This is a genomic window from Micromonospora sp. NPDC049081, from assembly GCF_040648835.1.
Taxonomy (GTDB): Bacteria; Actinomycetota; Actinomycetes; order Mycobacteriales; family Micromonosporaceae; genus Micromonospora; species Micromonospora antibiotica.
The window spans coordinates 73,240-130,910 of sequence record NZ_JBEZEK010000016.1 but is presented as its reverse complement, the minus strand read 5'-3'; the positions used below and the strand labels follow the sequence as shown (position 1 = coordinate 130,910).

Sequence of the window (57,671 nt, the reverse complement as noted above, 5' to 3'; positions counted from 1 at the left end):
GCGCGCTGGTGCTCGGCTTCGGCGGTGCCGCCACCGGCGCGCTGGCCGGGGCCGTCCCCGCCGCCGCCGCGCCGGCCACCCCGGTGGTGCCGGAGGTCGGCGACCCGACCGCTCCGCAGCGCGGTGTCGGCAGCGGGGCGCTGACCTTCAAGCCGATCCCGCCGAACCAGCTCGACACCCTGGTCGTCCCCAACGGGTACGACCACCACGTGGTCATCCGCTGGGGTGACCCGGTGCTGCCCGGTGCGCCCCGGTTCGACCTGCACGGGCAGACCGCCGCCGCCCAGGCCAAGCAGTTCGGCTACAACAACGACTTCGTCGGGGTGCTGCCGCTGGACCGGCGGGGCAAGCGGGCGCTGCTCGTGGTCAACCACGAGTACACCAACGAGGACCTGATGTTCCCCGGCTTCACCGGCCTGGACAACCTCACCGTCGAGCAGCTGCGTACCGCGATGGCCGCGCACGGCATGTCCGTGGTGGAACTGGAGCGGGTGGACGGCACCGGGCAGTGGCGGCCGGTGGGCCAGGGCCGCCGGCCGTACAACCGGCGGGTCACCGCGCTGGCCACGAAGTTCGAGCTGACCGGCCCGGCCGCCGGCTCGGCCTGGCTGCGCACCGCCGCCGACCCGAAGGGCCGCACGGTGGTCGGCACGCTGAACAACTGCGCCGGTGGGGTCACCCCGTGGGGGACGGTGCTGTCCGGCGAGGAGAACTTCAACCAGTACTTCGTCGGCGCCGACGCCGCACCGGCCGAGCTGAAGCCCAGGTTCGACAGGTACGGCATCACCACCGCCGCCCGTTACCCCAGCGGCAGCCGCAAGTGGGAGCGGGCCGACGAACGGTTCGACCTGGCGAAGCACCCCAACGAGGCGCACCGGTTCGGGTGGATCGTCGAGATCGACCCGTTCGACCCGGAGAGCCGTCCGCGCAAGCACACCGCGCTGGGCCGGTTCAAGCACGAGGGCGCCAACGTGATCGTGGCCCGCGACAAGCGGGTGGTCGCGTACATGGGCGACGACGAGCGCTTCGACTACCTCTACAAGTTCGTCTCCGACAAGAAGTTCATGCCTGGTGACTCCTGGGTGGCCCGCAAGAACAACCTGACCCTGCTCGAGTCGGGCACCCTCTACGTGGCTCAGTTCGCCCAGACCAGCGCCGCCGAGATCGACGGCACGGGCAAGCTGCCCGCCGACGGCGCGTTCAACGGCACCGGACGGTGGATCAAGCTGGTCAGCGGCAACCGCAGTTTCGTCGACGGGATGACCGCCGCCGACGTGCTCACCTTCACCCGGCTCGCCGGGGACAAGGTCGGCGCGACCAAGATGGACCGCCCGGAGGACGTCGAGCCGAGTCTGCTCACCGGCAAGGTGTACGTGGCGCTGACCAACAACACCGACCGGGGCAAGGCCGGTAAGCCGGCGGCCGACGAGATCAACCCGCGCAACCTCAACAAGCACGGGCAGATCCTGGAGCTGGTCGAGGACCGGGGCGACAACACGGCGGAGTCCTTCGCCTGGTCGCTGCCGATCGTCGCCGGTGACCCGGCCGACCCGTCGACCTACTTCGCCGGGTACGACAAGACCAAGGTCTCGCCGATTTCCTGCCCGGACAACGTCGCCTTCGACGCCACCGGCAACCTGTGGATCTCGACCGACGGCAACGCGTTGGGCAGCAACGACGGCCTCTTCGCCACCGCCGTCGAGGGGCCGGAGCGGGGGCACCTGAAGCAGTTCCTGACCGTGCCGCTGGGCGCGGAGACCTGCGGGCCGTTCATCACCGGCGACAACCGGTCGGTGTTCGTGGCCGTGCAGCACCCCGGCGAGATCACCGGCGCGTCGGTGGAGAAGCCGGCGTCGACCTGGCCGGACGGCGACTACGCCAAGCCGGGCGTGGTGGTCACCTGGCGGCTCGACGGCGGCCCGATCGGCAGCTGACGCGCTCCCCGGGCCGGTCCACCGCCGGACCGGCCACGAGGGCCCCCTCCCGCTTCGGTCCGGGAGGGGGCCCTCGCCCGTGACGGGTCAGGCGTCGGCGGCGATGCCGTCGGCGACGGCGCGGGCGGCGGTGAGCAGCTTGGCCCGCACCACCCGGGCCGAGGTCATCATCTCGCTGGCCGGCAGCGCGCAGGCCAGCACCACCCGCCGTTCCATGTCCTTGTCCGGGGTGACCAGCACGGCGGCACAGGCCACCCCCTGCCGGAACTGCCCCAGCTCCAACTGCATCCCGCGCCGGTCGCCGGCGGCCAGGTCCGCCTCGAACGCCTCCGGGGTGGTCAGGGTGGCGGTGGTGAACGGCCGCATGCCGTACTCGCGCAGGTAGCGCAGGCGCTGTTCGGTGGTGAGGGTGGCCAGCAGCGCCTTGCCCAGGGCGGTGGCGTGCGCACCCTCGTCGAAGCCGGGGACCATGTCCTCCAGGTAGGGCGAACGGGCTCCCTCGGCGACGGCGGTGACCGCCACCTGACCGCCGACGAACCGGCCCAGGTAGTGGCTCCACCCGGTGTCGATGGCGGCCCGCCGCAGCGACTCCCCGACGGCGGCCGGCCCCCGGAACGCGGTGACCAGCTCGCGGTACCGGTCGGCGATCTCTAGGCCGACGATGTAGGTGCCGTCCTCCCGACGGATCACGTAACCCTCGTAGGCCAGGGTGCGGACCAGGTGGTAGGTGGTGGCGACGGTCAGCTCGCACCGCCGGGCGATCTGCTTGACGGTCAGCCCTTTCGGGGCACGACCGACCGACTCGAGCACGCGTAGCGCGCGGGAAACGCTCCGGATCAGGTCCGAAGGTTCCGCCAGGGGGTCACGCACAACCACCTCCGCAGCCGGGGACTTACACCATATGAAATACCGGGCCGAGACGGAACGCCCGTTCGGGTGGTGGATGCCAGATCAGGCGGTATACGGCGGGTCACCCGGCGACACGCCGACGGTTGTCAGGAACTCGACTCGCGTAGGTTGAGCCCACGATGACCGACACCGCGCTCAGCCCCCCGCCGAGCCGGCCCACCGTACGCCCCGTACGGGCCGGCGGCGCAGCGGTCGCGACCACCGTCGCCAGCGTCCTGCCGGTCTTCCTGGTCGGCGGGCTCGCCGTGCAGATGGGGGACGACCTCGGCTTCTCCCCCGCCGGGCTGGGACTGGCCGTGTCGATCTACTTCGGCGTCAGCGCGCTCGCCTCGATGCCCTCCGGCCGGCTGGTGGAACGGATCGGCCCCGCCGTGGTGGCCCGGGTCGCCATCGTTCTCGCCGCCGGTTGCCTGCTCGCCATCGCCGGGCTGGCCCGGTCGTACCCGGTGCTGGTGGGGCTGCTCGCGCTGAGCGCCACCGCCAACGCGTTGGGCCAGCTGGCCAGCAACGCGGCGCTGGCCCGGCACGTACCCGCCCGGCGGCAGGGCCTGTCGTTCGGGGTGAAGCAGGCCGCCATTCCCGCCTCCACGCTGCTGGCCGGGGCGGCGGTGCCGGCGATCGCCCTCACCGCCGGCTGGCGCTGGGCGTTCGTGGCCGCCGCCGCAGCCGCCCTGGCCGCGCTGCCGGCCGTACCCCCGCAGGTGGCCGGACCGGCGCGGGAGCGTGCGGCGGAACGCGGCGGTGGGGCCACCACGGCGCTGGTGGTGGTCGGGGTGGCGGCGACCCTCGCGGCGGGCGCGGCCAACGCGCTGGGCACCTTCGTGGTGGACTCGTCGGTGCACCGGGGGCTCGCTCCCGGCCCGGCCGGGCTGGTACTCACCCTCGGCGGCGCGGTCTGCGTGGCCGCCCGGATCGGCGTCGGCTGGCTGGCCGACCGGCGGGACACCGGTCACGTCGCGCTGATCGCCGCGATGCTGGTGGTCGGGGCGGTCGGGTTGGGGCTGCTGGCCGTGGCCGGTCCGGTGCCACTCACCGCCGGGGTGGTCCTCGGCTTCGGGCTGGGCTGGGCCTGGCCCGGCCTGCTGAACTTCGCGGTGGTCCGGCTGCACCCGCAGGCCCCGGCCGCCGCCACCTCGATCACCCAGACCGGGGTGTACGCCGGCGGCTGCCTCGGCCCGCTCGGGCTCGGGGCGCTCGCCGGCACCCGCGGCTACCCGGTGATGTGGCTGGCCGCCGGGGTCGCCATGCTCCTCGCCGCCGTGCTCATGCTCACCGGCAGCCGGCTGCTGCGGCGCTCCGCCGCCGGCTGACGAACGGGGACGGCCGACGGCACCCGGTCGGCCCGGCGGGTCGCCGAGCGGCAGCACAGGTCAGCTGGTGACGAACGGGGGCGGCCGACGGTACCCGGTCGGGCCGGTCGTCGAGCGGCGCAGGTCAGCTGGTGCGGTCGGCGATGTAGTCGCAGAGGGATTCGAGCGCCCGCCGGGCCGGGATCTGCGGCAGCGGGGCCAACCGCGCACGGGCGTCCTCGGCGTAGCTGCGGACGGTCTCCCGGGCCCGCTTGAGCGCGGGGGACTCCCGCAGCAGGCCGAGCGCCTCGGCGTGCAGCGCGTCGTCGACGAGCGGGCCGGTGGACAGGATCTCCCGCAGCCGCACCGAGGCCGCGTCGGAGTCGTCGCCGGCCAGCGCGTAGAGCACCGGCAGGGTCGGCACCCCCTCGCGCAGGTCGGTGCCGGGTGTCTTACCCGACTGGGTCGACTCGGAGGCGATGTCGAGCAGGTCGTCGGAGAGCTGGAAGGCCACCCCGATGGTCTCCCCGTAGCCGGCGAGGGCCTCGGTGTGCTCCTCGGACGCCCCACCGAACATCCCACCGAACCGGGCCGAGGTGGCGATCAGTGACCCTGTCTTGTCGGCGATCACCCGCAGGTAGTGGTCGACCGGGTCCTGCGTGCGGGGACCGACGGTCTCGGCGATCTGGCCGTGCACCAGCCGGGCGAACGTGCGGGCCTGGAGGCGGACCGCCGTCGGGCCCAGGTCGGCGGCGATGTCCGCGGCCCGCGCGAAGAGGTAGTCGCCGACCAGGATGGCCACCGAGTTGGTCCAGCGGGAGTTGGCGCTCGGGGCACCCCGCCGCACGGCGGCCTCGTCCATCACGTCGTCGTGGTAGAGGGTGGCCAGGTGGGTGAGCTCCATCACCACGGCCGCCGGCACCACCTGCGGGCCCGCCGGGTCACCGAACTGCGCACCCAGGGCCACCAGCAGCGGACGGAACCGCTTGCCGCCCGCCTCGACCAGGTGCCGGGCCGCCTCGGTGACGAGTGGATCGGCGCTGGCCACGCTGGCCCGCAGCTCGACCTCGACGTCGTCGAGCAGGCCCAGCACGGACGCCTCGACCCGTGGATCGGCGAGGTGCACGCCGAGCGCGCCGAACTGACCCGTGCCCGCCCGTCCCCGACGACCGCCGGAGCCGACGCCGCCTGAACGCTCCCCCGCCGGAATCACCACACCATCAACCATGCCACACCCGTTCGACCTGCTCCGGACGGGGGATACGGCCGTGGGGCCGGCACGCCTGAGCGCACCGGCCCCACGGCCACGGGAAACGGGTCACCTGACGAATGCTGCGGCGTCCGTCGCCAGGTCGAGCAGGGGTGCCGGCAGCACGCCGAGGATCAGCGTGGCGGCCACCCCGATCATCAGCGCGGTGGCGGTCAGCCCGCCCGGCACCGCGACGGTCGGGGTGCTCTCGCCCGGCTCCGACAGCCACATCATCACCACCACCCGCAGGTACGGGAAGGCCAGCACCATGCTGGTCAGCACACCGGCCACCACCAGCCAGGCGTGCCCGCTCTCCAGAGCCGGGCCGAAGACCGCGAACTTGCTCATGAAGCCGCTGGTCAACGGGATACCGGCGAAGGCCAGCAGGATGAAGGTGAAGACCCCGGCATAGAACGGCGAGCGGCGGCCCAGCCCGGCCCAGCGGGACAGGTGGGTGGCCTCCCCGTCGGCGTCCCGGACCAGGGTCACCACGGCGAACGCGGCGAGCACCGAGAAGCCGTACGCGGCCAGGTAGAACATCGTGCCGGAGACGCCCGCCCCGGTCGGGGCGAGGACCCCGACCAGCAGGTATCCGGCGTTGGCGATCGACGAGTACGCCAGCAGCCGCTTGATGTCGGTCTGGGTGACCGCCAGCACCGCGCCGACCAGCATGGTGAGCACCGCCACCACCCCGAGGACGGGGGTGAAGTCCCAGGCGGTCTGATCGAACGCCACGTGGAAGACCCGCAGCAGGGCCCCGAACGCGGCCACCTTCGTGCAGGCCGCCATGAAGCCGGTGACGGGGGTCGGCGCACCCTGGTAGACGTCCGGGGTCCAGACGTGGAACGGGGCGGCGGCAGCCTTGAACAGCAGGCCGATGGCGATCAGCGCCATCCCGGCGAAGAGCAGCACCTCGCTGGCCGGGGACTCGTTCACCGCGGCGTGCACGGTGGCGAAGTCGACGCCGGCCGAGCGGCCCGGGATGCCGGCGGTGAAGCCGTACACCAGGGCCACCCCGAACAGGAAGAACGCCGAGGCGTACGCGCCGAGCAGGAAGTACTTCATCGCCGCTTCCTGGCTCAGCAGCCGCCGGCGACGGGCCAGCGCGCAAAGCAGGTAGAGCGGCAGGGAGAAGACCTCCAGCGCGATGAACATGGTCAGCAGGTCGTTCGCCGCCACGAAGATCAGCATGCCGCCGATCGCGAAGCTGGTCAGCGGGTACACCTCGGTGGCCCCGTTGCGTCCCTCGGCCTGCTTCCGGTCGTCGGCCGACTCGGCGGTCACCGCCGCCTGGGCGACGAACGCACCACCGCGCTCCACCGACCGCTCGCCGATCAGCAGCAACGACATCGCGGCGAGCACCAGGATGGTGCCCTGCAGGAACAGGGCGGGACCGTCCACGGCCAGCGCCCCACCCGCCGTGACCAGCCGGGCGTCGGCGTTGAGCACCACCATCACCAGCGCGGCGAGCACCGCCACCAGGGACAGCGTCAGCTGCACCAGGTGCCGGCGGGGACGCGGTACGAACGCCTCCACCAGGACACCCAGCAGGGCCACCCCCAGCATGATCAGGATCGGGGCGATCGACGGATAGTCGATCGACGGCAACTTGAGTTCGGTCACTGCGGATGCCGCCTTTCGATCGCGACTGCGGGGCTCACTCGCTGCGCTCGTTCGCTCCTCGCGCTCACTGCGCAGCCTCCTGGACGCTGCCGACCTCAGGGGCGGGATCGGTCTTGCCGACGTCCTGCATGGTCGCCTGGACGGCGGGGTTGATCACATCGGTGACCGGCTTGGGATAGAAGCCGAGCAGCAGGATCAGGGCGATCAGCGGGGCGACCACTGCCTTCTCGCGCAGGGTGAGGTCGCGGTGCATCGCCTTGACCTCGGTCAGCTCCGGGTTGAGCGTGCCCTGGGTGGTGCGCTGCACCATCCACAGCACGTACGCCGCCGCCAGGATGATGCCCAGGGTGGCGATCACCGCGACCGGCTTGTTCACCGTGAACGTGCCGATCAGCACCAGGAACTCGGAGACGAACGGCGCGGTGCCGGGCAGTGCCAGCGACGCCAGACCGGCGAAGAAGAGCACCCCGGCCAGCAGCGGCACCAGCTTGCCCGCCCCACCGAAGTCGGAGATCAGCGACGAGCCCCGGCGGGCGATGAGCATCCCGACGACCAGGAACAGCAGGCCGGTGGCGAGCCCGTGGTTGAGCATGTAGAGCACCGCGCCGGTGCCCGCCTGCGTGGTGAAGGCGAAGATGCCGACGCCGATGAACCCGAAGTGCGCGATCGAGGTGTACGACACCAACCGCTTCAGGTCGGACTGGCCGACGGCGAGCAGCGCGGCGTAGAGGATGCCGATCAGCCCCAGCGCCAGCGCCCACGGGGCGAACCACTTCGACGCCTCCGGGAACAGCGGCAGGCAGTACCGCAGGATGCCGAACGTACCGACCTTGTCCAGCACGCCGACCAGCAGCGCGGCGGCACCCGCCGGGGCGGCCCGACCGGCGTCCGGCAGCCAGGTGTGGAACGGGAAGAACGGCGCCTTGATCGCGAAGGCGAGGAAGAAGCCGAGGAACAGCCAGCGCTCCGTGCCGGTGGAGATGTCCACCTGGGTCAGCGTCTGCCAGTCGAAGGTCTTGCCGCCGACCACCCACAGGCCGATCACCGCGGCCAGCATGAACAGCCCGCCGACCAGCGAGTAGAGGAAGAACTTCACCGCCGCGTACTGCCGCTGGTGGCCGCCGTAGCTGCCGATCAGGAAGTACATCGGCACCAGCATGACCTCGAAGAACACATAGAACAGGAAGACGTCGGCGGCGGCGAAGACGCCGATCATCGTGGATTCGAGGACGAGCAGCAGGGCGAAGTAGGCCGGCACCGACCGCTTCGACGCGTCGGCGTCGTGCCAGGACGCCAGGATCACCAGCGGCACCAGCACCGCGATCAGCATCAGCATGACCAGTGCGATGCCGTCGACGGCGAAGGTGAAGTTGACGTCCCAGGTGGGGATCCACGGGTACGACTCGCGGAACTGGAGCCGGTCACCGTCGGCCTGGAACGAAACCCACATCACCACCGACAGCGCCAGCACCAGCAGCGACCAGCCGAACGCGACCTGCTTGGCCAGGTCGGGCCGGCGACGCGGCAGGAAGGCCACGACCAGGGCGCCGACCAGCGGTGCCACGGTCAGCACCGAGAGGAACGGGAAGTTGGACATTATGCGGCCTTACCTCCGTCGTGGATGCGGGGCCCGCCGGCGGGGGCTGTCGCATTGAGGTCGATCACGCCAGCCACCCCGCCTGCACCGCCAGGAACGCCGCCACCACGAGCAGCGCGCCGGTCAGGATCGAGGTGGCGTACGACCGGACGAAGCCGGTCTGCCAGCGCCGGAGCCGACCCGAACCGCCCCCGACCCCGGCGGCGAGGCCGTTGACCAGCCCGTCGATGCCCCGGTTGTCGAGGAAGACCAGCGCCCGGGTGAGGAAGATGCCCGGCTTCTCGAAGACCACCTCGTTGAAGGCGTCCGTGTAGAGGTTGCGCCGGGCGGCGGTGACCAGCACCCCGGCCGGCTGCGGCGCGGTGGCCGTACCGTTGCGGAACAGCACCCAGGCCAGCCCGGCACCGAGCACCGTCACCACCAGCGACAGCGCGGTCAGCAGCCAGTGCGGCAGCACCGCCGCGTGTTCGGCGTGCTCGCCGCCCAGTCCGGCGGTGGCGGTCAGCCAGTCCGGCACCGAGGTGGCGAGCAGGAAACCGGCACCGACCGAACCGACCGCCAGCAGGATCAGCGGGATGGTCATCAGCTTCGGCGACTCGTGCGGGTGCTCGATGTCCTCGGTCCACCGCTTCGGGCCGTGGAAGGTCAGCACGAACAACCGGGTCATGTAGAAGGCGGTCAGCCCCGCGCCGAGCAGCGCCGCCCCGCCGAACAGCCAGGCCGTCCAGCCCTCCCGCTCGAACGCCGCCACGATGATCGGCTCCTTGGAGAAGAAGCCGGAGAACGGGAACATGCCGATGATGGCGAGCCAGCCCATCATGAAGGTGATCCAGGTGATCTTCATGTACTTCGACAGCCCGCCGAAGCGGCGGATGTCCACCTGGTCGTTCATGCCGTGCATGACCGAGCCGGCACCGAGGAACATGTTCGCCTTGAAGAAGCCGTGTGCGAGCAGGTGCACGATGGCCAGCGCGTACGCCGCACCACCGAGACCGACACCGAGGAACATGTAGCCGATCTGGCTGACGGTCGACCAGGCCAGCACCCGCTTGATGTCGTCCTTGGCCGCGCCGATGATGCAGCCCATCAGCAGGGTCAACGCGCCGACGCTGACCACCACGAGTTGGAGCGTCTCGTTGGCCGAGAAGATCGGGTTGGACCGGGCGATCAGGTAGACACCCGCGGTGACCATGGTGGCCGCGTGGATGAGCGCCGACACCGGGGTCGGGCCCTCCATCGCGTCCGGCAGCCACGCCTGGAGCGGGAACTGACCGGACTTGCCGGCCGCGCCGAGCAGCAGCAGCAGGCCCAGCACCAGCACCGTGCCGCTGGCCAGCCCGCCGACGGAGGAGAAGACCTCGTCGTACTGGGTGGTACCGAGGGTGGCGAACAGGATGAAGATGCCGATCGCCAGGCCGGCGTCGCCGACCCGGTTCATCAGGAACGCCTTCTTGCCGGCGGTGGCCGCGCTCGGCCGGCCGTACCAGAAGGAGATCAGCAGGTACGACGCCAGGCCGACGCCCTCCCAGCCGAAGTAGAGCATCACGTAGTTGTTGCCGAGCACCAGCAGCAGCATCGCGGCGACGAACAGGTTGAAGTACGCGAAGAACCGTCGCCGGCCCTCGTCGTGCGCCATGTACTCGACCGCGTAGAGGTGGATCAGGAAACCCACCCCGGTGATCAGCAGGACGAAGACGGCGGCGAGCGGGTCGAAGAGCAGGCCGAAGTCGACCCGCAGGTTGCCGACCGTGATGAAGTCCCAGAGGCTCAGCTCGACGGACTTGTTCTCCAGCCCGCGCAGCTGGAAGAACGAGGTGAGCCCCAGCACGAACGCGGCACCGATCGCGGCCACGCCCAGCCAGTGCCCCCAGCGGTCGGCCCGCCGGCCGAGCAGCAGCAGGATCGCCGCGCTGGCCAGCGGGATCGCCACCAACAGCCAGACGCTGCTCAGCAGGCCGTCAGCCGCCGCGTAGGTGACGGCACCCGCTGGCTCTGCCGCCTGGGCGTACGTCAGAATCTCATCCACCGCAGGGCCCCTTTAGTACTTCAGCAGGTTGGCGTCGTCGACGCTCGCGGAGCGCCGGGTCCGGAAGATCGACATGATGATCGCGAGCCCGACCACGACCTCGGCCGCCGCCACCACCATCACGAAGAACGCCATGATCTGTCCGTTGAGGTCACCGTTGATCCGGCTGAAGGTGACCAGCGTCAGGTTGGCCGCGTTGAGCATCAGCTCCACGCACATGAACAGCACGATCGCGTTGCGCCGCACCAGCACGCCGACCGCGCCGATGGTGAACAGCACCGCCGCCAGGATCAGGTAGTAGTCAGGGCTCACCGTTCCGTCCCCTTCAGGGTGGTTTCCTCGGCGGTCAGCTCCCGCTGCGGCAGGATCGCCGGGGTGCTGCGGTCGGTCAGCCGGCCGTCGGGCAGCCGGGCCGGGGTGGCCACCGAGGAGGAGGTGGCGAAGACGCCCGGACCGGGCTTCGGGCCGGGGTAGTTGCCGGGGCGGAACCGGGCCTTCATCGTGGCGACCTGGTCCATCTTGTCTTCCTTGCGCCGCTCGATGTGCGCCAGCACCATCGCGCCGATCGCCGCCGTGATCAGCAGCGCGGAGGTCAGCTCGAAGGCCAGGACGTACTTGGTGAACAGCAGCCGGGCGATGCCCTGCACGTTGCCCTCCGCGTTGGCCTGGTCCAGGCCGACGGCGGTGACCCCGTTCAGCGCCCGGTAGAGGCCGGTGCCGACCAGCCCGGCGAAGCCGAGCCCGAGCACCACAGCGGCGACCCGCTGGCCGCGCAGCGTCTCGATCAGCGAGTCGGAGGCGTCCCGGCCGACCAGCATCAGCACGAACAGGAACAGCATCATGATCGCGCCGGTGTAGACGATGATCTGCACCATGCCGATGAACGGCCCGGCCTGGAGCACGTAGAACACGCCCAGGCAGAGCATGGTGAGCACCAGGAACAGCGCCGAGTGCACGGCGTTGCGCGCCCAGACCATGCCGATCGCGCCGATCAGCGCCAACGGGGCGAGGATCCAGAAGGTGACCTCCTCACCCCCGGACACCTGGCCCGCCGCGGCGAGCACCGTGGACGTGTTCATGCTCCGGCTCCCTTGCCCGCCGCCCGCTGGGCCGCCTGCTCGGCACCCGGGAAGGTCACCCCGGGATGCTCCTCGACCTGGTAGCGGCCGGGCCCCATCGGGGACTGCTCGGCACCGGCCGAGGTGCCCGGGTTGGTCAGCGCGCCGACGTAGTAGTCCTTCTCGCTGTCACCGAGCCGCATCGGGTGCGGCGGCTGCTCCATGCCTTCGAGCAGCGGAGCGAGCAACTGCTCCTTGGTGAAGATGAGGTCCTGCCGGTTGTCCCGGGCCAGCTCGTACTCGTTGCTCATGGTCAGCGAACGGGTCGGGCAGGCCTCGATGCAGAGCCCGCAGAAGATGCACCGGGCGTAGTTGATCTGGTAGACGCTGGCGTACCGCTCGCCCGGCGAGAAGCGCTGCTCGTCGGTGTTGTCGCCACCCTCGACGAAGATCGCGTCCGCCGGGCAGGCCCAGGCGCACAGCTCGCAGCCGATGCACTTCTCCAGGCCGTCCGGGTGCCGGTTGAGGATGTGCCGCCCGTGGTAGCGCGGCGCCGAGACCGGCGGCTTGAACGGGTAGTCGGTGGTGACGACCTTCCTGAACATGTGCGAGAAGGTGACACCGAAGCCCTTGAACGTTCCGGTGATCGCGCCCACGTCACACCTCCTGAGAGTCGGAGCCGGTGGCGATGTTGGCCGGCTCCCGCTCGGCGACCACACGCTTCGTGCGCGGGCTCGGCGGTACCTGTAGATCCAGCGGGGGCAACGGGAAGCTGCCGTACGGCCGGTTGTCGGCCTGTTCCTGCGGGGTCGGCTTCGGGGCCGGCTTGCGGCTCGGCCACAGCAGCGTCGCCAGCAGCAGTACGCCCGCGCCGACGGCGGTGGCGAGCAGCCGGTCCCGCGACTGCCAGTCCTCGATGGAGCGCAGCCCGGCCAGGACCAGGATCCAGACCAGGTTGATCGGGAGCAGCACCTTCCAGCCGAAGCGCATGAACTGGTCGTAGCGCAGCCGGGGCAGGGTGCCCCGGAGCCACACGAAGACGAAGACCAGTAGCAGCACCTTGCCGAAGAACCAGAGCATCGGCCACCAACCGGTGTTGGCGTCCGCCCACAGCGTGATCGGCCAGGGGGCCCGCCAGCCACCGAGGAAGAGCGTCGTGGTCACCGCGGACATGGTCACCATGGCGACGTACTCGGAGAGCATGAAGAGCGCGAACTTCAGCGAGCTGTACTCGGTCATGAAGCCGGCGACCAGCTCCGACTCGGCCTCGGGCAGGTCGAACGGCGCCCGGTTGGTCTCGCCGACGGTGGCGATGAAGAAGATGATGAAGCTGGGCAGCAGCAGGATCGCGTACCAGCCGGGGGCGGGGATCTCGACGCCGGCGATGGTGAGCCGGGTGGCGTCCCCCTGGGCGGCGACGATCCCGCTGGTGGACATGGTGCCGGCGGTCATGAACACCGCGACGATGCTCAACCCCATGGCGACCTCGTAGGAGATCATCTGGGCGCTGGAGCGCAGGCCACCGAGCAGCGGGTACGTCGAGCCGGAGGCCCAGCCGCCGAGCACGATGCCGTAGACGGCCAGCGACGAGCAGGCCAGCAGCACCAGCACCGCCACCGGTACGTCGGTGACCTGCAACGGGGTCCGGTGGCCGAAGATGCTCACCATCGGGCCGAACGGGATCACCGACAGTGCGGTGACCGCGCAGACCACCGAGATGACCGGAGCGAAGAAGTAGACCACCTTGTCGGCGGCCTTCGGGAGGATGTCCTCCTTGAAGGCCATCTTGAGGCCGTCGGCGAGGGTCTGGAGCAGGCCGAACGGGCCGACCTGGTTGGGGCCGGGCCGGACCTGCATGTAGCCGACGACCCGCCGCTCGAACCAGACGCCGAGCAGGGTGGCGAGCAGACCGAAGACGAACGCGAAGACGATCTTGATGAGGACCAGCCACCACGGGTCCCGGCCGAAGTCGGCGAGCGTCGGGTCCTGCGCCAGGAGGAGGGTGTTCACTGTGCACCTCCGGAGATCCGTACCACCGTGCCGGACGCGGTGCCGAGGCTGCGCCGGACGGTCGAACCGGGAGAGTTGGTCGGCAGCCAGACGACGCCGTCGGGCATCTCGGTGATGGCCGCCGGCAGGGTGACCGCACCCCGGTCGGTGCCCACCGTGACCGGGTCGCCGTCGGCCACGCCGAGCGTCTCGGCGGTGCCCTTGCCCAGCCGGACCACCGGCGGGCGGGCGGTGCCGGCGAGGTGCTCGTCGCCGTCGGTGAGGCTGCCCAGGTCGATCAGCTGGTGCCAGGTCGCCAGCACCGCCTCGCCCGCACCCGGCTGGGGCACGGCCCCCGGGGAGACCGAGGGGGTGACCGGCCGGTCGGCCCGGGTCGGCGGCAGTGCGCCCAGCTCCCGGCGGATGCCCGACACGTCGCCGGTACCGAGCCGGACGTCGAGCTGCGCGGCGATCGCGTCCAGCACCCGCGCGTCGGTCATCGCGGCGGTGTGCAACACCGCCTCGAACGTACGCAGCCGACCCTCCCAGTCCAGGAAGCTGCCGGCCTTCTCGGCCACCGGGGCGACCGGCAGGACCACGTCCGCCCGACGGGCCACCGCCGAGTTGCGCAGCTCCAGGCTGACCAGGAACGGCACCGCGTCGAGCGCCTGCTCGGCCAGCCTCGGGTCGGCCAGGTCGGCCGGGTCCACCCCGGCCACCACCAGGGCGCCGAGCTGGCCGTTCGCGGCGGCGGCCAGGATCTGGTCGGTGTCCCGACCGGCCTGGCTGGGGATCACCCCGGCCGGGATGTCCCACGCCTCGCCCAGTTCGGCGCGGGCCGACGGCTCGGTCACCGGACGCCCGCCCGGCAGCAGGTTGGGCAGGCAGCCCGCGTCGACCGCACCCCGGTCACCCGCGCGCCGCGGCACCCAGGCCAGCTTCGCACCGGTACGCCGGGCGACGTCCGCGGCGGCGGAGAGGCCACCGGGCACCCCGGCCAGCCGCTCGCCGACGAACAGGATCGCGCCCTCGGCGCTCAACGCCTCGGCCACCGTGTCGTGCTCGGCGAGCACGCTCGCCTCCTCGCCCGGCACCACCCGGGCCAGCTTGGCCCCGAGCTTCTCCAGGCCCCGGGTGGCGAACGGGGCGATCGCGTAGACCGTCAGCTTCTTCTTCAGGTACGCCTTGCGCAGCCGCAGGAAGAGGATCGGGCACTCCTCCTCCGGCTCCAGCCCGACCAGCACCACCGAGGACGCCTTCTCCACGTCGGCGTAGGTCACGTCGGTGACCCCGGCGACGCTGCTGGCCAGGAAGTCGGACTCCTCGCGGGAGACCGGCCGGGCCCGGAAGTCGATGTCGTTGGTGTTCAGGGCGACCCGGGCGAACTTCGCGTACGCGTAGGCGTCCTCGACGGTCAGCCGGCCGCCGGTCAGCACCGCCGTGCCGCGTCCCTCGTCGCGGGCGGCCCGCAGCCCGTCGGCGGCCCGGGTCAGCGCCTCACTCCAGGACGCCTCCCGCAGCTCACCGGACTTCTCGTCGCGGACCAGCGGGGTGGTGAGCCGGTCGAAGGCGCGGGTGTACTGGAAGCCCCACCGCCCCTTGTCGCAGTTCCACTCCTCGTTGACCTGCGGGTCGTCCCCGGCGAGACGGCGCAGCACCTTGCCCCGCCGCCAGTCGGTGCGCTGGGCGCAGCCGGCCGAGCAGTGCTCGCAGACGCTCGGGCTGGAGACCAGGTCGAACGGGCGGGCCCGGAACCGGTACTGCGCCCCGGTGAGCGCGCCGACCGGGCAGATCTGCACGGTGTTGCCGGAGAAGTACGAGTTGAACGGGACGTCGCCGGAGTCGCCCTCCGCGCCGTACGCGTCGTCCCGGTAGATGTTGATCTCCTCGGCGGACGACCGGCCCATCAGGTCGATGAACTTGTCGCCGGCGATCTCCTCGGAGAACCGGGTGCAGCGCTGGCAGAGCACGCAGCGCTCCCGGTCGAGCAGCACCTGGGTGCTGATCTCCATCGGCTTGACGTACTCCCGCTTGTGCTCGTGGAAGCGGGAGTCGGTGCGGCCGGTGGACATCGCCTGGTTCTGCAGCGGGCACTCACCACCCTTGTCGCACATGGGGCAGTCCAGCGGGTGGTTGAGCAGCAGCAGCTCCATCACCCCCTCCTGCGCCTTCTTGGCGACCGGGGAGCTGAGCTGGGTGCGGACCACCATGCCCTCGGCGACGGTCTGGGTGCAGGAGGCGACCGGCTTGCGCTGCCCCTCCACCTCGACCAGGCACTGCCGGCAGGCACCGGCCGGGGCCAGCAGCGGGTGGTCGCAGAAGCGCGGGATCTCGGTGCCCAACTGCTCGGCGACCCGGATCAGCAGCGCCCCCTTGGGGGCGGTGACCTCGACGCCGTCGATGGTGAGCGTGACCGTCTCGGTCTGCTTGGCTACGTCGGTCATCAGAGTCGCCTTCCCTTCGCGACCGCAGGACTCGCGTTCATCAGTGCGCCCCCACCAGCTGCTTGTCCGACAGCTTCGGCGCGGTACGCCCCTCGATGTAGTCGAGGTAGTCCTGCTTGAAGTACTGCAACGACGAGGTCACCGAGCTGGTCGCGCCGTCGCCCAGACCGCAGAACGAGCGGCCGAGGATGTTGTCGCAGGTGTCGAGCAGGGTGTCCAGGTCCTCGTGGGTGCCCTGGCCGGCGAGGATGCGCCGGTAGACCCGGACCATCCAGTAGTTGCCCTCCCGGCACGGGGTGCACTTGCCGCACGACTCGTGGTGGTAGAACTCCAGCCACCGGTAGGTCGCGTAGACCGGGCAGTCCTGGTCGGAGAAGATCTGGGTGGCCGTGGTGCCCAGGATCGAGCCGGCCGCCGCCACCCCCTCGAAGTCCAGCGGCACGTCGAGGTGCTCGGCGTTGAGCAGCGGGGTCGACGACCCCCCCGGCGTCCAGAACCTCAGCTGGTGACCGGGCTGCATGCCGCCGGCCAGCTCGATCAGCTCGCGCAGGGTGACGCCCAGGCCGCACTCGAACTGGCCCGGGTTGGCGATCCGGCCGGACAGCGAGTAGATCATCGGCCCGGAGGACTTCTCCGTGCCCATGGACTTCCACCAGTCCGCGCCGCCCAGCACGATGTACGGGACGCTGGCGATGGTGCCGACGTTGTTGACCACCGTCGGGCTGGCGTACAGGCCGTGGGTGGCGGGGAACGGCGGGCGGAGCCGGGGCTGGCCCCGGAACCCCTCCAGCGAGTCCAGCAGCGCCGTCTCCTCGCCGCAGATGTACGCCCCGGCACCGGAGTGCACCACCAGCTCCAGGTCGAACCCGGTGCCGAGGATGTTGCGCCCGAGGTAGCCCTTGGCCTGCGCCTCGGCCACCGCGTTGCGCAGCCGGCGGGCGGCGTGCACCGCCTCGCCCCGGATGTAGATGTAGGCCCGGTTGGCCCGGATCGCGTACGAGGCGATGATGACCCCCTCGACCAGCGAGTGCGGGTCGTGGGTCATCAGCGGCAGGTCCTTGCAGGTGCCCGGCTCGCCCTCGTCGGCGTTGACCACCAGGTAGTGCGGCTTGCCGTCGCCCTGCGGGATGAAGCCCCACTTCAGGCCGGTGGGGAAGCCCGCGCCACCCCGGCCGCGCAGCCCCGAGTCCTTGATCAGCTGGATCAGGTCGTCCGGGTGGGCCTTGAGGGCCTTGCGCAGCGCGGCGTAGCCGTCGAGATTCTCGTAGCTGCCGATCCGCCAGGCGTCCGGGGAGATCCAGCGCCGGGTCAGCACCGGGGTCAGCTTGGCCAGGGTCTCCGGCCGGGGAGTGGTCACTTCTGGGCCCCCGTCTCGCTCGCGACGGCGGAGCCCGCGCCGGCAGCGCCCGTTTCCGCCTCGGCTTCCTTGAGGTTGCGCTCCTGCGCACCGGCCTCGTCGCCGGCGGGTTTGCCGTCACCGGCGGGGGTGTTCGCGGCCACCCCGGCCGCCTGCGCCGCCTGCGCGTCGCGGGACGCCGGTGGCGGGCCGTCCGTCGGGACCTTGGTGCCGGGGGCGTCCGGCACGGCGGTCGCCGCGTCGGGTTGCCGGGTCTCGGCGGTACGCACCTGCGGCGACTTGTCGTCCGGCGCCTTGACGTCCGGCGCGGTGCTGCCGGTGATCTGCTCCGGCTTCGCCGCCGGTGCGGCCGGCGCGGGAGCCTTGGCGGCCTCGGCCTTCGCCTTCGCCTCGGCGGCGGCCCGGTCGGCCTCGGCCTTGCTGCGGATCGGGGTCTTCGGGTCGTAGCCCGGTGCGGTGATGCCGTGCTGCTCGGCCAGCCGCAGGCCACGCAGGGTGGCCGCACCCGGCCCACCGTCGGCGACCGCACCGTCGCGTTCGTCGGCGAACCCGGCGAGCTGCACGGCCATCTCCTTCAGCGTGCACAGCCGGGCACCCCGGGTCGGCATCGGCCGGCCCCCGGCACGCAGCTCGTCCACCACGCCGACCGCGCCCTGCGGGTCGACGCCGTCGAAGAAGTCGTAGTTGACCGTCATCACCGGGCCGTAGTCACACGCCGCCAGGCACTCGGCGTGCTCCAGGGTGATCTTCCCGTCGGCGGTCGTCTCGTCGTGCCCGACGCCCAGGTGCTCGACCAGGGTGTCGTAGACCTCCTGGCCGCCGAGCACGTTGCACATCGTGTTGGTGCAGACGCTCACCAGGTAGTCACCGGTGGGCCGGCGCTTGTACATGGTGTAGAAGGTGGCCACCGCGCCGACCTGGGCCTTGTTCAGGCCCAGCACCTCGGCGCAGAACGTCACCCCGGCCGGGGAGACGTAACCCTCCTCAGACTGCACGAGGTGCAGCAGCGGCAGCAGCGCCGAGCGGGACCGGTCGGCCGGGTACCGGGCGATGATCTCCCGCGCCCGGGCCCGGGTCTCTTCAGTAAACGTCGTCATCAGAGTCGCCTTCCGTTCGCGACTGCGGGGCTCGCAAGCTCACTCCTCGCGCTCACCTGTCACATCCACCCATCACGGGGTCCAGCGAGGCGCCACCGGCGATCACGTCGGCGATCAGGCCGCCCTCGGCCATCGCCGGGAGTGCCTGGAGGTTGACGAAGCTCGGCTCCCGGTAGTGCACCCGGTACGGCCGGGTGCCACCGTCGGAGACCGCGTGCACGCCCAGCTCGCCCCGGGGGGACTCGATGCCGACGTACACCTGGCCCGGCGGGACCCGGAAGCCCTCGGTGACCAGCTTGAAGTGGTGGATCAGCGACTCCATCGACTGACCCATGATCTTGGCGACGTGCTCCAGCGAGTTGCCCATGCCGTCCACGCCGATGGCGAGCTGCGCCGGCCAGGCGATCTTGCGGTCGGCCACCATCACCGGGCCCGGCCGCAACCGGTCCAGCGCCTGCTCGACCAGCTTGAGCGACTCCCGGATCTCGGCGAGCCGGACCAGGTAGCGGCCCCAGACGTCGCCGTCCGGGTGGGTCGGCACGTCGAACTCGTAGCTGTCGTAGCCGCAGTACGGCATGGTCTTGCGCAGGTCCCAGCCGAGGCCGGCGGAGCGCAGCACCGGGCCGGTCACGCCGAGCGCGAGGCAGGCGGTCGCGTCGAGCACCGCGACACCCTGGGTGCGCTCGGTCCAGATCGGCTGGCCGGAGAGCAGGTCCTCGTACTCCTTGAGCTTCTTCGGCATCATCGTGAGGAACTCGCGGATCTTGACGATCGCGGCGTCCGGCACGTCCTGCGCCACCCCGCCCGGCCGGACGTACGCGTGGTTCATCCGCAGGCCGGTGATGGTCTCGAAGATGTCGAGGATGTACTCCCGCTCGCGGAAGCCGTACAACATGATCGAGATCGCGCCCAGCTCCATGCCGGTGGTGGCCAGCCACACCAGGTGCGAAGAGATCCGGTTCAGCTCCATCATCAGCACGCGGATCGTGGTGGCCCGCTCGGTGATGTCGTCGGTGATGCCGAGCAGCTTCTCCACCGCGAGGCTGTACGCCGTCTCGTTGAAGATCGGGGCGAGGTAGTCCATCCGGGTCACGAAGGTCGAACCCTGCACCCAGTTGCGGTACTCGAGGTTCTTCTCGATGCCGGTGTGCAGGTAGCCGACGACCGAGCGGGCCTCGCGGACCGTCTCACCCTCCAGCTCCAGGATCAGCCGGAGCACACCGTGCGTCGACGGGTGCTGCGGACCCATGTTCACGACGATCCGCTCGTCGTTGATCGGATCGGTGCCGGAGACGACCTGGTCCCAGTCCCCACCGGTGACGGTGAAGACCCGCCCCTCGGTGGTCTCCCGTTCGGTCGCGTAGTTGGACGTGGTCACTGGTATGACCTCCTACGGTCCGGCGGCGGGATCTCCGCGCCCTTGTACTCGACGGGGACCCCGCCGAGCGGGTAGTCCTTGCGCTGCGGGTGGCCCTCCCAGTCGTCCGGCATCAGGATCCGGGTCAGGTTGGGGTGGCCGTCGAAGATGATCCCGAACATGTCGTACGCCTCGCGCTCCTGCCAGTCGGCCGTCGGGTAGACGGCGGTGACACTGGGCAGGTGCGGGCTCTCGGCGGACACCGCCGCCTCCAGCCGGACCCGACGCCGGTAGGTCATCGAGGTCAGCAGGTAGACGACGTGCAGCCGGCGCTCGTCGGCACCGAGGTAGTCCACACCGGACACCGAGGAGCACAGCTCGAAGCGCAGCGCCAGATCGTCCCGCATCACCTGGCAGACCTCGGCGATCCGCTCCGGGCGCACGTGCAGGGTCAGCTCGCCCCGGTCGACGACGACCTTCTCGATCGCGTCGGCGAAGTGCGGGTACGCCTCCTCCAGCGCGTCGCGCACCTCGTCGAAGTAGCCCCCGTACGGCCGGGGGGCCTCCTCGATCGGGGTACGCACCCGGACCAGGCCGCCGTAGCCGGAGACGTCGCCGGTGCCCTGCATGCCGAACATGCCGCGCCCGGCCGGGCTGGACGGCGGCAGCTCGGCGGGAGCGCCGCTGGTCGCACCGGCCGGGGTGACCGGCACCGGCACCCCGCCGTCGTTCTTCCTGTCGTTCGGCGCGGTCACCGTGCCTGCCCTCCGTTCACCACTGCGGGGCTCCGCTTCGCTGCACTCCTCGCGCTCACCCTGCCTGCCCTCCGTTCACCACTGCGGGGCTGCGCTGCGCCGCGTTCACTTGGGACCAGCCTGGGTCTGGAGGTGGTTCTGGGCGTTCATCCAGTTCTCGATCCGCAACTGCTCCTCGCGCCCCTCGCGGACCGCCTTCGTCCACTCGGCACGGCGGGCCTTGTCGTTGCGGTACGACGACGGCATCGAGCCGTACGGCACCACGGGCACGTCGCCGCGCTCCAGGCGGGCCGCCTGCATCTTGCGGCCGTTCGGGCCGAGCGGCTCGTACATGATCTTCTCGCGGAGCTTGAGGATCGCGTCGATGAGCATCTCGGGGCGGGGCGGGCAGCCCGGCAGGTACATGTCGACCGGGACGACGTGGTCGACACCCTGCACGATCGCGTAGTTGTTGAACATGCCGCCGCTGCTGGCGCAGACGCCCATGGAGAGCACCCAGCGGGGCTCGGCCATCTGGTCGTAGATCTGGCGCAGGACCGGGGCCATCTTCTGGCTCACCCGGCCGGCCACGATCATCAGGTCGGCCTGGCGTGGCGAGGCCCGGAAGACCTCCATGCCCCAGCGGCCCATGTCGTAGTGCGGGCCGCCGGCCGCCATCATCTCGATGGCGCAGCAGGCCAGGCCGAAGGTGGCGCCCCAGACGGACGACTTCCGCGACCAGTTGACCAGCTTCTCCACGGAGGTGAGCAGGACGCCGGCGGGGAGTTTCTCCTCGATGCCCATCTGACGTTCCTCCCTCAGTCCCAGTCCAGGCCGCCGCGCCGCCACACATAGGCGTACGCGACGAAGACCGCGACGATGAACAGGACCATCTCCACGAAGCCGAAGATCGGCAGGGCGTCGAAGGAGACCGCCCAGGGGTAGAGGAAGATGATCTCGATGTCGAAGACGATGAAGAGCATCGCCGTCAGGTAGAACTTGATCGGGAACCGGCCGCCGCCCACGGGCTGCGGGCTGGGCTCGATCCCACACTCGTACGCCTCGAGCTTGGCCTTGTTGTAGCGCCGGGGACCGGCGAAGCGGGCGGCGGCCACGGAGAACAGCGAGAACGCCGCGGCGAGGGCGAACAGCCCGATGATCGGTGCGTAAGGCGAGAGCGACATCTTTTCTCCTGCTCGTCCTTCCCCTGCCCCAGGTGCTTGACAAAATTCACACTATTCACGTCCACCGTGACGTCCGTCAGCGGGGGTCGATCTCTTGTCCCGCCCGGGACCGTCGTTGGCCTCGGGCGGGTCGGTCTAGACGGCCGGGGCCGCCTTCGTCATCGCGTTGATGACCCGGTCCATCGCGTCCCCGCCGCGCGGGTCGGTCAGGTTGGCCAGCAGTTTGAGGACGAAGCGCATCAGCATCGGGTGCGGCATGCCGTGTTTGGTCGCCATCCGCATCACCTCGGGCCGACCGATCAGCTTGACGAAGATCCCGCCGAGCCGGTAGTAGCCGCCGAACCGGGCCTTCAGCTCCTGCGGGTACGCGGTCAACGCCCGCTCCCGCTCCGGGCCGGCCGGTCGGGCCAGCGCCTGCACGATGACCTCGGCGGCCAACTCGCCGGACTCCATCGCGTACGCGATGCCCTCGCCGTTGAACGGGTTGACCATGCCGCCGGAGTCGCCGACCAGCAGGACCCCCCGGGTGTAGTGCGGTACCCGGTTGAAGCCCATCGGCAGCGCCGCGCCGAGGATCGGGCCGTCGGCGTTCGCCTCGTCGGTCATCCCCCAGTCCGCCGGGGTGTTGGCCAGCCAGTCGGTGAGCAGCCGCCGGTAGTTGGTCTTGCCGAACGCGGAGGAGGAGTTGAGCACGCCGAGGCCGACGTTGACCCGGCCGTCACCGAGGCCGAAGATCCAGCCGTAGCCGGGCAGCAGCGCGTCGTTGTCCTTGCTGCGCAGCTCCAGCCAGGACTCCAGGTAGTCGTCGTCGTGCTTGGCCGGCGAGCGGTAGTAACGCCGCACGGCCACCCCGATCGGCCGGTCCTCCCGCTTGGCCAGGCCGAGGGCGAGCGGGAACCGGCCGGAGACGCCGTCGGCGGCGACCACCAGCGGGGCGTGGAAGGTGGCCGGTTCCCGGTCGGGGCCGACCTCGGCGGTCACCCCGACCACCCGGTCGTCGGCGTCGAGCACCGGGCCGATGACGTTGACGCCGGTGCGCAGCTCGGCACCGGCGGAGACCGCCCGCTGGGCGAGCAGGTCGTCGAAGTCCAGCCGGGTGCGGACCAGGCCGTAGTTGGGGAAGCTGGCCAGGTCGGGCCAGTCCAGTTCGAGGCGTACCCCGCCGCCGATCACCCGCAGGCCCTTGTTGTGCAGCCAGCCGGCCTCGGGCGAGGTGTCCACGCCCATCCGGATGAGCTGCCGGGTCGCCCGGGGGGTGAGCCCGTCCCCGCACACCTTCTCGCGGGGGAACTCGGTCTTCTCCAGCAGCAGCACGCGTACGCCGTGCCGCGCCAGGTGGTACGCCGTCGCCGATCCGCCGGGACCAGCGCCCACCACGATCACGTCGGCGTCGTTCTCCACCGAAGTCATCTGCGCCTCCTCCCGCACGCTCGTGAAATGCTTCACAAGCCCGATCGGGTTGGAGTCTATGACCGTGGTTACTCCGCTGCCGGGTGAGGGGTACCTAACTTCCTGGAAACATGCGGGTCGGGGTGGGTCCGCCCGTCAGTTCCGGACACCGTCCAGGCCGGTTTCGGCCCGGATCGCCGCCGGAAGTTGGTCACGCAGCGCTCCGCCCGCCGCCCGGTCGAGTGCGCCGAGCACCTCGGCCACCACCTGGCGAACCTCGGCGGGGTCCGCGCCGACCAGCTCCCTGAGCTGGGCGGCAAGCTCGGCGGCGGCGTCGTCGGTGGGGGCCGGTGGGCCGCCGGGTGCTACTCCCGTCATGCACGGGAGCATACGTCGCAAAGTGCACCAAAAGCGGATATCAGGGAAAGTTACCGTTCACCCACGGTCACCCACGGACGGCCCGGTGCAGGGCCACCACCCCGCCGGTCAGGTTGCGCCACGCCACCCGGCCCCAACCGGCCGCGCCGATCCGCGCCGCCAACGCCGCCTGGTCCGGCCAGGCCCGGATCGACTCCGCCAGGTAGACGTACGCGTCGGGGTTGCTGGACACCGTCCGGGCCACCACCGGCAACGACCGCATCAGATAGGACAGATAGACGGTACGGAAGGCGGGGTGCACCGGCGTGCTGAACTCGCAGACCACCAGCCGCCCGCCCGGCCGGGTCACCCGGGCCAGTTCCCGCAGCACCGCATCGGTGTCGTTGACGTTGCGCAGGGCGAAGGAGATCGTCACCGCGTCGAAGGAGGCGTCGGCGAAGGGCAGCCGCAACGCGTCCCCGGCCAACAGCGGCACCTCCGGCCGGACCCGCCGCCCGGCCTGCAGCATCCCCTGCGACAGATCCGCACCCACCGCGTACGCCCCGGAACGGGCCAGCTCCTGGGTCGACACCCCGGTGCCGGCGCCCACGTCCAGCACCCGCTCGCCGGGGAGCAGCCCGAGCGCCGCCCGGGTGGCCCGCCGCCACGAGCGGTCCTGCCCGAAGGACAGCACCGTGTTCGTCAGGTCGTAACGGGCGGCCACCCCGTCGAACATCGCGGCGACCTCGTGCGGGGACTTGTCCAGGCCGGCGCGCTGGCCCTGCGGGGTACGGCTCACCCCTCCACTCTGCCAGCCCCCGCCCACCCACCCGGCGCTGGGTCGCCACCCGCCCCGCCCGTCACCCCGGGCCGGGGCGACCGGGACGCAGGGCGGGCGGGGTGGATGACCACCCCGCCCGCTCCACGTCCTACCGCTCAGTCGTGCGCCGACCTGCCGCCGTTCAGCTCTGCGGCTTCTCGTCGCCCGGGGTCACCAGCACGAGCCGACGCCGACGGGCGAGCATCAGCAGCGCCCCGCCCGCGAGCAGCACGGCGGCACCGATCCCCCCGATCAGGGTGGCCTGTGCGCCGGTCACCGGCAGACCGCCGTCGCCGCCACCCGTGCCACCACCGGTGGTCGGGCTGGCGCTGGCGCTCGGACTCGGCTGACCGGTCGGGCTGGTGCTCGGGCTCGGCGACGGGCTCGGACCGGTGGTCAGGTCGACGAAGACGTCGAACAGCGAGGTGTTGTCACCGTCGTCGGTCTCGGTGAAGATCTTCCGCTGCGCCTTGCTGGCGACCTGCGGCTGCTCCTCCGGCGTGCCCTCGGCCTCGGTCAGCCCGGCGGCGAACAGGACGCCCGGGGTGAGCACCTTCTCGGTGACGCCCGAGCCGACCTTCACCCGTACGTCGGCGGTGTAGAACTCGCCCGGCCGCAGCACCGCGCCGGTGTCCTCGCAGTACGCCACCACGCCACCCAGGTCCTGCATGACGCAGCTCTCCGGCAGATCGACGAAGGTGGCGCCGTCCGGCAGGGCGATCCCGTAGAGGACGCCGGTGGCCCGGCGGCTGCCGCCGTTGTAGAGCGCCCAGTCCAGCGGGGCGGTCCCGCCGGGCTTGACGCCGGTCAGCCCGCTCTCGCCGGCCTCGTCGCCGTCGACCACCACGTCGGCGTAGACGTCCTGCACCCAGGTGGTCAGGTCGTAGCCGGGCTTGACCACCATGATCTCGTGGTCGACCGAGTCCGAGGTGGTGTTGGACCCGCTCACGGTCACCTTCAGCACGCCCCCCTTGCCGCGCGTGTCGGTGCCGAACAGCGGGATGCCGAACTCTTCGGTGGTGCCGGCGGCGATGTCGTCGGTGGTGCCGCCCAGGTCGGACAGCGAGCAGGTGAAGGCGGTGCCGCTGACGGCGCAGCCGTCCGGCACGAGCACCCCGACCTTGTTCGCCTTCAGGCCCGCCGTCTCGACGGTGACCTTCACGTCCTTGGCGTCGACCGAACCCCGGAAGTTCTGGACGGAGAACTTGAACGGCTTGGCCTTGGCCTCCTTGACACCGAGCGCCAGCTGGGAGCTGAGCGGAACGAGGTCGAGCTCCGCCTGGTCGGCGGCGGTGGCCGGGGCGGCGACGGTGGCCAGGCCACCCACGGCGAGCAGGGCCACGGCGCCGACACGGGCCAGGGCCGAGCGGTGGAACAGAGTCATCGATCCCCCGGGGGGCTAGGGACTGCTGGGAAAGGTGTGGCTGATGTGGCGAACCGAGCGGACGTTATCCGAGATCGACGCCGGTGCGCCAGCCGTGACGTGCGATTTTGTCCCAGACGGGGCCGAACGGAGGATGAGCGGGGGCGGGACGGTCACCCGTCCCGCCCCCGTTTTATATGAACGGCCCTCCCGGGCCGATGGAGGACGTACGACGCTCGTACGGGCTTCCCGACGGGGAAACCAAGGTACGTCGGGCGCACGTTAGCGGGCGCTGTCGGGCCGCGCCAACCCCCGCGCCGGAGCGCCGCGTGGCAGACATCCGCCCAACGCGCCGCGTCCCGCCGGAATTGCTGCGTCTTGTGGTGGCTGATCCCCTGCCACCTCGCCCGAACGGCGACCACGAATATCCCCCGGGCCGACCACCCGAACCCGATCAGCCAGTCACCCGGAAAGCCTGATCAGTGACCCTACGTAACGGTCGGGGTCAGCGGGCCTCGACGAGCGGCAGGGAACGGCCGGCCCCGCCACCGGGCATGGCGATCGAGGAGAAGTGCGAGACCACCCGGTCGTCGGTCGGGTCGTCGGCGGGGGTGTGGTGCACCGCCAGCCGCCGGTAGAGGGTGTCCCGCTGGGCGGGGATCCGGTCGGCCGAGCGGATCATGCCGATCAGCTCGTGCAGGTTGGACCGGTGCCGGGCGCCCGCGGAGGAGATGACGTTCTCCTCCAGCATGATCGAGCCGAGGTCGTCGACCCCCATGTGCAGGGCGAGCTGGCCGACGTCCTTGCCGGTGGTCAGCCAGGACGCCTGCAGGTGCGGCACGGTCTCGAAGAACAGCCGGGCCACCGCCACCAGGCGCAGGTACTCCAGGGTGGTGGCCTGGGTGCGACCCTTGAGGTGGTTGTTCTCCGGCTGGTACGTCCACGGGATGAACGCCCGGAACCCCCGGGTGCGGTCCTGCACGTCGCGGATCATCCGCAGGTGCTCGATCCGCTCGGCGTTGGTCTCGCCGGTGCCCATCATCATCGTCGCGGTGGACTCCAGGCCCTGCCGATGAGCCAGCTCCATGACCTCCAGCCAGCGCGCGCCGGACTCCTTCAGCGGGGCGATCGCCTTGCGCGGCCGGTCCGGCAGCATCTCGGCACCGGCGCCGGCGATCGAGTCCAGCCCGGCGGCCTTGATCCGGGCGATCGCCTCGTCCAGGCTCACCTGGGAGACCTTGGCCATGTGCAGGATCTCGCTCGGCCCGATCGAGTGGATCGCGAGCTGCGGGTACGCCTTCTTGACCGAGGAGAACAGCTCCTCGTAGTACTCCACCCCGTAGTCCGGGTGGTGGCCGCCCTGGAGCATGACCTGGGTGGCGCCCAGCTCGACCGCCTCGCCGCAGCGGCGCAGGATCTCCTCGGTCGGGTGGGTCCACCCCTCGGCGTGCTTGGGGGCCCGGTAGAAGGCACAGAACTTGCACGCCGTCACGCAGACGTTGGTGTAGTTGATGTTGCGGTCGATCAGGTAGGTGACGATGTTGTCCGGGTAGCGCCGCCGACGTACCGCGTCCGCCGCCTCGCCCAACGCGTGGAAGGGCGCCTCGGTGTAGAGCAGCAGCGCCTCCTCGGGCGTGATCCGCCCGCCGTCCGCGCCACGTTGCAGGATGTCGTCGATCTCCCGGTTCGCCGTCACATCCCGAGCGTACGCCGGGCAGCCCTCCGGTTCCGCACAGCACCGGCGACGGGTGACAAGCACCCCACCGGCACCCGGTGCGCGCCGGGAGGCCCACCCAACTCGCCCGGCGCTGGCCGTCGGGCCCGTCCGGGTGACCCGCCCGTGGCTCCGCACGCCATCAGGCGGCGAGATGACTTCTTAGCGCCATCAACCTGCCACGCATCTCCTCGGTGTCGAAGGTGCGCCGACCCACCCGCGCCGGCACTGTCTCGGTGGTGTCCACCAGGACCGACGACCAGTCACGCGACAGCCGTCCCTGGAGCATGAGGGTGACGGTGGTGGTCGACGCCGCCTCCACCCGGTGCAGCAGGTCGTACGGCATCGAGTAGGACGAGCCCGGTGTGAGTTGGACTGCCAGGGTCTCCCGTACGGACACCACGTCCACGAGGTCGAAACGCCAGGCGGACTCGCCATCCCGGCTCGACTCCCGGTAGCGGGTGAGGACCGCTCCGCTCCTGGCCGGGTGGTAGTAGCGGCAGTCGAGTCGACCGGCGACCACCACCGAGGAAAAGTCGAAGCGGTGATCGTGGACATGTTCGCGCATCCTGGGCCGCCCAGGCCACCAGACGTGCATGCGCAACTGGCCGAATTCACCGAAGGTAGCCAGAATGAACTTGTCGAAGCCGAGAGCATGCGGATGCGAACGAGCGGCCACCGCGTCCGCGCGGGAGTCGTCGTCCAGCAACTCGGTGAGCAGGGCACTCAACCGTTCCGGCCGGCCCAGCCTTCGCAGGATGCTGATGGCGGACCCGGACGGCTGCCCCGCGCTGCCGGCGAGTGCCGCCATGATCTGCCGCTCAACAGCCGACATCGAGTTTGTGTCCAGCACGAGCGACGACATGTCACCACCTCGACACGAGATCCACCACACATAGTTCGTGATCCGAGAAATTGCTCACCAACTTTGGCTCGGCACCTCGCGACAGGTCGGCCGAGAAGAGAATGTCGTCGATCGCCATCCCGTTGTGCGTCGCCATCTCGCCGAACGCCCGCACCATCGGGCTCGCCATCGAGCCCAGCACCAGGTCGCGATCCTCCGTGTTGAAGTCACCACAGATGACCACCTGCCCGCTGACGGACCGGGGCAGGGCTGCCGACACCGACTTCCATATTCCGGAGAACGCCGGCTCGCGAGCGTCCCGGCCAAACCGGTGGAAGGGGAATGAATGCAGCGAGGCGACGGTCACCTCGGTAAACCCGAAATCGAGTGTGCAGGACACCATTCCCTTGTCGTGCAGCGCCATGACGGTGCGGCCCCTGGTGGCGGAGAGCTGCGGATTGGGCAGCACGACTCCACCGATCCGGCTGACCGGGTAGCGGCTGGCGATGGCGACACCCGCCCGCTTGCCCTGCTCGAACGACGACTCGGAGAGCGGCAGGGTGGCCGCATACTGCAACGCCGTTCTGGTGAGCAGCGCCGACAGGACCTCCGACTCGCCCTCGGTCGTGAAGTCCACCTCCTGCAGGGCAAGCACGTCGATGTCGAACTCGTCGACGAGATCGACCATCTCGGCCAGCGCCTCCGGCCGACGGGTCACGTCGTCACTGGCGGCGGGCAATCCCTCCCGGACGTTCCAGGTCGCGACCCGGATCCGATCGGTCAAGGTGGCCAGGGCAGATTCAGCATCGAGTAGTCCCGTACGACCAGCACCCCCTGATAGGTCATCCACGTGGGCTCCTTTCGCTCCTCTTTCCACTTCCACACCCCATTCTCTTGAAGGTCGAGCACTGCCCTGACCGCCTGCTGCAGGTGCGGCAGGCGCCGCTCATCGACCGCACGACACATGAGCGCCCGCGCCACCCAGGCCGGCGTGAAGTGGCCGACGATGATGGTGTCCATCGCGTCGCCCGCACTGGTCAACCGCCGTAGCTGCTCGTCAGTGACGTCGTAGTGGGAGTTTCGGATCAGCCATTCGATGCCCGCGTCCACACACTCGTCGAGCTTCTCCCGTCGGTCACCGCGAACCGCCTGAGCCGCCTTGCGGAGAGCCACCACGGCTCTCGCGGTGTGCGGTACGGATGGCGCACTCCCGTGGTTCACCGTCATGCCCCAGGCCATGCAGGCCGGCTCCCCCTCTGCCTGCTGCCGGACGGCGCCCTCCACCAGGTGGGTCGTCAACTCATCGAGCTTGGCCGAGGCGGGCGCAACCTCGGCGAGCGCCGAGATCGCCGAGCTGAGAACCGTCACGCGCTGCCAGCCGACACCGTCGACCTCCGGCGTCATCATGCGTTCGAGTTGTCCCACCAACTCGGAGCGGATGGCGGGATCCAGGCCGGTTCGTACGAGTGCGGTGAGCACCCATGCCGTGACTTCCGGTCGGGCGACGTCCTGTTGGGAGCGGGCGACCCAACCCCCTGCCGGCCGTTGCAGCGCCACCACGTTGTCCACCAACCGCCGGCGGTCGAGCCGCGCCTCCCTGAGGTCCAGTGCGAGGGCGATACGAAGGCCGTACGACGTCCCGATGGCGCTCGGCGGGACCTGCTCCCCCATGAACTGCGACCAACCGAAGACCTCACCCCGGGTCCCGCTGGCGGTGCGCAGATCGGCCATCAGCCGGCTCCGGGTGCCCTCCATGATCTGCCGTGCGGAGACGAACGACCTCGGCCGCGGTTCCCGGGCCCCGGGCAGCATCGTGCCGGCAGCCAACGAGGGGCCCACGAATCTCTGCAGCCCCGGTCGCTGGACGAGCCATTTGAGGGCGATCCCCATACAGAGGGCGGCCAGCACGGCAAAGGCATAGCGCACCCAGTCCTGGCTGAACCACTGATTGGGCAGGTGATCGACCAGAAGGCTGTACGTCGCGAAGATGAGCGCGAAGGGACCCAGATCGGCTATCCGCCGTCCGAGGCTCCGCAGCCGGCCACGAGTCGGGCCTGCGGTCTCACGCTGAGGTTCAAGCGCCGACAACGGCTCGTTGCCACGGGCCGTCTTCTCACTCAGCGTCACGCGCTCTCCGATCACATCGCCCAGAGTGTGCGCCTTGGGACACAGCGTTTGATTGCCGGAGAACCCTAGCGAGACGCGTCAATGAAAAACATCGTGCGAGGGTACGGGGCAGGAATGGCCGAACGGGCATGGTTCTTCACCACTATTGACATGCGTACGCCGATCTGATTTTCGCCGCCGGAGACCGGACACGCCGGCTCTCCCGTCCCGGCCCGTTACGCCGGCAGACCATTCTCGATCAGCGGCAATGGGCGCGACGGCCGTCTCTCAGTCGCACACCCCGGCTGCCACATCCACGGCCCGACCGACCCACCAGACGCATGGGTTGTCTCCAAACCGACACCCGGGTGGCTCCGTCAATCCCAGGATCCGAGCCCGGTCACCACTGCGTTGGGCGGCGGGACAGACCGCCCACCGGGACCCGATACCGACCCGCCCACCGTCACCCGTCGTAGTCGACCGTCAGCGCGTCGGTCACCGGGCTGGCCTGGCAGGTCAGCACGTAGCCGGCGGCCACCTGCCCGCCACCCCGTCGAGGATGACCACCAACCGGGTGCACAGAAGTCGAAGAACGCGAACGGTTCGTCCGAACCGATGCCCGCGCCGCGACTCCGGTCGGCCGGCTTCGCCTCGGTCGCGTCGACCGGTGGCCGGCAGTTCCCACGATCAGTTCGACTGCCCGGAACGGCGCACCATCCACCCGACCTTCGTCCGCCGACACCGCCGCCCCGCCCCAGAAATCAAGATCCAATTGCGAAAGGGAGAAGACACGCCGACGAAGATGCGCGAAACAGCAATGTGATCACGCACCCCACACCTCAACCGCCCATACCCGGCGTCAGAGCCCGGAACGCACCGACGGATGAGCGACGAACGCGGCCCACGACCGGCGCTCGAAAGCCAGCACCGGCCCCGCCGGATCATTCGAATCGCGTACGCCCACTACCCGAGCCGCCTCGGCACAGTTGGCGTTGGAGCCGCTACGGGTCGACTTACGCCAGGCCACACCGGAAAAATCAGGCATGGTCGTCAGATCACCACGATGACGGACGCGTCGACAGGTCAGCGACGAAGGCGGACCAGGCCGACCGGTCGAAGGCCAGCATCGGCCCGGACCGGTCCTTGGAATCCCGCACCCCCACCACATGGGCTGCTGCGGCCACCTCGACACAGTTGGTGTCGGAGCCGCTGCGGGTCGACTTACGCCAGGAAGCCTCCGACAACTCTGCGATCATCATCTGCGGCTCGCTCCCGCTCGTGCTCCGCTGCGACCTGGCCTATCAACTTCATCGATTCGGCCGGGTTCAACGCCGACCTCGCCAGCGTATCCGCCTCCCGACGGAACACGTCCACCTGATCCGGCTTCTCCAGAAAGATGCTGGAGATCCTGTGCTCCAGGTGCACCACCGGCGGGAGCCGATCGAAGTCGAACAGGACGAACGCTCCGTCCAACCCGGAGTGCCCGGCGCACTCCAGCGGCAGCACCTGGAGCGTCACGTTGGGCCGATCCATCATCTCGATCAGATGGTGGAGCTGTCGGGCCATCAGACGACGACCGCCGAGCGGCCGACGCAGCACCATCTCGTCGATGACCAGGCTCAGTTCCGGTGGCTCGTCCCGGGCCAGGATCGCCTGCCGACCCAGTCGGGCCGCGACCCGCGCCTGGGCGTCCGCCGGGGCCACCCCGCACGCCTTCATCAGAGCGCTGGTGTAGTCCGGCAACTGGAGCAGGCCCGGCACCAGCAACGGCTCCCAGCCCACTATCCGGGTCGCTTCGGCCTCGAACCGGATGAAGGTACGCGACCACGGGGTCAGGCCGGCCGAGTGCGTCTCCCACCAGCCCGGCTCCCGGCCGCGTCTGGCCATGTCGAGCAACCGTTTGCGCTCCTCGCCGACGACACCGTAGATGGCCAGCAGCGCGGCGATCTCTTCCAGCCGGATGCCCTGCTGGCCGGTCTCGATCCGGGAGAGCTTCGACGGCTGCCAGCCGAGTTGGGTCGCCACCCCCGAGCCGGTCAGGCGTCTGGCCCGTCGCACCTGCCGCAACTCGCCACCCAACCCACGGCCCACCACGGTCGGCGCGCTCTGCTTCGCCACCAGGACTCCCTACCGATCGCTATTGACATCTCGCCCTGAGCAACCTCACCATAATCGCAAATTGCTATTCAAGCCAAAGCTTGCGTCACAAGATGAAGGAGTGTCGAAGTGACCGCCTCGAACATCGTCCGTCCCTCACCCGCCTGGCTGCGACCGTACGATCCGGCTGACTCGCCCGGTCCGATCCCGTCCGTGGTCGAGCGGTTCCGGCGGCGCAGGCGGGACGAGCCGGAGCCGCCGAGTGAGGCCGAGCGGGAGGCCGCCCGCTACACGGTGGTGCTGGCGTCACCCGACGCGGCGCAGGCGCTCGGCGACGATCGGGGCGAAGTCGGGCTGCAACTGTTCCGCGACGAGGACTGGGACGGCAATCCGCCGCACCTGGACGAGGCGGTCAGGCTGATCGGGGAGGCCTGTGGGGAGCCGGTCGCCCTCACCGAGCACCATTCCGACCTCACCTACTGGACCGCCCACCTCCGCACCGACTGACAGGTCGCCGGGACCGCGAATCAAGCACAAACCCGTCGATCCCGGGTGAGTCGCCGACGTCATCAGCTCGACAGGGCCCGCAACAGACACAGGACCCCCGCCCGAGAGCGAGGACAGGGCCGCCGCCCCCCGGAAGCTCGAAACCACTGCCGGCAGCGCCGCCGACCCGGCTAGCCGTCGTAGTCGACCGTCAGGGTGTCGGTGGTCGGGCTGGACTGGCAGGTCAACACGTACCCGGCGGCCACCTCGTCCGGCTCCAGGGCGTAGTTGCGGGCCATCGTCACCGCACCGGACACCACCTTCGCCCGGCAGGTCGAGCAGACCCCACCCTTGCACGCGTACGGCAGCTCGCCGCGCACCTTGAGCGCCGCGTCCAGCACCCGCTCGTCGCGGCCCATGGTGAACCGGGACGATCGGCCGTCCAGCACGATGGTCACCTCCGCGCCACCGGTCGACTCGCCCGTCCGGCGGACCGGCTCGGGTGGGGTGTCGACGTGGAACAGTTCGGTGTGCACCGCCGACTCGGGCAGGCCCCGGCCGGTCAGCACCGCCTTCGCGTCCAGCACCAACTGGTAGGGGCCGCAGAGGAACCACTCGGCGATCGCGTCACCGGGCACGATGGTGTCCAGCAGCCGGGTCAGCCGGTCGGCGTCGATCCGGCCGGACAGCAACGGCGACTCACCCGGCTCCCGGGACAGCACGTGCACCAGGTGCAGCCGGGTCGGGTAGCGGTCCTTCAGGTCGGCCAGCTCCTCGGCGAACATCACCGTGTTGGCCGTGCGGTTGCCGTACACCAGGGTGAAGGTGCTGGCCGGCTCGACGGCCAGGGCCGTCGCGACCAGCGCGAGCACCGGGGTGATGCCGGAGCCGGCGACCACCGCGCCGTAGTGGCGCACCCGGTCCGGCGCGAACGCGGTGGTGAAGTGTCCCAGCGGGGGCAGCACGTCGACGGTGTCGCCGTGCCGCAGCGCGCCGCAGGCGTAGCTGGAGAACGCGCCGCCGGGGATCTCCCGCACCCCGATCCGCAACCGGCCGTGCCGGGCCAGCTCCTCGGGTGTGGAGCAGATCGAGTACGACCGCCGCACGTCCGCACCGGCGGCACCAGCGGCACCGGCCGCAGCCGGCCCACCTTCGACACCCGGCCCGTCGACCGCACCGGACGGCACGGTGACGGCGGTGTCGGCCGACCCGGCAACGGCGGGCAGGCGGACGGTCAGGTGCTGGCCGGCGGCGAACGCGAACGTCGCCCGCAGCTCCTCGGGCACCGCGAAGGTGATCGCCACGGCGTCGTCGGTGAGCCGGTCGACGGCGGCGACCGCCAGCGGGTGGAAAGCCGGCCGGCGGCGGACCGGGCGGGTGATGGTGACAGTCACAGCGCCTTCAGGTGGTCGAAGGGTTCGGAGCAGGAACGGCAGCGCCAGAGCGCCTTGCACGCGGTGGAGCCGAACCGGCTGACCTGCTCCGTCTCCGGTGATCCGCAGCGCGGGCAGCGGACGGCCAGGGTCAGCGGCACCACCCCGGGTGGGCGGCCGGACCCCGGCGCGGGCGACGGGCCCGCCGTACCGGCCGGAGCCGGCGGGGCGATGCCGGCGGCGGCGAGCTTGGCCCGGCCACCCTCGGAGATCCAGTCGGTGCTCCAGGCCGGGCTGAAGACCGTCCGGACCTCGGCGTCGGGATGCCCGGCGACCGCGAGCGCCCGCCGGATGTCGGCCCGGATCACGTCCATCGCCGGGCAGCCGGTGTAGGTGGGGGTGATCGTGACGAGCACCCGGCCGGTGGTCGGGTCCTCGTCGACCGCCCGCAGGATGCCCAGCTCGTCGATGGTGATCACCCGGATCTCCGGGTCCACCACCGCCGCCACGGCCGTCCTGGGGTCGGTCACCGGTGCCACCCCGGCCGGCTCACCACTGCGCCCCGGGGTGGGCGCGGTGCAGCACCTGCATCTCGGCCAGCAGGAAGGACAGGTGCTCGGTGTGTACCCCGTCGCGGCCACCGCCCGGCGTCCAGCCGGTCGCCGGGCGGGTCAGGGTGGCCTCGGCCAGCACCGGGGAGACCACGGCGTCGAAGTCGGCCCGCAGGCCGGCCGGGTCGACCGGGGCCACCGGGTCCGCCGTGAACAGCTCATGGTGGTACGGCCAGAGCTGGTCCACCGCAGCCTGGGCCCGACGGTGCGACTCGTCGGTGCCGTCGCCGAGCCGCTTCACCCACAACGCGGCGTGGTCCAGATGGTAGGCGGACTCCTTGCGGGCCTTGGCCCCGATCGCGGCGAGCCGCTCGTCGGCGCACCCGGCCAACGCGGTGTAGAGCGGCAGCTGGTAGGCCGCGAGCAGCAGCAGCTTCACCATGGTCACCGCGAAGTCGCCGTTGGGCAGCTCGACCAGCAGACAGTTGCGGAACTCCCGGTCGTCGCGCAGGAACGCCAACGCGTCCTCGTCCCGGCCGGCGCCCTCCAGCTCACCCGCGTACGACAGCAGGAGGCGGGCCGCGCCGAGCTGGTCGAGGGCGATGTTGGCCAGCGCGATGTCCTCCTCCATCTCGGGGGCGCGGGTGGCCCACTCGCCGAGCCGCTGGGCGGCCACCAGCGCGTCGTCGCCGAGGGCGAGGGCGAAGTCGAGAGGACCCTTCACAGGTGGTCCACCCCGTCCGGCACCTCGTAGAAGGTGGGGTGGCGGTAGACCTTGTCGGCGGCCGGGTCGAAGAAGGCGTCCTTCTCGTCGGGGCTGGACGCGGTGATCGCGCCGGCCGGCACCACCCAGATCGAGACGCCCTCCTGCCGGCGGGTGTAGAGGTCCCGGGCGTTGCGCAGGGCCAGCTCGGCGTCGGGGGCGTGCAGGCTGCCGACGTGGGTGTGCGACAACCCACGGCGGGCCCGGACGAAGACCTCCCACAGCGGCGAGGTCACCGGGGTCCGGGGCGGTTCACCGGGCGTGCTCACGCGGCCACCTTCTCCCGCTGCGACTCGGCCCGCTGCTTCGCCGCGTACGCCGTGGCCGCCTCGCGGACCCACGCGCCGTCGGCGTGCGCGCGGCGGCGGTGTTCCATCCGCTGCCGGTTGCACGGGCCCTCGCCCTTGATCACCCGCATCAGCTCGTCGTAGTCCGGCTGGGTGAAGTCGTACGCCTGCCGCTCCTCGTTCCAGCGCAGGTCGGGGTCGGGGATGGTGAGGCCGAGGATCTCCGCCTGCTGCACGCACATGTCGACGAAGCGCTGCCGCAGCTCGTCGTTGGAGAACCGCTTGATCTTCCAGGCCATCGACTGGGCGGAGTGGGTGGAGTCACCGTCCGGTGGGCCGAACATCGCCAGTGACGGGTACCACCAGCGGTCGAGCGCGTCCTGCGCCATCGCCCGCTGCGCCGGGGTGCCGTGCGACAGGGTGTGCAGGATCTCGAAGCCCTGCCGCTGGTGGAAGGACTCCTCCTTGCAGACCCGGATCATCGCCCGCGCGTACGGCCCGTAGGAGCAGCGGCACAGCGGGACCTGGTTGACGATCGCCGCGCCGTCCACCAGCCAGCCGATCGCGCCCACGTCGGCCCAGGTGAGGGTGGGGTAGTTGAAGATCGAGCTGTACTTCTGCCGGCCGTCGAGCAGCAGCTCGACCAGCTCGTCCCGGCTGACGCCCAGGGTCTCGGCGGCGGCGTAGAGGTAGAGCCCGTGGCCGGCCTCGTCCTGCACCTTGGCCAGCAGGATGGCCTTGCGTTTGAGGGAGGGGGCCCGGCTGATCCAGTTCCCCTCCGGCTGCATGCCGATGATCTCCGAGTGGGCGTGCTGGGCGATCTGCCGGACCAGGGTCCGACGGTAGGCGTCGGGCATCCAGTCGCGGGGTTCGATCTTCTGATCGGCGTCGATCACGTCGGCGAAGTACGCCGCCGGATCCTCGCCGGGCGCGGCGGCACCCTCCCGGCTGCGGGCCGCCGCCTCACGCAGCGCCACCTCGGCGGCCTCGACCTGACCGAGCAGGCCACCGCCGGGCGCGTCCTCCTGCGGGACGAAGTCGTTGCCATACATTCGCCAAGTGTTACAGCTCGCCGCCCATGGCACCAGAGGGTGTAACAGGATTTGAGTAGCGGCTTCCGTTACCAGGCGGATGCGCTCGGTCGACACCAGGACACCTGCTCGGATATGACTTGGGTCACTGATCAAAGATGAATACCCACAATGGGCACAAACCGTGCCTATATCTCGACTTCCCGGCAGTTTGCCGTGCGTCGGATTCTGGCGAGTCGGCTGTCCGGACGTAGACTTCCCCGGTCACCACCGATCGGCTACCGACGATCGCCAGCGAGACACAGGCCACTCCCCCGGCCTCGGCGGTCGAGCCGACACCCGCGGAAGCAGCCGGTCCCCCCGGCCTGACATCTGGAGTTCACCCACGCATGCGATCTCGCGTGATCATGGTGCTCGCCGTTATGGCGGTGCTGCTCGGCACCGGCCTGCTGGTGCCGACCGCCTACGCCAAGCTCGCCGGCGACGACCCGACCGGCGGCACCGGCGGCGGCACGGCGGAGAAGGTGCCCGCGCCCGCACCCACCGCGCCACCGGCGCCCACCCTGGCCGGCGCCCCGGTCTCGGTGAACTTCACGGGGGAGTTCTTCGCCTGGGCCCTGCAGGACCGCAAGACCGGTCAGCTCTCCGGCTCGAAGAACATGACCTCGACCAGCTCCACCGAGTCGATGCTCAAGGTCTGGATCGTCTCCGACTACCTGCGCGAGCTCGGCGACGAGAAACCGCCGGCATCGATGTTGAAGAACGCGAGCCTGGCCATCCGGGACAGCAACGACGACGCCACCAACCGGATCTATGCGAAGTCGGGCGGCTCGTACCGGGCGCTGAGAAACGGTCAGCCCGGCCCGGTGCTCAAGCGGGCGATCAACATCTGCGGCCTCAAGGACACCAGGCCCGGCAACGTCCCCGGCTACGAGGGTTGGTGGAGCTTCACCCGGATGTCCCCCCGCGACGCCGCCCGGCTCGGTGACTGCATCGCCGACGGCACGGCCGCCGGCCCCCACTGGACCAAGTGGGTGCTCAACGAGATGGCCCAGGTCCGGGGCAGCGTGAGCAAGCAGATGGCCCGCTCCGGCGGCGGCCGCTGGGGCATCATCGACGGCCTGCCCGACGAGATCACCAAGCAGGGCCCGGTCGCGATGAAGAACGGCTGGACCCCCCTCAGCTACGACAGGAACTGGCACGTGAGCTGCCTCGCCGTCACCGACAAGTGGAGCCTCGCCGTGATGATGCGCTACTCGATCAAACAGCCGTTGAGTTACGGCGCCAAGGTGTGCGCCAGCGTCGCCACCCAACTGGTCACCCCGCAGCCCGGCGCCGCGCTCAAGGTGCCGCAGCCGGTCGGGAAGCTCTGATGGCGGGCAGCCGGCGGAGCAACCGCCGTGGTCGGCACGACAGCCAGCCGGTGAAGCTGATCGCCGTGGCCGCGATCCTGGTCGGCCTGGTGCTGGTCTCGCTGCGGCTGCTGCCCGGCTCGCCGCTGGAATCCACCGCCGCCTCGCACTGGGGTGACTCGTCCGCCGCACCCCGCTCCGACGGGGCAGCCGACCGGCACAACCGCCCCAACCGCCCCAACCTGCCCACCCCGGCACCGACCTCGACCCGTTCGCTGACGCCGCTGCCCTTCGCCGACCGGGACCTCGACCTCAACCTCCAGGGCTGGTACTCCTGGAGCGTACTGGACCGCCGCACCGGCAAGATCATCGGCTCGGACAACATGGGCGAGACCAGCACCACCGCCTCGCTGATCAAGTCGTGGATCGTCGCCGACTACCTGCGCCGGGCCGCCGACGCCGGGCAGACCCCGAGCGACGCCAAGCTCGCCGACGCCACCCGGATCATCCGGGACAGCGACAACACCCGGGCCGAGCAGTTCTACAACGGTGTCGGCCGGTCGGCCTCGATCAAGCGGCTGATCTCGATCTGCAAGCTCACCGACAGCAGCGTGTCCGCCGACGGTGGCTGGAGCCGGACCAACCTCTCCCCCCGCGACACCGCCCGCCTCGGCAACTGCATCGCCGACGGCCGCGCCGCCGGCCCCACGTGGACCAAGTGGCTGCTCAACGAGATGAAGCTGGTCCGGGGCTCGGGCGACTTCGGCATCCGCAAGGCTTTCCCGGCGGCCGAGCAGAAGAAGATCGCCATCAAGAACGGCTGGATCGACCGGACCCGCGAGCAGGAGATGCACATCAACTGCCTGGCCATCGGCGACACCTGGACGATGGGCGTGATGGTCCGCTACCCGATCAACCTGGGCTACGAATACGGCATGAAGAACTGCCAGAAGATCACCGAGGCGCTGCTCCAACCCGCCACCTGACCGGGGGCGGTCCGGGGCCGGTGCGCTCAGCCGGCGAAGAACTCCGGGCCGCCGTCGGGCAGGGCGGGGGCCTCGCCGGTCGCCGCCACCCGACGGGCGAACTCGCGCAGGCCGGCGACCTGCCGCGCGCCCAACGAGAAGTCGAGGGCACGGAAGTACGTGGCCAGCGTCGCCGCGTCGAACGGCTCCCACCGGGCCGCCGCCTCGGCCACCTGGTCCAGCTCGGCCAGGCACAGGTCACGGGACCGCAGGAACGCCTCGTGCACCTCCTTGACCAGGCCCGGGTGGGCGGCGGCGAAGTCCCGGCGGACCGCCCAGACGGCGAAGACCATCGGCAGCCCGGTCCATTCCCGCCACGCCTGCCCGAGGTCGGTCACCGCCAACCCCCGACGGGGCGCCTCGTAGAGGGCGCGTAGCGCCACGTCACCGATGAGCACCCCGGCGTCGGCCTCCAGCAGCATCTGGGTCAGGTCCGGCGGGCAGCGGAAGTACTCCGGGTGGACGCCGTACCGGTCGGCGAGCAGGAGCTGGGCCAGCAGCACCCCGGTACGCGAGGTCGAGCCGAGGGCGACCCGCCCGCCGTCCAGCTCGGCCAGCGGCCTGGTGGAGACCACGTTGACCGAGAGCACCGGCCCGTCGCTGCCCACCGCGAGGTCCGGCAGGAGCAGCAGCTCGTCGGCGTGCCGCAGGTATTCCACCTGGGAGATCGGGCCGATGTCCAGGTCACCGGCGACCAGCGCGGCGCTGAGCCGGTCCGGCGAGTCCTTGTGCAGGTCGACGTCGAGCAACGCGCCGGAGCGCATCAGCCCCCAGTAGATCGGCAGGCAGTTGAGGAACTGGATGTGCCCGACCCGGGGACGTGCCACGCGCTCAGCCATGACCCGACCGTATCCCCGCCGGTCCGGGGCAGCTCATCGGGAGGCCCGGGGAGTGGTCAACCCCGCACCGTCTCCCCTCGTCGGAGTGCCTGCCCCGACCCGGGGCGGTCCGGCGGCCTCCGACAGCGGCGGCCCGTCCCCGCTCCACGTCGGTGTGCGCGGGCCGGAGCGGGAGTGACGCACCGCCCGGGTGACCACCGGCACGAACGCCAGCACCACCAGCAGGCCGGCGATCCCGGCGGCGGCGATCAGCGGGCGCGGGGGGAGCACCGCCAGCAGCGCGCCGCCGATCAGGTAGCCGGCCATGGAGCCGCCCTGGACCGCCGCGCCGATGACGGCGTACGCGCGGGCGCGCAGCGGCTCGGGCACCCGCCGGGCGGTCAGCACGTTGGCGAAGACGTTGTCACCGCCGTTGGCCGCGCCGCCGATCAGCCAGAGCGGCACCAGCAGCGCCGCCGTCGGGACGGTCGCCGCGAGCACCACGACCAGGCTGCACCCGGCGAGCGTGGCGAGCACCCCGTGGACCAGCGCGCCGTCGTCGGTGAGCCGGCGGGCCACCCGGGCGGCCAGCCAGCTGCCGGGCAGCATGCCGGCCATCCAGGCCGCCCCGACCAGGCCGTAGACGGTGGCCGAGGAGTCAAGCGTCTCCCGGATGAAGAACACCTCGATCACGTTGATGCCGCCGATCGCGGTGATCACCGCCGCCGTGCTGACCACCAGGGCGAGCATCAGCGGGTCCGCGCGCAGCCGCCAGGTCGGGGCGGGACCGGTGCCGACGGTCGCGGTCACCGCCCGCCGGCCGCCCCGCCGGGTGCGCAGCGCCAGGCCCGCGCCGACCAGCGCCAGGTAGCTGACGGCATCCAACAGCAGCGGTACGCGGGTGCCGAACTCCCCGACCAGCAGCCCGGCGAGCACCGGCCCGGCGAGTGCGCCGAGCGAGCCGGCGGTCTGGCTGACGGCGCTGGCCCGGGGCAGGTCGCCGGGGCGGACCATCGCCGGCAGCAGCGCCGCCAGGCAGGGCTGGGTGACGGCGAGCCCGCAGGCGAGCAGGGCGACCAGGCCGATGACGACCACCGGTTGCGTGGCGAAGGCGAGCAGGACGCAGATCACCGCCTGGATCGACCCGACGGTGACCAGCAGGGTACGACTGTCGACCCGGTCGGCGAGCCGGCCGGCCAGCGGCGCGCAGAGCACCAGCGGCAGGGTGGCCGCCAGTAGCAGTCCGGAGACGGCCAGGCCGCTCGCCCCGGCGGACTGGAGGGCCAGCGCCAGCGCGGTGGCGGCGAGGAAGTCCCCGCAGATGGTGGTGCCGCGGGCGGTGGCGGCGATCCAGACGTCGGACCAGCGCGACCCGCCAGTTGTGAAGGACATACTTCGAAAATAATCCTTCACAACTGGTCGAAGCAACCCCTACCCGTGGCTGATCAACTCCTTGTCATCGATGTAGCGGTATTCGACGGCCCTGACACCGCCACGTCAGCGTCACAGCGACTACGCACCTGACCGGGGGCGGGGCAGGGGCGGGTCTAGAGCGGGATCGTGCGGTACTGGGCCGCGACGACGCGGGCGTCGGCCGGTGGATCGACCAGCCGGTTGCGCTGCCGGTACGGCTCGAACAACGCCATCACCGCGTCGTTCAGCCCGGCCAGCTCCTCGGCGGTGAGCAGCAGCAACGAGTCACTGAACAGGGCACCGCGATACCACTCGGGGGGCTCGTCGGCAGCGTGCCGCAGCCAGGTCCGCATCCGCTCGGCGTCCCGCGCGGAGTGCGCCTCGACCAGTGCCTGTTCGGCGGCCCGCGCCTCCGGGCCGGCCCCCTGCCCGGCCTCGACCAGCCAGCTCTGGCTGAACGCACGCCACACCCGCTCCCGCGCGTCACCCCGGCTGGGCGCCTGCTCGACCAGGCCGAACTTCGCCAACGCCCGCAGGTGGTAGCTGGTCGCACTCGGCGACAACCCGGCGATCTCGGCCAACTCGGTGGCCGTCCCGCCCCCCGCACGCGTGCTCAGATGCTCCATGATCGCGATCCGGGCCGGGTGGGCCAGCGCCCGCATCACCTGCGGGTCGCTGATCGTCATCCGGCGCGGCTCGGGGTGCGGCTCGGTCATGACCCCATGATCCCGCCTGCCCGGGACCCCGGCCAGCAACCGGCCGCCACACCGGGGCGGGGAATTGGGTGGAGTGGAGGCTGGGCGGCGCGTAGGCTGATTGACCGCTCGACGGCCGTGGTGAGGTAGCCACCGCAGCGGACGTCCCCACGCGCCAAGGACCTGTCCTGGATACGCGGGCGAGCCGATCGAGACCGCCAAGAGGATCACCGTGCCCGCAACCGACGAACGCGGCAGGACCCACCCCGAACCCACCCGCCTCGAAACGGAACTCAGCGCCGAGCAGGCCCACCTGGAAACCTCCCGGCAGGCCCTCCGCCGGATGCGGGAACGCGCCCAGTCGCTCTTCGCCACCGGTGACAAGGTCGCCGGGGACGCGTACACCGCCGAGCAGCTCGGCCGGCACCTGGCCCGGCGGGTCGCCGAACTGGCCGACGACCCGACCACCGCGTTGTTCTTCGGCCGGCTGGACTTCGGCCCCACCGACCCCGAGCACGCCGGCCGGGGCTACCACGTCGGCCGGCGGCACGTCACCGACGAGCGGGGCGAGCCGCTGGTGCTGGACTGGCGGGCCCCGGTGTCCCGCTCGTTCTACCGGGCCAGCGCCCGCGACCCGCAGGGCGTCGCGGTACGACGGCGGTTCGGGTTCAGTGCCGGGGCGCTGACCAGCTTCGAGGACGAGCATCTGGACCGGGGCGAGGAGCTGGGCACCACCAGCCGCATCCTCACCGCCGAGATCGAACGCCCCCGGGTCGGGCCGATGCGCGACATCGTCGCCACCATCCAGCCCGAACAGGACGAGCTGGTCCGGGCGGACCTGGCCGACTCGATCTGCGTGCAGGGCGCCCCGGGCACCGGCAAGACGGCGGTCGGGCTGCACCGGGCGGCATACCTGCTCTATCTGCACCGGGAGCGGCTGCGCCGCGCCGGGGTGCTGATCGTCGGCCCGAACCGGGCGTTCCTGTCGTACATCGCGGCGGTGCTGCCCGCCCTCGGCGAGGTCGAGGTGGCCCAGGCCACCGTGGAGGACCTGGTCGCCCGGGTGCCCGTCCGGGCGGTCGACGACCCGGCGGTGGCCGCCCTCAAGCACGACCCCCGGATGGCCGAGGTGCTCCGCCGCGCCGCAGCCGCCCGGATCACCGCCCCCACCGAACCGATCATGGTGTCGGACGGGTCGTTCCGCTGGCGGATCGGCCTGGACCCGCTGCACCGGGTGATCGAGGAGACCCGCCGGGAGGGCCTGCCGTACGACACCGGGCGGGAGCGGGTCCGGGCCCGGGTGGTGGGGTTGCTGCAACGCCAGGCCGAGGCCCGCCGGGCCGAGTCGCCGGGGGACGCCTGGCTGCGCCGGATGGGGAAGTCCCGACCGGTGACCGCCTTCCTCGACGCGGCGTGGCCGGCGCTGACCCCGGAGGGGCTGGTGCACTCCCTGCTCGCCGATCCGGGCCTGCTGGCCGCCGCCGCCGACGGCCTGCTCACCCCCGCCGAGCAGGCCCTGTTGCACGGCACGAAGCTGGGCCGGACGCCGAAGGCGACCCGGTGGACCGCCGCCGACACGGTGCTGATCGACGAGGCGGCCGGGCTGATCGAACGGGCCGCCGGGTTCGGGCACGTGGTGGTCGACGAGGCGCAGGACCTCTCCCCGATGCAGTGCCGGGCCATCGCCCGACGCAGTGAGCACGGCTCGATCACCCTGCTCGGCGACCTGGCCCAGGGCACCGCGCCGTGGGCCGCCACCGACTGGCGCGACTCCCTGGCCCACCTGGGCAAGCCGGACGCGGTGGTGGTGCCGCTGACCGTGGGTTTCCGGGTGCCCGCCGTGGTGGTCGCGTTCGCCAACCGGCTGCTGCCGGAGTTGGCGGTCGACGTACCCCCGGCGGTGTCGTTGCGGCGTGACGGGGCGCTCGACGTGCGTACCGTGGCCGATCTGGCGGCGGCGACGGTGACCGAGGTGCGCGCGGCGCTCGGGCACGACGGCTCGGTCGGGGTGATCGCCGCCGACGACGCGGTGGACGGGCTGCGGGCGGCCCTCGCCGCCGCCGGGGTGCCGACCGCGACCGCCGACGACCCGACGGCCTCGGCGCGGGTCACCGTGGTCCCCGCGACCCTGGTCAAGGGCCTGGAGTACGACCACGTGGTGGTCGTGGAGCCGGCCGCGATCGTGGCCGCCGAGCCGCGCGGCCTGCACCGCCTCTATGTGGCGCTGACCCGGGCCGTGTCCGGGCTGTCGGTGCTGCACACCGCTCCGCTGCCCGGCCCGCTCGCCGAACCACCGACGCCCTGACCCCGACCGGCGGAGCCGACCACGGCCGGTAGCCGACCCCGACCGGCGTCGGCGGCGGGCCGCCCGGCCGGGCATCCTCCGCCGTGCCGCCGGTGGTGCCGCCACCGCGCCGGGTGGAACAGCCGCTGTCCGGTGGGCGACCCGGCCCACCACCCCTCGACTTTGTGTTTTAAAGTAGTTTGCATGACCCCCGATGACGAAGCCGCCCCGCTCGACGCCGCCGAGGCGATGCGGCTGATCCGCGAGCAGCAGGCCAGCACGGTCCAACGGCTCGAACCCGACCCCCGGGTGCACTACTGGCCCTGGGGATTCGCCTGGCTGATCGGCTTCGGGGTCTACTTCCTGCGGTTCTCCCCCGACGGGCGCACCCTCGTCGACATGCCGGCCTGGCTGCCGCTGACCCTGCTGTTCGTGCTGCTCGCCGCCGCCGCGGTGGTCTTCGGAGTGGGCAGCGCCCGCGCCTACCGGCACGTCGCGGGCGAGTCCGCGCAGCGCGGCAGGTGGTACGGCACGGCCTGGGGCCTCGGGTTCTTCAGCCTGTCCGTGGTGATCGGCCGGGTCACCGACAGCCTGCCGCCCGATCTCGCCGGGCTGCTCTGGTCGGCGCTGTCGGTGGGGCTGACCGGCGCCCTGCACATGGCCGGCGGGGCGATCTGGCTCGACCGCACCCTGTTCCGCCTCGGCGTCTGGCTCACCGCCGTCAACATCGTCGGCGTCATCGCCGGCCCCGGCTGGCACGCGCTGGTGGTCTCGGTGGCCGGTGGCGGTGGACTGCTGGTGGCCGGCGCGCTCGCCCGGCGGCGGCACGGATGACCGAACTCGACCCGGTCATCCACGCCCAGGCCCGCCTGCGGGTGGTGGTCACCCTCGCCACCCTGGCCGACGGCGACCGGATCACCTTCCCCCGCCTCCAGGAACTACTCACGATGACCGCCGGCAACCTCTCCGTCCACCTGCGCAAGCTGGAGGACGCCGGCTACGTCGAGATCGACAAGACCCACCGCGGACGCACCCCGACCACCCTGGTCCGGCTCAGCCGGCGCGGGCGGCGGGCCTTCGAGGAATACACCGAGAACATCCGCGCCCTGCTCGACCCGCCCGACCCCAGGGAGACCCGATGATCCTCGCCCACGCCGACCAGGCCACCCGCCGGTACGGCGACGTCCTCGCCCTCGACCGGGTCGACCTGACCGTCTCCGCCGGAGAACTCGTCGGCCTGCTCGGGCCGAACGGCGCCGGCAAGAGCACCCTGATCAACATGCTGGTCGGGCTACGCCGGCCCAGCGCCGGCCGGGTCGAACTCTTCGGCGGCGACCCCCGCCAGCCGGCCTCCCGGCGGCAACTCGGCGTCACCCCGCAGGAGACCGGCCTGCCCGGCACCCTCCGGGTCGGCGAGGTGGTCGACTTCGTCGCCGCGCACTTCCCCGACCCGGTACCCCGGGGCGAACTGCTCGACCGGTTCGGCCTCACCGACCAGGCGAAACGACAGACCGGCGGGCTCTCCGGGGGGCAACGGCGACGGCTCGCCGTCGCGCTGGCCTTCGTCGGCCGGCCCCGGCTGGTCGTCCTCGACGAACCCACCACCGGGCTCGACGTCGAGGCCCGGCACACCCTGTGGGAGGCCATCCGGTCGTTCCACGCCGACGGCGGGACGGTGCTGCTGAGCAGCCACTACCTCGAAGAGGTGGAGGCGTTGGCGCAGCGGGTCGTGGTGCTCGGGCAGGGCCGGGTGCTTGCCGACGACACCGTCGGCGCGATCCGGGACATCGTCGGTGTCCGCCGGGTCAGCCTGGCCGCCGACGACCTGCCCGCGCTGCCCGGCGTGGTCGCCACCGAGCACACCGACGGGCGTACCCACCTGCTCACCACCGACGCCGACCAACTGGTCCGCGACCTGGTCACCGCCGGGGTGGCGTTCCGTGACCTGGAGGTCCGCCCCACCTCGTTGGAGGAGGCGTTCCTCACCATCACCGCCGCCGGGACCACCGCCGACCCGACCCGGACCACCGCCGACCCGGCCGGGACCGGCACCGCCACCAGCGCCGCCGTCGGCGGCCGACCCACCGCCTGAGGAGTCGACGCCGTGCCGCTCACCCTGGTCCACGCCCGCTACCAGCTCCTTGAGATCATCCGCGTCCCCGTCGCCGTGGTGGGCAGCGCCTTCTTCCCCGCCGCCGCGATGCTCTTCTTCGTCGTCCCGTTCGCCGGGGACGACCCGACCGGCGCCACCTACGCCACCGCCGCGATGGTCACCTTCGCGGTGATGAGCGCCAACATCTTCCAGTACGGCATCGGCGTCGCCGAGGACCGCGACCAGCCGTGGAACCCGTACACCCGGACCCTGCCGGCGGGGCCCGGACCCCGCCTGGCCGGGCGGATCCTGGCCGGGCTGGTGCTGACCTACCTGTCGATGCTGCCCGTCGTGATCATCGCGGCGGTCGCCACGGCCGCCCGGGTCACCCCGGTCGGGCTGCTGCTCGGCGCGGTCACCGTCGCGGTCGTGTCGGTGCCGTTCACCCTGCTCGGTCTCGCCATCGGCTACTCGCTGCCGAGCAAGGCGGCGATCGTCGTCGCACAGGTCATCTTCTTCCCGCTGGCCTTCGGCGGCGGTCTGCTCTCCGCCCCGGGCGACGCGCCCGGCTTCATCCAGGTGGTCGCGCCGTTCCTGCCCACCCGGGGGGCGGTCGAACTGATGTGGGCGGCGGTCGGCGACTGGCGGCCCGACCCGCTCGCCCTGGCCATGCTCGGGGTCTGGATCGTGCTGCTCGCCGCCCTCTCCGGCTGGGCGTACCGGCGCGACGAGGGTCGCCGGTTCAGTTGACCTTTCGCCGGTTCGGCCCGGTGACCGGCGACCGGTGCCACGATGCCGGCAGGGCGTCGCGCCGGCACGCCCCCGCAGCCGAGAGGGGCCGACGTGCGCACCGTCGCCGCGGGCACGCCCTGCTGGACCGACCTGGCGACCCCCGACCTGGACGCCGCCCGGCGGTTCTACCCGGAACTGTTCGGCTGGACCGGCCGGATCACACCGGAACCCGGGCCGGCCGGCTACACCACCTTCCGCCGCGACGGCCGGGCGGTGGCGGGCGCCGGCCCACCGGCCGACCCGGACCAGCTGCCGGTCTGGTCGACGTACGTGGCAACCGACGACACCGACCTGGTCACCACCCGGGTCGACGCGGCCGGCGGGCAGGTGCTGGTCGCCCCGTTCGACGTCCTCGACGCGGGGCGGATGGCGGTCTTCGCCGACCCGGCCGGCGCGGTGTTCAGCGTCTGGCAGCCGATGCGGATGCCCGGCGCGGAGTTGCTCGACGCCCCCGGGGCGATGTGCTGGAACGAACTGGTCAGCCCCGACCCCGAGGGCGCGAAGGTCTTCTACGAACTGGTCTTCGGCTGGCACCCCGAGGAGCAACCCGCCGGCGGGCCCGGCTACACCGGCTGGCGGTGCGGGGCGCGGATCGTGGCCGGGATGCTGCCGACGACCGACGACGGTGGCGCGCGGCCGGCGTACTGGTCGGTGTTCTTCGCGGTGGCCGACGTGGACGCGACCGCCGCCCGCGCCACCACCCTCGGCGGCACCATCGTCACCCCACCCCGGGACACCCTGCTGGGCCGCCGTGCCGCCCTCCGCGACCCCCAGGGCGCCTACTTCTCCCTACTTCGCCCCGCCGCCGATACCCCCTGACCAGCCGCCCGACGGCATCCGGACGCCCGCCGGCACCGTCGACCGCGCGGCCCGGCACCGTCGACCCTCAGGTTCGCCGGGGCTCGGGGCGGGTGGGGACCACCAGCGGGCCGTGGTCGCCGGGGATGACCCGGACCCGGGCCCGGTAGTGGTGGGACAGCAACTCCTCGGTGAGCACCTGCTCGGGTGGGCCCGCCGCGACGACCCCGCCGTCGGCGAGCAGCACCATCCGGTCGGCGTACTCACCGGCGACGGAGAGGTCGTGCATGGTGGCCAGCACGGTCAGGCCGTGCGCCCGGCGCAACTGGTCGACCAGCTCCAACACCTCCTGCTGGTGGCCGATGTCCAACGCGCTGGTCGGCTCGTCCAGCAACAGCAGGGTGGCGCCCTGGGCGAGCGCCCGGGCCAGGAAGACCCGCTGCCGCTCCCCACCGGAGAGGGTCGACAGCTCCCGCCGCTGGAACCCGGTCAGATCCAACCGGTCCAACACGTCGTGCACGGCGGCCAGGTCCGCCGCCGACTCCCGACCCAACGGCGCGATGTACGGGGTCCGCCCCAGCAGGACGTAGTCGAACACCGACATGCCCGCCGGCACCACCGGGGACTGCGCCACCGTCGCCACCACCCGGGCCCGGTCCCGGCGACGCAGCGCGCCGGACGGCGTACCGAACAGCGAGACCGCGCCCGGGGCGGGCAGCAGGCCGCCGACGGCCCGCAGCAGGGTCGACTTGCCGGCACCGTTCGGTCCGATCACGGTGACCCACTCACCCGCGGCGACCGTCAGGTCGACGCCGGCCAGGATCACCTCCCCACCGAGCCGCACGTGCAGCCCCCGCACCTGCACCGCCGGCACGGTCACGGGACCGCCTTTCGTTCGCGGCTGCGGGGCTCGCAACACCGGCTCACTCCTCGCGCTCACGGGAACACCTCTGTTCGCGACTGCGGGGCTCGCAAACCCGGCTCACTCCTCGCGCTCACGGGACCACCTCTGTTCGCGGCTGCGGGGCTCGCAACACCGGCTCACTCCTCGCGCTCACGGGACCACCTCTGTTCGCGGCTGCGGGGCTCGCAACACCGGCTCACTCCTCGCGCTCACGGGAACACCCGGCGGGCGGTGCGCAGGACCAGGACGAAGAACGGGCCGCCGAGCAGGGCGGTCACCACGCCGATGGGGATCTCGGCGGGGGCGGCGGCGGTCCGGGCGACCACGTCGGTCAGCGCCAGGAACGCCCCGCCGAAGAGCATCGACAGCGGCAGGATCACCCGGTAGCTCGACCCGGCCAGCAGCCGTACGGTGTGCGGCACGATGATCCCCACGAAGCCGATCAGGCCGGACGCGGAGACGGCGGCGGCGGTGCCGAGCGAGGCGGCGGCGATCAGCAGGTAGCGGGACCGCTGCGGGTGCAGGCCGAGGCTGGCCGCCTCGTCGTCGCCGACGGAGAGCACGTCGAGTTCCCGCCGGTGCAGCAGCACCACCACGGCGGTCAGCACGAAGTACGGCAGGATCAGCCGGACGTCGCCCCAACCGGCGGTGCCCAGCCGCCCGAGCAGCCAGGAGTAGACCATCTGGATGCTGTCGGAGTGCCGTTGCAGCAGGTACGTCTGCCCGGCGGAGAGGAACGCCGACACCGCCACCCCGGCCAGGATCAGGGTGGCCGGTGACCGGTCCCGCCCGCCGGCCGCCCCGAGCAGGTACGTCAGGGCGACCGCCCCGAGCGAGCCGACGAACGCGGCGAGCGGGATCGTGACGGGCATCCCGGTCAGCGACCCGCCCGCCCCGACACCGCCCAGCGTGATCACGGCGGTCACCGCGAGCCCCGCGCCGGCCGCCACCCCCAGCAGGTACGGGTCGGCCAACGGGTTGCGGAACACCCCCTGGTAGCAGCCGCCGGCCAGGGCGAGCAGACCGCCGACGAGCAGGCCGAGCACCACCCGGGGCAGCCGCAGCTCGGTGACGATGGCGATCTCGCGTTCGGTCAGCCCGCTGTCGAGGCGTACCCCGGGCAGCAGGTTGAGCAGTTCGGCGGCGACGCTGCCGGGGGGCAGGCCCACCGGGCCGAGGGACACCCCGGCGACCAGGGCCACCAGCACGGCGAGCACCCCGGCGGCGAGCCAACGCTTACGCAGCCCGGCCGGTCGGGGCGTACCGGCGGCGACCTTCGGGGTGCGGACCCACCCGACGCCGGGCCGTCGAGCCGGGGCGGGCACGGCCGGGCGGGACCCCGCCGGCTCGGAGCCCGCCGGGGGAACGGCGGCCGGGCCGGGGTCGGGCAGGCCGGACGGCCGGGACGCGTCGGGCGTCCCGGCCGGTCCGGGGCCGGTGGGGCGCACGGTCACCGGGGGTGGACCGTCACGCGGGCACCTTGGCGGTGGCGTCGACGATCGACCGGAGCAGGTCGACCACGCGCGGCCCCCAGCGGGAGGCGACGTCGTCGTCGAGCGCGACGACCTGGTTGTTCTTGACGGCGGTGATGCCGGCCCAGCCGCTGCGGGCCTTGACCGTGTCGGCGCTCTGCTGGCAGCACTTCACGTCGGCCAGGAAGACGAAGTCGGGGTTCGCCTTGACGATGACCTCCTGGGAGAGCTGCGGGTAGCCGCCGTTCTTGCCGTCGGCGTCGGAGGCGTCGGCGATGTTCTGCAGCCCGGCCAGCGCGTAGATCGAGCCGATGAAGGTCTTGCTGGTCGCGCTGTACAGCTCCGGCCCCAGCTCGTGGTAGTAGGTCAGCTTCGTGGACCGCTGCGGCAGGTCCTTGGTGAGCTTGCCGATCTCGTCCTTCATCCGGGTGGTCACGTCGGCCGCCTCGGTCGGGTGGCCGGTGAGCGTGCCCAGGTCGGTGAGCTGCCGGTAGGTGTCGTCGAGGGTGGCCGCCGCCGGGGTGAGCAGCACCGGGACCTTCAGCGCGGTGAGCTGGGCGACGATCTTGTTGGTGTCGTTGGCGAGCACCACCAGGTCGGGGTTCTTGCCGGCGATCGCCTCGGCGTTGGGCTGGAAACCGGACAGCTCGCTCTTGGGCGCGTCGGCCGGGTGGTTCGACTGGTCGTCGACGGCGGTGACCTGCGAGCCGGCCCCGATGGCGAAGAGCATCTCGGTCGCGGTGGGCGACAGCGAGACGATCTTCTCGGGCCGCTTGTCCAGCGTGAGGTTACCGACGGTGGCCGGGAAGGCGGCGGCGGAGCTGCTGCCGGCGGCGGGGGTGTCGTCGGAGGTCTTCTCGGCGCACGCGCCGAGGGCGAGGGCCGCCACCGCGAGGGTCGCGGCGAACAACCGGGGGGTACGTCGGGACATCGGTCCTCCTGTCGGTCGAGGAGCGTGGTGCTTCGCCGACAGGGCCGCTGGCGTGCCCGTCCGCGAGGCGCCCTTCCTCGAGAGCGCGTGTCGCGACCGACCGCAGGCGACCTGGCTCGTCCCCACACACGACGACGCCGGCCACTCGGGGCCGGGCGCCGGGGCGGGTCACCGGCGGGGCCGGGAACCACGGTGGGGCATCTCAGTTGCGGGACAGCGCCGGTTTCGCACCGGCTTCGCTGCGGGTCGATCGGGTGCCACGGTAGCGCACGACCAGCGAAGATCGTCTGGTCGGTGGGGGTGGGTGGGGTCCCGTCGGGGGCTTACGGGACCCCACCCGGAGTGACGTCCGGTGGGTCAGCAGTAGGTGCTCTGCTTGTTGATGACCCGGTAGGGGCAGTCGGCGTACTCCGACAGGAGCAGCACCGCCTCCTTGTTGCGGGAGGTCTGGGCGGGGATCACCTCGTCGGGCGGGTAGAAGCCGCCACCGGCTCCGGACGACCCGGGGTACATCTCGAAGGTGTACGCCCAGATCTTGTGGGTCGCCCACATCCAGTCGAGGCTGTCGCCGTCGGTGATGTAGAGGTCGCTGGACTGCTCGGGGGTGTAGCCGTTGGTGGCCGCCATCCGCTGCCCGAGGGTGGCGAAGGTGTTGTACTGGTCGGCGGTCATCCCGCTGGGGGTGTTGGCCGTGGTGTAGCCGAACGGCCAGAGCACCAGCTGCGAGTAGGTGTGCCAGTCGATGTTGGCCTTGATCTGCTGCACCCCGCCGACGACCCGGCTGTTGACGAAGTCCCGCAGTGCCTTGGTCTCCGGCGCGGAGAAGGCGGACGGCCCCCGGTAGGTGCTCGACGACGGCGCACCGGACGAGCCGCCGCAGCAGCCCCAGTTGTAGCCCCAGTTGCGGTTCAGGTCGGTGCCGACCGCCGCCGCGCCGCTGTTGGGCTGCCGGTTCTTGCGCCAGGACCGGTAGGAGCCGGTGGCGATGTCGTACTCGCTGCCGTCCGGGTTGACGGTGGGGACGATCCAGATCTCCCGGGAGTTGACGATGCTGGTGATCCGCGAGTCGGTGCCGTAGCTGTCGGTGAACAGGTTGAGCAGGTAGATCGCCATCTCGACGGTCAGGTGCTCGCGGGCGTGCTGCTGGGAGTTGAACAGGATCTCCGGTTCGGCCTCGTCGGTGCCGACGTTGTCGGAGATCTTCACCGCCATCAGGTCGCGGCCCTCGTACGACTTGCCGATGCTGATCTTGCGGGCGATGGCCGGGTGGTCGGCGACCACCTGGTTGACCACTGTGGTCAGCTCGGCGTAGTCGTGGTAGTTCGAGTCGGCCGGGGGGAAGGCGAGGGCACTGGCCCCCTCGGCGGGAGCCGGCGCGGCCTCCCGCTCCAGCCGGAAACCGAGCCGGGTGATCGCGGCTGCCTCGGACCGGGTCGCCGAGACGTACAGCACGCCGTGTTCAGCGGAGTCGATCGCCGCGCCGGTGCGGGCGACGGCGTTGCGGTCGGCGAGGGTACGCGGGCCGAGCACCCGGTATTCGGCGGCGGCGGCGGGCTCGGGCTCCGGGGCCGGGCGCGCAGAGACCGGCCCGGTGGCGACGGCGGTCAGGCCGAGGCCGGCGACGACGGCGAGCGCCAGGCGACGCCGGAAGGGGGAGGTGCGGAAGGCCATGAACATCCTCCTCGGGGTACGGGAGATCCCGTTGTGTGCCCACTTCACCAGGAGTCACATGGTCATATCAATATCCGTGACTGTCTCCAACCATCCCGACCGGATCGTCACATCGGCAATGACTTTCTCACCTGCAAGCCCTGGCGAAACTTCCTGCCGGGCGGGACAGTGAACGACAACGATTCCCCACCCCGCGGAGTTGCCATGTCCAGCAGAGCCCTGCGCGCGGTCGCCCTGGTCGGCGTCGCCACCCTCACCCTGCTCGCCAGCACCGCACCCGTCCACGCCGCCGGCCCGTCACCCACCGGGACGCCCCCACCCGCCGGGGACCGCCCGCCCCCGGGCGGACACGACGAGCAGATCACCTTCCAGGAGTGGTCCCGGCACCCCGACTGGCGGGCCGGCACCCACCGGGGCACGTACGCCGCACCCGGACACCGCGCCGGCCTCACCATCGGCCGCCCGGCCGGCACCACCGAGTTCACCGACCCGCACACCGGCACCACCCGCACCTGGGAGTACGCCACCTGGACCTCGCCACCCACCACGATCGGCTTCGACGCCACCGAACTCGTCGCCTCCTGGAACGCCGACACCCCGGCCGGCACCTGGCTCCAGGTCGAACTCCAGGGCACCTACACCACCGGCGACCACACCCCGTGGTACGTCATGGCCCGCTGGGCCTCCGGTGACCGCGACATCGCCCGCGCCACCCTGGACGGTCAGGGCGACCCCTGGTCCAGCGTGTGGACCGACACCTTCGCCATCGACGACGCCGCCGCCGGGGTGCTGCTGCGGTCGTACCAACTGCGGCTCACCCTCTACCGCGCACCCGGTCAGGCCGCCGCGCCCCGGGTCCGGATGCTCGGTGCGATGAGTTCGCACGTGCCGGACCGGTTCACCGTCACCCCGAGCCGGGGCCACATCGCCTGGGGCACCGAACTGCCCGTGCCGGCCCGCTCCCAGATGATCCACCGGGGCAGCTACCCCGAATGGGGCGGCGGCGGTCAGGTCTGGTGCAGCCCGACGTCCACCACGATGGTGCTGGAGCACTACGGCAAGCTGCCGTCGGCGGCCGACCTGTCCTGGATCGACCCCGACCACCCCGACCCGCAGGTCGTCCACGCCGCCCGGATGACCTGGGACAACGAGTACGAAGGCGCGGGCAACTGGCCGTTCAACACCGCGTACGCGGCCAGCTTCCCCGGCATCGAGGCCCGGGTCACCCGACTGCACTCCCTCGACGAGGCGGAACGCTTCATCCGGGCCGGCATCCCCGTGGTCACCTCGCAGTCCTTCCTCGACACCGAGCTGGACGGGTCGAACTACGGCACCTCCGGGCACCTCTTCGTGATCGTCGGCTTCACCGCCGACGGCGACGTGATCGTCAACGACCCGGCGTCGGCGTCCAACGCCGAGGTCCGCAACGTCTACCGACGCGACCAGTTCGAGCAGATCTGGCTACGCACCAAGCGCTACCGGGCGAACGGCACGGTGGCCGGTGGGTCGGGCGGCATCGCGTACCTGATCAAGCCGATCGACCGCCCATGGCCGGTGGTCCCGGGCTCGACCAACTGGTGATCCCCTCCCCGACCGGCATGATCCACTCCGGACGGTCGAAGTAGCGGTATCACCACGCCGCGACACCGCCACGGGGCCGATCTGGAGTGGATCGCCGCCGATCGGGCCACCAGCGAGCGCCCGGCGCGGCCTGTTCCGGCGGACGCGGTTCGGGCGGACGCGGTTCGGGCGAACGCGGTTCGGGCGAACGCGCGGGGGTCAGCGGGGTTGGTCGCCCTCGACGGGTTGGTCGTCGCCGGCCAAGGCGGAGCGGAGCCGCTCCTTCTCCGCGCGTCGCCGCTCGGCGGCGGCGGCCACCTCCTCGGCCATCTGGTCCCGCCAGCCCCGAAGCAGGAAGAACGACGCGGCGGCGGAAAAGATCAACGCCACCATCAGCTTCAGGAAGAGGTTCATCCCGACCGGCCACAACGCCGCCACGACCACCAGGAACAGCCCGATCCGGGCCAGCGTGTACTTCACCGCCGCGCTCACCGGGCTACCTCAGTTCGCGACTGCGGGGCTCGCAACACCGGCTCACTCCTCGCACTCACCAGGCTACCTCAGTTCGCGACTGCGGGGCTCGCAACACCGGCTCACTCCTCGCACTCACCAGGCCACCCCAGTTCGCGACTGCGGGGCTCGCAACACCGGCTCACTCCTCGCGCTCACGTCTTCCCCACTCCTTGCACTCTGCGCCGGGGGCTCCGACGCCGGTGGTTCAGCCCGTCCGTCGGGCCAGCCAGTGCACGCCCTGGAACCAGAGCACCGCGTACCCGACGGTGAACGCGAGCGCGGCCAACCCGCCGGTGAACAGCGGCGCGAGCCCGGCGGCCAGGCCCGCCACCAGCAGCCCGGCGACCACCGCGACCACCGCGGCGGCCAGGGCCGCCACCACCCGGGCCGCACCGAAGTCCCAGGCCCGGAATTCGTCCCAGAACAGCCAGACCGGCAGGATCACCGCGAGCCAGCCGTTGGTACGGCCGAAGTCGCCCGCGCCGGCCACGGCGAACGCCCAGTCGAAGAGCACCAGCGCCAGCACGCCGATCACCCAACCGGCCAGGCTCACCCCGAGCAGGTCACCCAGGGTGAGGATGCGTCCCTCGGTGTCGCGGCGGGGAAACCCGCTGCGCTGCTGCGCGGTCGGCTGCTGTCCGGTCATGGTGTGACGAGCATACGGCCGGGTCAGGCCCAGACCTGCTGCGGCTCGGCACGCCGGGACGCCAACGCGGGTGCCCGGTCGTACTCGCGGACCACGTTGTAGCGGGTGTCCCGCTCGACCGGCTGGAAGCCGGCGTCCCAGATCAGGTGCAGCAGGTCGTCACGGTGCATGGTGTTCGGGGTGCCGTACGAGTCGGCGTCGTGGGTGATCTTGTATTCGACGACCGAGCCGTCCAGGTCGTCCACGCCGAAGTTGAGCGAGAGCTGGGCCACCGACAGGCCGTGCATCACCCAGAAGTTCTTCACGTGCGGGACGTTGTCGAACAACAACCGGGACACCGCGAACGTCTTGAGCGACTCGGCCGGCGAGGCCATCGTGGTGCGCGCCTGGATCCGGTTACGGATCTTGCCGTCCGCCGAGTCGACGAAGTCGTGCTGGTAGCGCAGCGGGATGAAGACCGCGAACCCGCCGGTCTCGTCCTGCAACTCACGCAACCGCAGCACGTGGTCGACCCGGTGCCGGGGCTCCTCGATGTGGCCGTAGAGCATCGTCGCCGGGGTCTTCATGCCCTTGGCGTGGGCCAACGCGTGGATCCGGGACCAGTCCTCCCAGTGGCAGGCGTGGTCGACGATGTGCTGGCGGACCTCCCAGTCGAAGATCTCCGCGCCGCCGCCGGTCAACGACTCCAGGCCGGCGTCCATCAGCTCGTCGAGGATCTCGTCGGCCGACAGGCCACTGATCTTCTCGAACCACTGCACCTCGGTCGCGGTGAAACACTTGAGCTTGACGTTGGGCAGCGCCGCCTTCAGCTCCCGCAGCACCTTCGGGTAGTAGCGCCAGGGCAACGTGGGGTGCAGGCCGTTGACGATGTGCAACTCGGTGAGCTGCTCGTCCTCCATCTCCTTGGCCTTGCGGACCGCCTCCTCGATACGCATCGTGTACGCGTCCTTCTCGCCCGGCTTGCGCTGGAACGAGCAGTACGCACACGAGGCGGAACAGACGTTCGTCAGGTTGAGGTGCCGGTTGACGTTGAACATCACCCGTTCGCCGTTCAACTCCGTACGCCGGTGGTGGGCCAGCCGGCCCAACCAGGTCAGGTCGTCGCTCTCATAGAGGGCGATCCCGTCCGAGCGGGTCAGTCGCTCCCCCGCGTACACCTTCGCTTCGAGCTCACGCTTGAGTCCGGCGTCCATCGAAAAGCCACGTCCCTTCCACCTGCGGTCGGATCGAGCCTACGTCGGACGAGCGACAGGTCGGCAGGACGGGCACCGCCAGCGACCTACCTCACCCGCACTCCCAGGGTTCTCCAAGCTGCTCACGCATCGACATCGTTGTCCCGGTGCGGTAAGACAGGATGGGACGCGGCGCACACCCCGGCGTCCCGGGTCGTCGCGCCCCACCTCACGCGGCGGCACCATCACCCGGCACAGGGAGCGGAATGGTCGACAGCGGGCACGGGCGACGACAGCGACGACGCAGGGTCCCGGTGATCTCCCCGGTGCTGCGGCCGGCGCTCTGGTCGGCGCTGCTCGGCGCGGTCGCCGCGATGGTCCTGGCCACCCCGGCCTATGCCGAGCCGCCGCTGCCCAACACCGTCCCGGACACCGGTTCCCGGCCGGTGGTCACCGGCGGGTTGCAGCTGCCCGGCGCGGCGACGCCCGGCTACCCGCTCCCGGG

General features: G+C 71.4%; 53 protein-coding genes and 3 pseudogenes (2 of these 56 only partly in view). 13 read left to right on the top strand and 43 right to left on the bottom strand.

Translation table 11 applies throughout. The features are described from left to right. A protein-coding gene (locus tag AB0B63_RS22360) for a PhoX family phosphatase (RefSeq protein WP_357021716.1) crosses the window boundary here: on the top strand, positions 1-1,934 show its 3' portion. Its footprint begins 193 nt before the window's first position; the window shows 1,934 of its 2,127 coding nt (coding positions 194-2,127); its start codon lies off the left edge, out of view; its stop codon occupies positions 1,932-1,934. Between the two features lie 87 nt (positions 1,935-2,021). On the opposite strand, the gene AB0B63_RS22355 is transcribed toward AB0B63_RS22360, so the two are convergent. Next, a complete protein-coding gene (locus AB0B63_RS22355) occupies positions 2,022-2,804 on the bottom strand; it encodes an IclR family transcriptional regulator C-terminal domain-containing protein (protein WP_208565525.1) in 783 nt (260 codons plus the stop codon). 158 nt (positions 2,805-2,962) lie between these two features. Here AB0B63_RS22355 and AB0B63_RS22350 point away from each other — a divergent pair, with 158 nt between their 5' ends. Further along, the gene (locus AB0B63_RS22350; RefSeq protein ID WP_357021713.1) at positions 2,963-4,153 is read left to right on the top strand and encodes an MFS transporter; all 1,191 of its coding nucleotides are present in this window, start codon (positions 2,963-2,965) and stop codon (positions 4,151-4,153) included. 124 nt (positions 4,154-4,277) lie between these two features. On the opposite strand, the gene AB0B63_RS22345 is transcribed toward AB0B63_RS22350, so the two are convergent. The 26 genes from AB0B63_RS22345 to AB0B63_RS22220 form a co-directional block, all read right to left on the bottom strand. Continuing rightward, positions 4,278-5,360 (bottom strand): polyprenyl synthetase family protein, encoded by a 1,083-nt coding sequence (locus AB0B63_RS22345; RefSeq protein WP_357021710.1) that lies wholly within the window; start codon positions 5,358-5,360, stop codon positions 4,278-4,280. Positions 5,361-5,450: 90 nt separating this feature from the next. Further along, the gene (gene nuoN / locus AB0B63_RS22340; protein WP_208565522.1) at positions 5,451-7,004 is read right to left on the bottom strand and encodes an NADH-quinone oxidoreductase subunit NuoN; all 1,554 of its coding nucleotides are present in this window, start codon (positions 7,002-7,004) and stop codon (positions 5,451-5,453) included. A gap of 64 nt (positions 7,005-7,068) precedes the next feature. Further along, a complete protein-coding gene (locus tag AB0B63_RS22335) occupies positions 7,069-8,601 on the bottom strand; it encodes an NADH-quinone oxidoreductase subunit M (RefSeq protein WP_208565521.1) in 1,533 nt (510 codons plus the stop codon). Positions 8,602-8,665: 64 nt separating this feature from the next. Beyond that, positions 8,666-10,627 (bottom strand): NADH-quinone oxidoreductase subunit L, encoded by a 1,962-nt coding sequence (gene nuoL, locus AB0B63_RS22330; RefSeq protein ID WP_357021705.1) that lies wholly within the window; start codon positions 10,625-10,627, stop codon positions 8,666-8,668. Positions 10,628-10,639: 12 nt separating this feature from the next. Then, a complete protein-coding gene (gene nuoK / locus AB0B63_RS22325; protein ID WP_091244416.1) occupies positions 10,640-10,939 on the bottom strand; it encodes an NADH-quinone oxidoreductase subunit NuoK in 300 nt (99 codons plus the stop codon). Then, positions 10,936-11,706 (bottom strand): NADH-quinone oxidoreductase subunit J, encoded by a 771-nt coding sequence (locus tag AB0B63_RS22320; RefSeq protein WP_088646150.1) that lies wholly within the window; start codon positions 11,704-11,706, stop codon positions 10,936-10,938. The genes nuoK and AB0B63_RS22320 overlap by 4 nt, the downstream gene beginning before the upstream one ends. Further along, a complete protein-coding gene (gene nuoI / locus AB0B63_RS22315; protein ID WP_208565519.1) occupies positions 11,703-12,341 on the bottom strand; it encodes an NADH-quinone oxidoreductase subunit NuoI in 639 nt (212 codons plus the stop codon). Before nuoI ends, AB0B63_RS22320 begins: the two co-directional genes overlap by 4 nt. A 1-nt stretch (position 12,342) precedes the next feature. Continuing rightward, on the bottom strand, positions 12,343-13,695 hold the full coding sequence (gene nuoH / locus AB0B63_RS22310; protein ID WP_219465892.1) for an NADH-quinone oxidoreductase subunit NuoH: 1,353 nt from the start codon (positions 13,693-13,695) through the stop codon (positions 12,343-12,345). After that, positions 13,692-16,118 carry an NADH-quinone oxidoreductase subunit G gene (locus AB0B63_RS22305; RefSeq protein WP_219465887.1) on the bottom strand — a complete coding sequence of 809 codons (2,427 nt, stop codon included), beginning with the start codon at positions 16,116-16,118 and terminating at the stop codon, positions 13,692-13,694. The genes nuoH and AB0B63_RS22305 overlap by 4 nt, the downstream gene beginning before the upstream one ends. A gap of 40 nt (positions 16,119-16,158) precedes the next feature. Continuing rightward, positions 16,159-17,475: an NADH-quinone oxidoreductase subunit NuoF gene (gene nuoF, locus AB0B63_RS22300; RefSeq protein WP_357021698.1), complete on the bottom strand. Its 1,317-nt coding sequence runs from the start codon at positions 17,473-17,475 to the stop codon at positions 16,159-16,161. Continuing rightward, a complete protein-coding gene (gene nuoE / locus AB0B63_RS22295; RefSeq protein ID WP_357021695.1) occupies positions 17,472-18,572 on the bottom strand; it encodes an NADH-quinone oxidoreductase subunit NuoE in 1,101 nt (366 codons plus the stop codon). The genes nuoF and nuoE overlap by 4 nt, the downstream gene beginning before the upstream one ends. 52 nt (positions 18,573-18,624) lie before the next feature. Next, a complete protein-coding gene (locus AB0B63_RS22290) occupies positions 18,625-19,950 on the bottom strand; it encodes an NADH-quinone oxidoreductase subunit D (protein WP_208565514.1) in 1,326 nt (441 codons plus the stop codon). Then, positions 19,947-20,684: an NADH-quinone oxidoreductase subunit C gene (locus AB0B63_RS22285; protein WP_208565513.1), complete on the bottom strand. Its 738-nt coding sequence runs from the start codon at positions 20,682-20,684 to the stop codon at positions 19,947-19,949. The genes AB0B63_RS22290 and AB0B63_RS22285 overlap by 4 nt, the downstream gene beginning before the upstream one ends. Before the next feature lie 105 nt (positions 20,685-20,789). Then, positions 20,790-21,467: an NADH-quinone oxidoreductase subunit B gene (locus tag AB0B63_RS22280; RefSeq protein WP_067300532.1), complete on the bottom strand. Its 678-nt coding sequence runs from the start codon at positions 21,465-21,467 to the stop codon at positions 20,790-20,792. 14 nt (positions 21,468-21,481) lie between these two features. Then, complete coding sequence (locus AB0B63_RS22275; protein ID WP_067300536.1) at positions 21,482-21,847, bottom strand: NADH-quinone oxidoreductase subunit A; 366 nt, start codon at positions 21,845-21,847, stop codon at positions 21,482-21,484. Positions 21,848-21,982: 135 nt separating this feature from the next. Continuing rightward, positions 21,983-23,257, bottom strand: a complete 1,275-nt coding sequence (locus tag AB0B63_RS22270) for a geranylgeranyl reductase family protein (protein WP_208565512.1) — start codon at positions 23,255-23,257, stop codon at positions 21,983-21,985. A 135-nt stretch (positions 23,258-23,392) separates the two neighbouring features. After that, positions 23,393-23,614: a hypothetical protein gene (locus tag AB0B63_RS22265; protein ID WP_208565511.1), complete on the bottom strand. Its 222-nt coding sequence runs from the start codon at positions 23,612-23,614 to the stop codon at positions 23,393-23,395. Between the two features lie 67 nt (positions 23,615-23,681). Beyond that, positions 23,682-24,392 carry a demethylmenaquinone methyltransferase gene (locus tag AB0B63_RS22260; RefSeq protein WP_208565510.1) on the bottom strand — a complete coding sequence of 237 codons (711 nt, stop codon included), beginning with the start codon at positions 24,390-24,392 and terminating at the stop codon, positions 23,682-23,684. 163 nt (positions 24,393-24,555) lie between these two features. Continuing rightward, complete coding sequence (locus AB0B63_RS22255; RefSeq protein ID WP_357021687.1) at positions 24,556-25,797, bottom strand: LPXTG cell wall anchor domain-containing protein; 1,242 nt, start codon at positions 25,795-25,797, stop codon at positions 24,556-24,558. A 484-nt stretch (positions 25,798-26,281) separates the two neighbouring features. Further along, positions 26,282-27,472, bottom strand: a complete 1,191-nt coding sequence (mqnC, locus tag AB0B63_RS22250; RefSeq protein ID WP_208565508.1) for a cyclic dehypoxanthinyl futalosine synthase — start codon at positions 27,470-27,472, stop codon at positions 26,282-26,284. Positions 27,473-27,632: 160 nt separating this feature from the next. Then, complete coding sequence (locus AB0B63_RS22245) at positions 27,633-28,355, bottom strand: hypothetical protein (protein WP_357021683.1); 723 nt, start codon at positions 28,353-28,355, stop codon at positions 27,633-27,635. A 1-nt stretch (position 28,356) separates the two neighbouring features. After that, positions 28,357-29,118: an endonuclease/exonuclease/phosphatase family protein gene (locus tag AB0B63_RS22240; RefSeq protein WP_357021680.1), complete on the bottom strand. Its 762-nt coding sequence runs from the start codon at positions 29,116-29,118 to the stop codon at positions 28,357-28,359. Further along, on the bottom strand, positions 29,115-30,461 hold the full coding sequence (locus AB0B63_RS22235) for a hypothetical protein (protein WP_219465858.1): 1,347 nt from the start codon (positions 30,459-30,461) through the stop codon (positions 29,115-29,117). Before AB0B63_RS22235 ends, AB0B63_RS22240 begins: the two co-directional genes overlap by 4 nt. A gap of 838 nt (positions 30,462-31,299) precedes the next feature. After that, positions 31,300-31,485, bottom strand: a complete 186-nt coding sequence (locus tag AB0B63_RS22230) for a DUF397 domain-containing protein (RefSeq protein WP_357021677.1) — start codon at positions 31,483-31,485, stop codon at positions 31,300-31,302. A gap of 10 nt (positions 31,486-31,495) precedes the next feature. Beyond that, on the bottom strand, positions 31,496-31,699 hold the full coding sequence (locus AB0B63_RS22225) for a DUF397 domain-containing protein (protein WP_357021674.1): 204 nt from the start codon (positions 31,697-31,699) through the stop codon (positions 31,496-31,498). Further along, positions 31,662-32,558 (bottom strand): helix-turn-helix transcriptional regulator, encoded by an 897-nt coding sequence (locus AB0B63_RS22220; RefSeq protein WP_208565506.1) that lies wholly within the window; start codon positions 32,556-32,558, stop codon positions 31,662-31,664. The genes AB0B63_RS22225 and AB0B63_RS22220 overlap by 38 nt, the downstream gene beginning before the upstream one ends. Before the next feature lie 108 nt (positions 32,559-32,666). On the opposite strand from AB0B63_RS22220, the gene AB0B63_RS22215 reads away from it, so the two are divergent. After that, positions 32,667-33,044, top strand: a complete 378-nt coding sequence (locus AB0B63_RS22215; RefSeq protein WP_357021670.1) for a hypothetical protein — start codon at positions 32,667-32,669, stop codon at positions 33,042-33,044. Between the two features lie 170 nt (positions 33,045-33,214). Here AB0B63_RS22215 and AB0B63_RS22210 read toward each other — a convergent pair. The 6 genes and pseudogenes from AB0B63_RS22210 to paaA all read right to left on the bottom strand — a co-directional run. Continuing rightward, positions 33,215-34,132: pseudogene (locus AB0B63_RS22210) on the bottom strand (2Fe-2S iron-sulfur cluster-binding protein); the annotation flags it as partial. 117 nt (positions 34,133-34,249) lie between these two features. Next, positions 34,250-34,417, bottom strand: a pseudogene (locus AB0B63_RS22205) (phenylacetic acid degradation protein); the annotation flags it as partial. Then, the gene (paaD, locus tag AB0B63_RS22200; RefSeq protein WP_208565503.1) at positions 34,414-34,926 is read right to left on the bottom strand and encodes a 1,2-phenylacetyl-CoA epoxidase subunit PaaD; all 513 of its coding nucleotides are present in this window, start codon (positions 34,924-34,926) and stop codon (positions 34,414-34,416) included. The gene paaD and the pseudogene AB0B63_RS22205, both read right to left, overlap by 4 nt. A gap of 19 nt (positions 34,927-34,945) precedes the next feature. Next, on the bottom strand, positions 34,946-35,671 hold the full coding sequence (gene paaC / locus AB0B63_RS22195) for a 1,2-phenylacetyl-CoA epoxidase subunit PaaC (protein ID WP_357021666.1): 726 nt from the start codon (positions 35,669-35,671) through the stop codon (positions 34,946-34,948). Further along, positions 35,668-35,979 (bottom strand): 1,2-phenylacetyl-CoA epoxidase subunit PaaB, encoded by a 312-nt coding sequence (gene paaB, locus AB0B63_RS22190; protein ID WP_208565501.1) that lies wholly within the window; start codon positions 35,977-35,979, stop codon positions 35,668-35,670. Before paaB ends, paaC begins: the two co-directional genes overlap by 4 nt. Further along, entirely contained in the window at positions 35,976-37,049 is a 1,074-nt protein-coding gene (gene paaA / locus AB0B63_RS22185; protein WP_208565500.1) for a 1,2-phenylacetyl-CoA epoxidase subunit PaaA, read from the bottom strand. Before paaA ends, paaB begins: the two co-directional genes overlap by 4 nt. A 368-nt stretch (positions 37,050-37,417) precedes the next feature. Between paaA and AB0B63_RS22180 the strand changes: the two genes are divergently transcribed. After that, on the top strand, positions 37,418-38,401 hold the full coding sequence (locus AB0B63_RS22180) for a hypothetical protein (protein WP_208565499.1): 984 nt from the start codon (positions 37,418-37,420) through the stop codon (positions 38,399-38,401). Next, on the top strand, positions 38,401-39,366 hold the full coding sequence (locus AB0B63_RS22175; protein WP_357021661.1) for a hypothetical protein: 966 nt from the start codon (positions 38,401-38,403) through the stop codon (positions 39,364-39,366). Before AB0B63_RS22180 ends, AB0B63_RS22175 begins: the two co-directional genes overlap by 1 nt. Before the next feature lie 26 nt (positions 39,367-39,392). Here the strand turns inward: AB0B63_RS22175 and AB0B63_RS22170 are convergent, their stop codons facing one another. The 3 genes from AB0B63_RS22170 to AB0B63_RS22160 form a co-directional block, all read right to left on the bottom strand. Continuing rightward, positions 39,393-40,244, bottom strand: a complete 852-nt coding sequence (locus tag AB0B63_RS22170) for a menaquinone biosynthesis protein (protein ID WP_357021658.1) — start codon at positions 40,242-40,244, stop codon at positions 39,393-39,395. A 33-nt stretch (positions 40,245-40,277) separates the two neighbouring features. Further along, positions 40,278-41,615 carry an MFS transporter gene (locus tag AB0B63_RS22165; RefSeq protein ID WP_357021655.1) on the bottom strand — a complete coding sequence of 446 codons (1,338 nt, stop codon included), beginning with the start codon at positions 41,613-41,615 and terminating at the stop codon, positions 40,278-40,280. Positions 41,616-41,770: 155 nt separating this feature from the next. Continuing rightward, positions 41,771-42,352, bottom strand: coding sequence for a metalloregulator ArsR/SmtB family transcription factor (locus AB0B63_RS22160; RefSeq protein ID WP_357021652.1), 582 nt, complete (start codon positions 42,350-42,352; stop codon positions 41,771-41,773). A gap of 211 nt (positions 42,353-42,563) precedes the next feature. On the opposite strand from AB0B63_RS22160, the gene AB0B63_RS22155 reads away from it, so the two are divergent. From AB0B63_RS22155 to AB0B63_RS22130, 6 genes are all read left to right on the top strand, one after another. Then, complete coding sequence (locus tag AB0B63_RS22155; RefSeq protein WP_208565494.1) at positions 42,564-44,636, top strand: AAA family ATPase; 2,073 nt, start codon at positions 42,564-42,566, stop codon at positions 44,634-44,636. A gap of 183 nt (positions 44,637-44,819) precedes the next feature. After that, positions 44,820-45,449 carry a transporter gene (locus tag AB0B63_RS22150; protein WP_208565493.1) on the top strand — a complete coding sequence of 210 codons (630 nt, stop codon included), beginning with the start codon at positions 44,820-44,822 and terminating at the stop codon, positions 45,447-45,449. Next, entirely contained in the window at positions 45,446-45,757 is a 312-nt protein-coding gene (locus AB0B63_RS22145; protein ID WP_357021647.1) for a transcriptional regulator, read from the top strand. The genes AB0B63_RS22150 and AB0B63_RS22145 overlap by 4 nt, the downstream gene beginning before the upstream one ends. Next, on the top strand, positions 45,754-46,707 hold the full coding sequence (locus AB0B63_RS22140; RefSeq protein ID WP_357021644.1) for an ABC transporter ATP-binding protein: 954 nt from the start codon (positions 45,754-45,756) through the stop codon (positions 46,705-46,707). The genes AB0B63_RS22145 and AB0B63_RS22140 overlap by 4 nt, the downstream gene beginning before the upstream one ends. A gap of 12 nt (positions 46,708-46,719) precedes the next feature. Then, the gene (locus tag AB0B63_RS22135) at positions 46,720-47,457 is read left to right on the top strand and encodes an ABC transporter permease (protein ID WP_219465826.1); all 738 of its coding nucleotides are present in this window, start codon (positions 46,720-46,722) and stop codon (positions 47,455-47,457) included. 93 nt (positions 47,458-47,550) lie between these two features. Next, entirely contained in the window at positions 47,551-48,318 is a 768-nt protein-coding gene (locus AB0B63_RS22130; protein ID WP_357021641.1) for a VOC family protein, read from the top strand. Positions 48,319-48,385: 67 nt separating this feature from the next. Here AB0B63_RS22130 and AB0B63_RS22125 read toward each other — a convergent pair whose 3' ends face one another. The 4 genes and pseudogenes from AB0B63_RS22125 to AB0B63_RS22110 all read right to left on the bottom strand — a co-directional run. Next, entirely contained in the window at positions 48,386-49,177 is a 792-nt protein-coding gene (locus AB0B63_RS22125; RefSeq protein WP_357021638.1) for an ABC transporter ATP-binding protein, read from the bottom strand. Positions 49,178-49,410: 233 nt separating this feature from the next. Then, positions 49,411-50,445 (bottom strand): iron ABC transporter permease, encoded by a 1,035-nt coding sequence (locus AB0B63_RS22120; RefSeq protein WP_357021751.1) that lies wholly within the window; start codon positions 50,443-50,445, stop codon positions 49,411-49,413. Positions 50,446-50,668: 223 nt separating this feature from the next. Continuing rightward, complete coding sequence (locus tag AB0B63_RS22115; RefSeq protein ID WP_357021635.1) at positions 50,669-51,604, bottom strand: ABC transporter substrate-binding protein; 936 nt, start codon at positions 51,602-51,604, stop codon at positions 50,669-50,671. Between the two features lie 372 nt (positions 51,605-51,976). Continuing rightward, positions 51,977-53,275, bottom strand: a pseudogene (locus AB0B63_RS22110) (M14 family metallopeptidase); the annotation flags it as partial. A gap of 204 nt (positions 53,276-53,479) precedes the next feature. Here AB0B63_RS22110 and AB0B63_RS22105 point away from each other — a divergent pair. Continuing rightward, positions 53,480-54,856 carry a C39 family peptidase gene (locus AB0B63_RS22105; RefSeq protein ID WP_357021632.1) on the top strand — a complete coding sequence of 459 codons (1,377 nt, stop codon included), beginning with the start codon at positions 53,480-53,482 and terminating at the stop codon, positions 54,854-54,856. Between the two features lie 198 nt (positions 54,857-55,054). Here the strand turns inward: AB0B63_RS22105 and AB0B63_RS22100 are convergent, their stop codons facing one another. From AB0B63_RS22100 to mqnE, 3 genes are all read right to left on the bottom strand, one after another. Beyond that, complete coding sequence (locus AB0B63_RS22100; RefSeq protein WP_357021629.1) at positions 55,055-55,327, bottom strand: DUF4229 domain-containing protein; 273 nt, start codon at positions 55,325-55,327, stop codon at positions 55,055-55,057. Between the two features lie 226 nt (positions 55,328-55,553). Further along, the gene (locus AB0B63_RS22095) at positions 55,554-55,994 is read right to left on the bottom strand and encodes a hypothetical protein (protein ID WP_357021626.1); all 441 of its coding nucleotides are present in this window, start codon (positions 55,992-55,994) and stop codon (positions 55,554-55,556) included. 23 nt (positions 55,995-56,017) lie between these two features. After that, entirely contained in the window at positions 56,018-57,187 is a 1,170-nt protein-coding gene (gene mqnE / locus AB0B63_RS22090; RefSeq protein ID WP_219465818.1) for an aminofutalosine synthase MqnE, read from the bottom strand. A 245-nt stretch (positions 57,188-57,432) separates the two neighbouring features. On the opposite strand from mqnE, the gene AB0B63_RS22085 reads away from it, so the two are divergent. Continuing rightward, on the top strand, positions 57,433-57,671 hold the start of the coding sequence (locus AB0B63_RS22085; RefSeq protein WP_357021623.1) for a C40 family peptidase. The gene runs 1,336 nt beyond the window's last position; only the first 239 of its 1,575 coding nucleotides appear in the window; the start codon lies at positions 57,433-57,435; its stop codon lies beyond the right edge, outside the window.

Coding starts and splice junctions, on each gene's coding strand:
- AB0B63_RS22350 (WP_357021713.1), top strand. CDS start 2,963: ATGACCGACACCGCGCTCAGCCCCCCGCCGAGCCGGCCCACCGTACGC.
- AB0B63_RS22345 (WP_357021710.1), bottom strand. CDS start 5,360: ATGGTTGATGGTGTGGTGATTCCGGCGGGGGAGCGTTCAGGCGGCGTC.
- AB0B63_RS22335 (WP_208565521.1), bottom strand. CDS start 8,601: ATGTCCAACTTCCCGTTCCTCTCGGTGCTGACCGTGGCACCGCTGGTC.
- AB0B63_RS22320 (WP_088646150.1), bottom strand. CDS start 11,706: ATGAACACGTCCACGGTGCTCGCCGCGGCGGGCCAGGTGTCCGGGGGT.
- AB0B63_RS22305 (WP_219465887.1), bottom strand. CDS start 16,118: ATGACCGACGTAGCCAAGCAGACCGAGACGGTCACGCTCACCATCGAC.
- nuoE (WP_357021695.1), bottom strand. CDS start 18,572: ATGACGACGTTTACTGAAGAGACCCGGGCCCGGGCGCGGGAGATCATC.
- AB0B63_RS22280 (WP_067300532.1), bottom strand. CDS start 21,467: ATGGGCATCGAGGAGAAACTCCCCGCCGGCGTCCTGCTCACCTCCGTG.
- AB0B63_RS22275 (WP_067300536.1), bottom strand. CDS start 21,847: ATGTCGCTCTCGCCTTACGCACCGATCATCGGGCTGTTCGCCCTCGCC.
- AB0B63_RS22270 (WP_208565512.1), bottom strand. CDS start 23,257: ATGACTTCGGTGGAGAACGACGCCGACGTGATCGTGGTGGGCGCTGGT.
- AB0B63_RS22265 (WP_208565511.1), bottom strand. CDS start 23,614: ATGACGGGAGTAGCACCCGGCGGCCCACCGGCCCCCACCGACGACGCC.
- AB0B63_RS22255 (WP_357021687.1), bottom strand. CDS start 25,797: ATGACTCTGTTCCACCGCTCGGCCCTGGCCCGTGTCGGCGCCGTGGCC.
- AB0B63_RS22245 (WP_357021683.1), bottom strand. CDS start 28,355: ATGTCGTCGCTCGTGCTGGACACAAACTCGATGTCGGCTGTTGAGCGG.
- AB0B63_RS22230 (WP_357021677.1), bottom strand. CDS start 31,485: ATGCCTGATTTTTCCGGTGTGGCCTGGCGTAAGTCGACCCGTAGCGGC.
- AB0B63_RS22225 (WP_357021674.1), bottom strand. CDS start 31,699: ATGATGATCGCAGAGTTGTCGGAGGCTTCCTGGCGTAAGTCGACCCGC.
- paaA (WP_208565500.1), bottom strand. CDS start 37,049: ATGTATGGCAACGACTTCGTCCCGCAGGAGGACGCGCCCGGCGGTGGC.
- AB0B63_RS22180 (WP_208565499.1), top strand. CDS start 37,418: ATGCGATCTCGCGTGATCATGGTGCTCGCCGTTATGGCGGTGCTGCTC.
- AB0B63_RS22175 (WP_357021661.1), top strand. CDS start 38,401: ATGGCGGGCAGCCGGCGGAGCAACCGCCGTGGTCGGCACGACAGCCAG.
- AB0B63_RS22170 (WP_357021658.1), bottom strand. CDS start 40,244: ATGGCTGAGCGCGTGGCACGTCCCCGGGTCGGGCACATCCAGTTCCTC.
- AB0B63_RS22165 (WP_357021655.1), bottom strand. CDS start 41,615: ATGTCCTTCACAACTGGCGGGTCGCGCTGGTCCGACGTCTGGATCGCC.
- AB0B63_RS22160 (WP_357021652.1), bottom strand. CDS start 42,352: ATGACCGAGCCGCACCCCGAGCCGCGCCGGATGACGATCAGCGACCCG.
- AB0B63_RS22150 (WP_208565493.1), top strand. CDS start 44,820: ATGACCCCCGATGACGAAGCCGCCCCGCTCGACGCCGCCGAGGCGATG.
- AB0B63_RS22145 (WP_357021647.1), top strand. CDS start 45,446: ATGACCGAACTCGACCCGGTCATCCACGCCCAGGCCCGCCTGCGGGTG.
- AB0B63_RS22140 (WP_357021644.1), top strand. CDS start 45,754: ATGATCCTCGCCCACGCCGACCAGGCCACCCGCCGGTACGGCGACGTC.
- AB0B63_RS22115 (WP_357021635.1), bottom strand. CDS start 51,604: ATGTCCCGACGTACCCCCCGGTTGTTCGCCGCGACCCTCGCGGTGGCG.
- AB0B63_RS22105 (WP_357021632.1), top strand. CDS start 53,480: ATGTCCAGCAGAGCCCTGCGCGCGGTCGCCCTGGTCGGCGTCGCCACC.
- AB0B63_RS22095 (WP_357021626.1), bottom strand. CDS start 55,994: ATGACCGGACAGCAGCCGACCGCGCAGCAGCGCAGCGGGTTTCCCCGC.
- mqnE (WP_219465818.1), bottom strand. CDS start 57,187: ATGGACGCCGGACTCAAGCGTGAGCTCGAAGCGAAGGTGTACGCGGGG.